This is a genomic window from Siccirubricoccus deserti, from assembly GCF_014283215.1.
GTDB classification, from domain to species: Bacteria; Pseudomonadota; Alphaproteobacteria; order Acetobacterales; family Acetobacteraceae; genus Siccirubricoccus; species Siccirubricoccus deserti.
The window spans coordinates 1-57,671 of record NZ_JACOMF010000025.1; the positions used below are offsets into that span (position 1 = coordinate 1).

At 68.7% G+C, this 57,671-nt stretch carries 50 protein-coding genes, 3 tRNA genes and 1 pseudogene (1 of these 54 running past the window's edge); 16 read left to right on the forward strand and 38 right to left on the reverse strand.

The features are described 5' to 3' along the window. The 10 genes from tuf (H7965_RS17915) to H7965_RS31050 form a co-directional block, all read right to left on the reverse strand. A partial coding sequence (tuf, locus tag H7965_RS17915) for an elongation factor Tu (protein ID WP_186771960.1) occupies window positions 1-1,187 on the reverse strand: 1,187 nt, incomplete at its 3' end. 25 nt (window positions 1,188-1,212) lie between these two features. After that, window positions 1,213-1,689, reverse strand: coding sequence for a 30S ribosomal protein S7 (rpsG, locus tag H7965_RS17920; protein ID WP_186771961.1), 477 nt, complete (start codon window positions 1,687-1,689; stop codon window positions 1,213-1,215). A 12-nt stretch (window positions 1,690-1,701) separates the two neighbouring features. Further along, entirely contained in the window at window positions 1,702-2,073 is a 372-nt protein-coding gene (rpsL, locus tag H7965_RS17925) for a 30S ribosomal protein S12 (RefSeq protein ID WP_149536160.1), read from the reverse strand. 343 nt (window positions 2,074-2,416) lie between these two features. After that, a complete protein-coding gene (gene rpoC / locus H7965_RS17930; RefSeq protein WP_186771962.1) occupies window positions 2,417-6,661 on the reverse strand; it encodes a DNA-directed RNA polymerase subunit beta' in 4,245 nt (1,414 codons plus the stop codon). Between the two features lie 73 nt (window positions 6,662-6,734). Then, entirely contained in the window at window positions 6,735-10,916 is a 4,182-nt protein-coding gene (gene rpoB / locus H7965_RS17935; RefSeq protein WP_186771963.1) for a DNA-directed RNA polymerase subunit beta, read from the reverse strand. Between the two features lie 207 nt (window positions 10,917-11,123). Then, complete coding sequence (gene rplL / locus H7965_RS17940; RefSeq protein ID WP_186771964.1) at window positions 11,124-11,507, reverse strand: 50S ribosomal protein L7/L12; 384 nt, start codon at window positions 11,505-11,507, stop codon at window positions 11,124-11,126. Window positions 11,508-11,613: 106 nt separating this feature from the next. Continuing rightward, window positions 11,614-12,138, reverse strand: coding sequence for a 50S ribosomal protein L10 (rplJ, locus tag H7965_RS17945; protein ID WP_186771965.1), 525 nt, complete (start codon window positions 12,136-12,138; stop codon window positions 11,614-11,616). Window positions 12,139-12,478: 340 nt separating this feature from the next. Next, window positions 12,479-13,177 (reverse strand): 50S ribosomal protein L1, encoded by a 699-nt coding sequence (rplA, locus tag H7965_RS17950; protein WP_186771966.1) that lies wholly within the window; start codon window positions 13,175-13,177, stop codon window positions 12,479-12,481. 3 nt (window positions 13,178-13,180) lie between these two features. Beyond that, window positions 13,181-13,615: a 50S ribosomal protein L11 gene (gene rplK, locus H7965_RS17955; RefSeq protein ID WP_186771967.1), complete on the reverse strand. Its 435-nt coding sequence runs from the start codon at window positions 13,613-13,615 to the stop codon at window positions 13,181-13,183. Window positions 13,616-13,877: 262 nt separating this feature from the next. Beyond that, a complete protein-coding gene (locus tag H7965_RS31050) occupies window positions 13,878-14,144 on the reverse strand; it encodes a GlsB/YeaQ/YmgE family stress response membrane protein (protein ID WP_186771968.1) in 267 nt (88 codons plus the stop codon). Window positions 14,145-14,262: 118 nt separating this feature from the next. On the opposite strand from H7965_RS31050, the gene H7965_RS17965 reads away from it, so the two are divergent. Beyond that, the gene (locus tag H7965_RS17965; protein WP_186771969.1) at window positions 14,263-14,838 is read left to right on the forward strand and encodes a YidB family protein; all 576 of its coding nucleotides are present in this window, start codon (window positions 14,263-14,265) and stop codon (window positions 14,836-14,838) included. Between the two features lie 339 nt (window positions 14,839-15,177). Here the strand turns inward: H7965_RS17965 and nusG are convergent, their stop codons facing one another. The 7 genes from nusG to H7965_RS18000 all read right to left on the reverse strand — a co-directional run bounded on the left by nusG (window position 15,178) and on the right by H7965_RS18000 (window position 18,175). Then, window positions 15,178-15,714 (reverse strand): transcription termination/antitermination protein NusG, encoded by a 537-nt coding sequence (gene nusG / locus H7965_RS17970; protein ID WP_186771970.1) that lies wholly within the window; start codon window positions 15,712-15,714, stop codon window positions 15,178-15,180. A gap of 14 nt (window positions 15,715-15,728) precedes the next feature. Beyond that, window positions 15,729-15,923 carry a preprotein translocase subunit SecE gene (gene secE / locus H7965_RS17975; RefSeq protein ID WP_186771971.1) on the reverse strand — a complete coding sequence of 65 codons (195 nt, stop codon included), beginning with the start codon at window positions 15,921-15,923 and terminating at the stop codon, window positions 15,729-15,731. 141 nt (window positions 15,924-16,064) lie between these two features. Continuing rightward, window positions 16,065-16,141 (reverse strand) — tRNA-Trp (locus tag H7965_RS17980). Between the two features lie 33 nt (window positions 16,142-16,174). Then, window positions 16,175-16,660, reverse strand: coding sequence for an RDD family protein (locus tag H7965_RS17985; protein WP_186771972.1), 486 nt, complete (start codon window positions 16,658-16,660; stop codon window positions 16,175-16,177). A 72-nt stretch (window positions 16,661-16,732) separates the two neighbouring features. After that, window positions 16,733-17,920 (reverse strand): elongation factor Tu, encoded by a 1,188-nt coding sequence (gene tuf, locus H7965_RS17990; RefSeq protein WP_186771960.1) that lies wholly within the window; start codon window positions 17,918-17,920, stop codon window positions 16,733-16,735. Window positions 17,921-17,986: 66 nt separating this feature from the next. After that, window positions 17,987-18,060: transfer RNA gene (locus H7965_RS17995), tRNA-Gly, on the reverse strand. A 32-nt stretch (window positions 18,061-18,092) separates the two neighbouring features. Continuing rightward, window positions 18,093-18,175, reverse strand: a tRNA-Tyr gene (locus tag H7965_RS18000). A 179-nt stretch (window positions 18,176-18,354) separates the two neighbouring features. Between H7965_RS18000 and H7965_RS18005 the strand changes: the two genes are divergently transcribed. Together H7965_RS18005 and H7965_RS18010 are read left to right on the forward strand one after the other, a co-directional pair. Then, window positions 18,355-19,161 (forward strand): TrmH family RNA methyltransferase, encoded by an 807-nt coding sequence (locus H7965_RS18005; RefSeq protein WP_186771973.1) that lies wholly within the window; start codon window positions 18,355-18,357, stop codon window positions 19,159-19,161. 85 nt (window positions 19,162-19,246) lie between these two features. Further along, on the forward strand, window positions 19,247-20,011 hold the full coding sequence (locus H7965_RS18010; protein ID WP_186771974.1) for a 2-keto-4-pentenoate hydratase: 765 nt from the start codon (window positions 19,247-19,249) through the stop codon (window positions 20,009-20,011). Window positions 20,012-20,032: 21 nt separating this feature from the next. On the opposite strand, the gene H7965_RS18015 is transcribed toward H7965_RS18010, so the two are convergent. Next, window positions 20,033-20,287 (reverse strand): hypothetical protein, encoded by a 255-nt coding sequence (locus tag H7965_RS18015; RefSeq protein WP_186771975.1) that lies wholly within the window; start codon window positions 20,285-20,287, stop codon window positions 20,033-20,035. A 258-nt stretch (window positions 20,288-20,545) separates the two neighbouring features. On the opposite strand from H7965_RS18015, the gene H7965_RS18020 reads away from it, so the two are divergent. Continuing rightward, a complete protein-coding gene (locus H7965_RS18020; RefSeq protein ID WP_186771976.1) occupies window positions 20,546-22,261 on the forward strand; it encodes an N-acyl-D-amino-acid deacylase family protein in 1,716 nt (571 codons plus the stop codon). Between the two features lie 64 nt (window positions 22,262-22,325). Here the strand turns inward: H7965_RS18020 and H7965_RS18025 are convergent, their stop codons facing one another. The 4 genes from H7965_RS18025 to H7965_RS18040 form a co-directional block, all read right to left on the reverse strand. Then, the gene (locus H7965_RS18025) at window positions 22,326-24,638 is read right to left on the reverse strand and encodes a xanthine dehydrogenase family protein molybdopterin-binding subunit (RefSeq protein WP_229682655.1); all 2,313 of its coding nucleotides are present in this window, start codon (window positions 24,636-24,638) and stop codon (window positions 22,326-22,328) included. Between the two features lie 136 nt (window positions 24,639-24,774). Continuing rightward, entirely contained in the window at window positions 24,775-25,587 is an 813-nt protein-coding gene (locus H7965_RS18030) for a hypothetical protein (protein WP_186771977.1), read from the reverse strand. Window positions 25,588-25,654: 67 nt separating this feature from the next. Continuing rightward, window positions 25,655-26,068, reverse strand: a complete 414-nt coding sequence (locus H7965_RS18035; protein WP_186771978.1) for a DUF350 domain-containing protein — start codon at window positions 26,066-26,068, stop codon at window positions 25,655-25,657. Between the two features lie 16 nt (window positions 26,069-26,084). Continuing rightward, entirely contained in the window at window positions 26,085-27,644 is a 1,560-nt protein-coding gene (locus H7965_RS18040) for a DUF2491 family protein (protein ID WP_186771979.1), read from the reverse strand. Window positions 27,645-27,994: 350 nt separating this feature from the next. On the opposite strand from H7965_RS18040, the gene H7965_RS18045 reads away from it, so the two are divergent. From H7965_RS18045 to H7965_RS18055, 3 genes are all read left to right on the forward strand, one after another. After that, window positions 27,995-28,270 carry a hypothetical protein gene (locus H7965_RS18045; RefSeq protein WP_186771980.1) on the forward strand — a complete coding sequence of 92 codons (276 nt, stop codon included), beginning with the start codon at window positions 27,995-27,997 and terminating at the stop codon, window positions 28,268-28,270. Window positions 28,271-28,355: 85 nt separating this feature from the next. Beyond that, window positions 28,356-29,402, forward strand: coding sequence for a radical SAM protein (locus tag H7965_RS18050; protein WP_186771981.1), 1,047 nt, complete (start codon window positions 28,356-28,358; stop codon window positions 29,400-29,402). Window positions 29,403-29,935: 533 nt separating this feature from the next. Continuing rightward, window positions 29,936-32,293, forward strand: a complete 2,358-nt coding sequence (locus H7965_RS18055) for a response regulator (protein ID WP_186771982.1) — start codon at window positions 29,936-29,938, stop codon at window positions 32,291-32,293. A gap of 36 nt (window positions 32,294-32,329) precedes the next feature. On the opposite strand, the gene H7965_RS18060 is transcribed toward H7965_RS18055, so the two are convergent. Next, entirely contained in the window at window positions 32,330-33,571 is a 1,242-nt protein-coding gene (locus H7965_RS18060; RefSeq protein ID WP_186771983.1) for an NAD(P)/FAD-dependent oxidoreductase, read from the reverse strand. A 158-nt stretch (window positions 33,572-33,729) separates the two neighbouring features. On the opposite strand from H7965_RS18060, the gene H7965_RS18065 reads away from it, so the two are divergent. Then, window positions 33,730-34,551, forward strand: coding sequence for an amidohydrolase family protein (locus H7965_RS18065; RefSeq protein WP_186771984.1), 822 nt, complete (start codon window positions 33,730-33,732; stop codon window positions 34,549-34,551). Window positions 34,552-34,719: 168 nt separating this feature from the next. On the opposite strand, the gene H7965_RS31055 is transcribed toward H7965_RS18065, so the two are convergent. Beyond that, complete coding sequence (locus H7965_RS31055) at window positions 34,720-34,875, reverse strand: hypothetical protein (protein WP_229682654.1); 156 nt, start codon at window positions 34,873-34,875, stop codon at window positions 34,720-34,722. Here H7965_RS31055 and H7965_RS18075 point away from each other — a divergent pair. Next, window positions 34,837-35,491, forward strand: a pseudogene (locus H7965_RS18075) (tripartite tricarboxylate transporter substrate binding protein). The gene H7965_RS31055 and the pseudogene H7965_RS18075 overlap by 39 nt on opposite strands. On the opposite strand, the gene H7965_RS18080 reads toward H7965_RS18075, so the two are convergent. From H7965_RS18080 to H7965_RS18105, 6 genes are all read right to left on the reverse strand, one after another. After that, the gene (locus H7965_RS18080) at window positions 35,434-36,324 is read right to left on the reverse strand and encodes a sigma-70 family RNA polymerase sigma factor (protein ID WP_229682653.1); all 891 of its coding nucleotides are present in this window, start codon (window positions 36,322-36,324) and stop codon (window positions 35,434-35,436) included. The pseudogene H7965_RS18075 and the gene H7965_RS18080 sit on opposite strands and share 58 nt — an antisense overlap. 5 nt (window positions 36,325-36,329) lie before the next feature. Continuing rightward, on the reverse strand, window positions 36,330-36,791 hold the full coding sequence (locus H7965_RS18085) for a carboxymuconolactone decarboxylase family protein (protein ID WP_186771986.1): 462 nt from the start codon (window positions 36,789-36,791) through the stop codon (window positions 36,330-36,332). 173 nt (window positions 36,792-36,964) lie between these two features. Further along, window positions 36,965-37,966: a Bug family tripartite tricarboxylate transporter substrate binding protein gene (locus tag H7965_RS18090; RefSeq protein ID WP_186771987.1), complete on the reverse strand. Its 1,002-nt coding sequence runs from the start codon at window positions 37,964-37,966 to the stop codon at window positions 36,965-36,967. Between the two features lie 150 nt (window positions 37,967-38,116). Next, window positions 38,117-39,085, reverse strand: a complete 969-nt coding sequence (locus H7965_RS18095; protein ID WP_186771988.1) for a Bug family tripartite tricarboxylate transporter substrate binding protein — start codon at window positions 39,083-39,085, stop codon at window positions 38,117-38,119. A 95-nt stretch (window positions 39,086-39,180) separates the two neighbouring features. Continuing rightward, window positions 39,181-40,167: a Bug family tripartite tricarboxylate transporter substrate binding protein gene (locus H7965_RS18100; RefSeq protein ID WP_186771989.1), complete on the reverse strand. Its 987-nt coding sequence runs from the start codon at window positions 40,165-40,167 to the stop codon at window positions 39,181-39,183. A gap of 122 nt (window positions 40,168-40,289) precedes the next feature. After that, complete coding sequence (locus tag H7965_RS18105; protein ID WP_186771990.1) at window positions 40,290-41,816, reverse strand: 4-hydroxyphenylacetate 3-hydroxylase N-terminal domain-containing protein; 1,527 nt, start codon at window positions 41,814-41,816, stop codon at window positions 40,290-40,292. A 439-nt stretch (window positions 41,817-42,255) separates the two neighbouring features. On the opposite strand from H7965_RS18105, the gene H7965_RS18110 reads away from it, so the two are divergent. From H7965_RS18110 to H7965_RS18120, 3 genes are all read left to right on the forward strand, one after another. After that, window positions 42,256-43,227 carry a TIGR03557 family F420-dependent LLM class oxidoreductase gene (locus tag H7965_RS18110; RefSeq protein ID WP_222440683.1) on the forward strand — a complete coding sequence of 324 codons (972 nt, stop codon included), beginning with the start codon at window positions 42,256-42,258 and terminating at the stop codon, window positions 43,225-43,227. A gap of 381 nt (window positions 43,228-43,608) precedes the next feature. Beyond that, on the forward strand, window positions 43,609-44,361 hold the full coding sequence (locus H7965_RS18115) for a hypothetical protein (RefSeq protein WP_186771991.1): 753 nt from the start codon (window positions 43,609-43,611) through the stop codon (window positions 44,359-44,361). Between the two features lie 217 nt (window positions 44,362-44,578). Then, complete coding sequence (locus H7965_RS18120; RefSeq protein WP_222440684.1) at window positions 44,579-45,481, forward strand: glycosyltransferase family 9 protein; 903 nt, start codon at window positions 44,579-44,581, stop codon at window positions 45,479-45,481. Window positions 45,482-45,500: 19 nt separating this feature from the next. Here the strand turns inward: H7965_RS18120 and H7965_RS18125 are convergent, their stop codons facing one another. The 8 genes from H7965_RS18125 to H7965_RS18160 are packed head-to-tail and all read right to left on the reverse strand — an operon-like array spanning window position 45,501 to window position 54,505. After that, a complete protein-coding gene (locus H7965_RS18125; protein WP_186771993.1) occupies window positions 45,501-46,613 on the reverse strand; it encodes a UDP-glucuronic acid decarboxylase family protein in 1,113 nt (370 codons plus the stop codon). Continuing rightward, window positions 46,610-47,719: a CgeB family protein gene (locus tag H7965_RS18130; RefSeq protein ID WP_229682652.1), complete on the reverse strand. Its 1,110-nt coding sequence runs from the start codon at window positions 47,717-47,719 to the stop codon at window positions 46,610-46,612. Before H7965_RS18130 ends, H7965_RS18125 begins: the two co-directional genes overlap by 4 nt. Next, on the reverse strand, window positions 47,716-48,813 hold the full coding sequence (locus H7965_RS18135; protein WP_186771994.1) for a CgeB family protein: 1,098 nt from the start codon (window positions 48,811-48,813) through the stop codon (window positions 47,716-47,718). Before H7965_RS18135 ends, H7965_RS18130 begins: the two co-directional genes overlap by 4 nt. After that, window positions 48,810-49,925, reverse strand: coding sequence for a CgeB family protein (locus tag H7965_RS18140; protein ID WP_186771995.1), 1,116 nt, complete (start codon window positions 49,923-49,925; stop codon window positions 48,810-48,812). The genes H7965_RS18135 and H7965_RS18140 overlap by 4 nt, the downstream gene beginning before the upstream one ends. Beyond that, window positions 49,922-51,049 (reverse strand): glycosyltransferase family 4 protein, encoded by a 1,128-nt coding sequence (locus tag H7965_RS18145; protein ID WP_229682651.1) that lies wholly within the window; start codon window positions 51,047-51,049, stop codon window positions 49,922-49,924. Before H7965_RS18145 ends, H7965_RS18140 begins: the two co-directional genes overlap by 4 nt. Beyond that, the gene (locus H7965_RS18150) at window positions 51,037-52,326 is read right to left on the reverse strand and encodes a TIGR04295 family B12-binding domain-containing radical SAM protein (RefSeq protein WP_186771996.1); all 1,290 of its coding nucleotides are present in this window, start codon (window positions 52,324-52,326) and stop codon (window positions 51,037-51,039) included. Before H7965_RS18150 ends, H7965_RS18145 begins: the two co-directional genes overlap by 13 nt. Continuing rightward, window positions 52,323-53,393 (reverse strand): SDR family NAD(P)-dependent oxidoreductase, encoded by a 1,071-nt coding sequence (locus H7965_RS18155; RefSeq protein WP_186771997.1) that lies wholly within the window; start codon window positions 53,391-53,393, stop codon window positions 52,323-52,325. Before H7965_RS18155 ends, H7965_RS18150 begins: the two co-directional genes overlap by 4 nt. Next, on the reverse strand, window positions 53,390-54,505 hold the full coding sequence (locus H7965_RS18160) for an NAD-dependent epimerase/dehydratase family protein (protein WP_186771998.1): 1,116 nt from the start codon (window positions 54,503-54,505) through the stop codon (window positions 53,390-53,392). Before H7965_RS18160 ends, H7965_RS18155 begins: the two co-directional genes overlap by 4 nt. 163 nt (window positions 54,506-54,668) lie before the next feature. Here H7965_RS18160 and H7965_RS18165 point away from each other — a divergent pair, with 163 nt between their 5' ends. The 4 genes in view from H7965_RS18165 to H7965_RS18180 are tightly spaced (at most 26 nt apart) and all read left to right on the forward strand, a layout consistent with a single transcriptional unit that may run on beyond the window. Further along, on the forward strand, window positions 54,669-55,859 hold the full coding sequence (locus H7965_RS18165; RefSeq protein WP_315898700.1) for an inositol-3-phosphate synthase: 1,191 nt from the start codon (window positions 54,669-54,671) through the stop codon (window positions 55,857-55,859). Between the two features lie 10 nt (window positions 55,860-55,869). Further along, the gene (locus H7965_RS18170; RefSeq protein ID WP_186771999.1) at window positions 55,870-56,466 is read left to right on the forward strand and encodes a histidine phosphatase family protein; all 597 of its coding nucleotides are present in this window, start codon (window positions 55,870-55,872) and stop codon (window positions 56,464-56,466) included. 26 nt (window positions 56,467-56,492) lie between these two features. Next, window positions 56,493-57,245: a TIGR04290 family methyltransferase gene (locus tag H7965_RS18175; RefSeq protein ID WP_229682650.1), complete on the forward strand. Its 753-nt coding sequence runs from the start codon at window positions 56,493-56,495 to the stop codon at window positions 57,243-57,245. Beyond that, window positions 57,242-57,671: the 5' portion of a glycoside hydrolase 5 family protein gene (locus tag H7965_RS18180; RefSeq protein ID WP_186772000.1), read on the forward strand. 461 nt of this gene lie beyond the right edge of the window; 430 of the gene's 891 nt are visible here — the first part of the coding sequence; the start codon lies at window positions 57,242-57,244; its stop codon lies beyond the right edge, outside the window. The genes H7965_RS18175 and H7965_RS18180 overlap by 4 nt, the downstream gene beginning before the upstream one ends.

Here is a 57,671-nt window from a genome sequence, read left to right on the forward strand (position 1 = left end):
TACTTCACGATCTGCGCGACGACGCCGGCGCCGACGGTGCGGCCACCCTCACGGATGGCGAACCGCAGCCCCTCATCCATGGCGATGGGCGCGATCAGCTCGACGTCCATCGTCACGTTGTCGCCCGGCATCACCATCTCCACCCCGTCCGGCAGCTTCACTATCCCGGTCACGTCGGTGGTCCGGAAGTAGAACTGCGGCCGGTAGTTGGTGAAGAACGGCGTGTGCCGGCCGCCTTCCTCCTTGGTCAGGATGTAGGCCTCGGCCTTGAACCCGGTGTGCGGCGTGATGCTGCCCGGCGCCGCCAGCACCTGGCCGCGCTCGACATCCTCGCGCTTGGTGCCGCGCAGCAGCGCGCCGATGTTGTCGCCCGCCTGCCCGCTGTCCAGCAGCTTGCGGAACATCTCGACCCCGGTCACCACCGTCTTCACCGTCGGCTTCAGGCCGACGATCTCGACTTCCTCGCCCACCTTGATCACGCCACGCTCGACCCGCCCGGTCACCACCGTGCCGCGGCCGGAGATGCTGAACACATCCTCCACCGGCATCAGGAACGGACGGTCGGTCGCCCGAACCGGCTGCGGGATGTACTCATCCACCGCCGCCATCAGCTTCAGCACCGCCTGCTCGCCGATCTCCGGACGCTTGTCCTCCAGCGCCATCAGCGCCGAGCCGTGGATGATCGGGATGTCGTCCCCCGGGAACTGGTAGGAGGACAGCAGCTCGCGCACCTCCATCTCCACCAGCTCCAGCAGGTCCGGGTCCGCCATGTCCACCTTGTTCAGGAACACCACCAGCGCCGGCACGCCAACCTGCCGCGCCAGCAGGATGTGCTCCCGCGTCTGCGGCATCGGGCCGTCCGCCGCCGACACCACCAGGATCGCGCCGTCCATCTGCGCCGCGCCGGTGATCATGTTCTTCACGTAGTCGGCGTGGCCAGGGCAGTCCACATGCGCGTAGTGCCGGTTCACCGTCTCGTACTCGACATGCGCCGTCGAGATCGTGATCCCCCGCGCCTTCTCCTCCGGCGCCTTGTCAATCTGGTCGTACGCCGTGAACGTCGCACCACCGGTCTTCGCCAACACCTTGGTGATCGCCGCCGTCAGCGACGTCTTCCCATGGTCAACGTGCCCGATCGTGCCGATGTTGCAGTGCGGCTTGTTCCGCTCGAATTTCGCCTTCGCCATTGTCGTCGTCCCCGATCGGGTGTCGTTACCAGCGGTAGTGACTGAAAGCCTTGTTGGCTTCAGCCATCCGGTGCGTGTCTTCGCGTTTCTTCACAGCGGTGCCGCGATTGTTCGCTGCGTCCTGCAACTCGCCGGAGAGCCGCTCCTCCATGGTATTCTCGCCGCGCTTGCGCGCAGACTCGATCAACCACCGGATCGCCAGCGCCTGACGCCGCTCCGGCCGAACCTCGACCGGCACCTGGTAGGTAGCACCACCGACGCGGCGGCTACGCACCTCGACAGCGGGCTTCACGTTATCCATCGCCTCATGGAACATGCGCAGTGGATCCCCATTGGGACCGACGCGGCGCTTCAGCGCGTCCATGGCAGCGTAGACGATCCGCTCCGCGGTGCTTTTCTTGCCGTCGTACATCAACACGTTCATGAAACGGCTGAGCACGAGATCACCGAACTTCGGATCCGGCAGGACTTCGCGCTTGGCGGCGCTGTGGCGGCGAGACATCTGGGCCTCTCCCTACTTCGGCCGCTTCGCGCCGTACAGCGAACGACGCTGGCGACGCTTGGCAATGCCCTGAGTGTCGAGCACACCGCGAAGGATGTGATAGCGCACGCCCGGAAGGTCCTTCACGCGGCCACCACGGATGAGCACCACGGAGTGCTCCTGTAGATTGTGCCCCTCACCCGGGATGTAGCTGACGACCTCATAGCCGTTCGTCAGCCGCACCTTCGCCACCTTACGGAGCGCGGAGTTCGGCTTCTTCGGCGTCGTCGTATAGACGCGCGTGCACACCCCGCGCTTCTGCGGGCAGCCCTGCAACGCAGGAACCTTGTTCCGCTTCGCGTTCGGCTCGCGCCCTTGGGCGATGAGCTGGTTGATCGTCGGCATGACGCCCCTTCGCAATTTCGCCGGCCACGGGACGCGAAAAGCCGCAATGCCCGCAAGGCGAGCTACTCGCTCCCCTGCAGGCGCCCCGACCCGCCCCCGGCCTCAGCGAACCCCCGTAGATGGGGCCGCGGCGCCGGTTGCGCAGCGTTGTGGACCTAACTCCTGACGACGCCCGCGCACCAGCGCCCGGCATCGCCAAGGGCGGGCTTACTACGCGCCACCCCGGGGGGAGTCAAGCAGGTGAACGAATACTGGTGTAGTTTCCGCCAATCTTCCGCACGCCCGAAACAAACAGGGCCGGGTCCCTTGCGGAACCCGGCCCCTGTTCCTCGGCGCAGGCGCCCTATTCGGCGGCCTGTCGCCCTTCCGGCTCCGGCAGTGCCGGCTGCGCCGCTGGCAGCCGTGTGCGGTCGCGCTGCGCCGCCAGCGCCCGCAGGCGGTTCATCACCGAGCCCGTACCTGCCGGGATCAGCCGCCCGACGATGACGTTCTCCTTCAGACCGGCAAGGGTATCGACCTTCCCTGCCGTCGCTGCCTCGGTCAGCACCCGCGTCGTCTCCTGGAAGGAGGCGGCGGAGATGAAGGAGGTGGTCTGCAGCGACGCCTTGGTGATGCCCTGCAGCACCGGTTCGGCCCGCGCCGGGCGTTCCTTCACAGCAAGCCGCTTCTCGTTCTCGATGTCGAACTCGATGCGGTCCACCTGCTCACCGATCAGGTAGGTCGTGTCGCCCGGATCGAGGATCTCGACCTTCTGTAGCATCTGCCGGACGATGACTTCGATATGCTTGTCGTTGATCTTCACGCCCTGCAGCCGATAGACATCCTGGATCTCATTGACCAGGTAGTTGGCCAGCGCCTCCACGCCAAGGACCCGCAGGATGTCGTGCGGCACGCGCGGGCCGTCGACCAGCGGGTCGCCGGCCTTCACGTAGTCGCCTTCCTGCACCGAGACGTGCTTGCCCTTCGGCACCAGATACTCGCGCGGCGTGGGCGGATCGTCACCGATCTGCTCCGGCACCACGACGATGCGGCGCTTCGCCTTGTAGTCCTTGCCGAACTCCACGCGCCCATCGACTTCCGAGATGATCGCATGATCCTTCGGCCGGCGTGCCTCGAACAACTCGGCCACACGCGGCAGGCCGCCGGTGATGTCGCGGGTCTTCGAGCTTTCGCGTGGCAGCCGCGCCAGCACGTCACCCGCCTTCACCGTCCCGCCATTCTCGATGTTGAGCACCGAGGCCGGCTGCAGGAAGTACTGCTGTACCTGCCCGTCCTCGGACCGCAGCAGCAGCCGCGGCCGCAGGTTGGCGTTGCGTGCCTTGTCGATCGGCTCGCGCACCACCTTCGAGGTGAGGCCGGTCACCGGATCGGTTTCCTCATAGAGGGTCACCGCCTCGATCAGATCGGCGAACTCCACCACGCCGGAACGCTCGGTGATGATCGGAAGGGTGAAGGGATCCCACTCTGCCAGCTTCTGACCGCGGACGACCGCCGCGCCCTCGTCGACCAGCAGCCGGGCGCCGTAGGGTACCCGGTAGCGCGCCCGCTCCCGGCCTTGCGCGTCACTCAGCACGATCTCGCAGTTACGGCTCATGACTACCGGCGCGCCGGCGCTGTTCGCCACCACGTTGCGGTTGGCGACCTTCACCGTGCCATCCGAGGTTGCTTCCACCGCCGATTGCTCAGCGCCACGCTGCGCCGCGCCACCGATGTGAAAGGTGCGCATCGTCAGCTGGGTGCCGGGCTCGCCGATCGACTGGGCGGCGATGACGCCAACTGCCTCGCCGGCGTTCACCGGCGTGCCACGCGCGAGGTCGCGGCCGTAGCAGAAGCCGCAAACCCCGGAGCGGCTGTCGCAGGTCAGCACCGAGCGGATGTACATCTCCTCGACGCCGGCCTTCTCCACGCGCTCAGCATCCGCCTCCTCGATGAGGTGGTTGCGCGGGATCAGGACCTCGCCATTCGCTGGGTCCAGCACCTCGCGCTGCGCGGTGCGTCCAAGGATGCGCTCGGACAGCGAGGAGATCACCTCGCCGCCGTCCATCACCGCACGCACGGTGATGCCGCGCTCGGTACCGCAGTCGCTCTCGACGATGATGCAATCCTGCGCCACGTCGACCAGACGCCGCGTCAGATAGCCCGAGTTCGCCGTCTTCAACGCCGTGTCGGCCAGGCCCTTGCGGGCGCCGTGGGTGGAGTTGAAGTACTCCAGCACGGTCAGGCCTTCCTTGAAGCAGTTGATGATCGGCTGCTCGATGATTTCGCCGCTCGGCTTCGCCATCAGGCCGCGCATGCCGGCCAGCTGGCGCATCTGGGCGGGCGAGCCGCGGGCACCGGAATGGGACATCATCCACACCGAGTTGGTGGGCTTGCCCGCTTCCTGCTTCGAGATCTCCTTCATCATCGCCTGCGCCACCTCCTCGGTGCAACGCGACCAGGCGTCGACCACCTTGTTGTAGCGCTCACCGGCGGTGATCAGGCCATCGAGGTACTGCTGCTCGAACTCCTTCACCTCGGCCTTGGTCTTGGCGATCATCTCCGGCTTGCTGTCCGGGATGACCATGTCGTCCTTGCCGAAGGAGATGCCGGCCTTCGCCGCCTGACGGAAGCCGAGACCCATCAGCCGGTCGGCGAAGATCACGCTCTCCTTCTGGCCGCAATGCCGGTAGACGGCATCGATGACGTCGGAGATCGACTTCTTCGTAAGCTGGCGGTTGACCAGGCTGTAGGGCGTGCGCGGATCGACCGGCAGCAGGGAACCCATCATCAGGCGCCCGGCCGTGGTCAGCACCGTCTGCATCGTCTTGTCGCCCGGCGCCGATGGGGCTGGCACCCGGGCATGGATCGCGGTGTGGAGGTTGATGGCGCCAGCGGCCAGCGCCTGCTCCACCTCGCCTAGACCGCGATAGATCTGCGGGCGGAAGTTCAGCGCGTCGAGCTCATCGGCCGTGAGATCCTTGCCTCCCTTGGCGTCGACGCTGGAGATCAGCGTCCTCACCTCCGCCACCCGCTTCGAGGCCGCGACGAATTCCGGCGTCTCCAGCGAGAGGTAGTAGAGGCCGAGGACGATGTCCTGGCTCGGCACGATGATCGGCTTGCCATTCGCCGGGCTGAGGATGTTGTTGGTCGACATCATCAGCACGCGGGCTTCGAGCTGTGCTTCCAGCGAAAGCGGCACGTGCACCGCCATCTGATCGCCGTCGAAGTCGGCGTTGAAGGCGGTGCAGACCAGCGGGTGCAGCTGGATTGCCTTGCCCTCGACCAGCACCGGCTCAAAGGCCTGGATGCCGAGGCGGTGCAGGGTCGGCGCCCGGTTCAGCATGACCGGGTGCTCGCGGATCACCTCCTCGAGGATGTCCCACACCTCGGGGCGCTCCTTCTCCACCATCCGCTTCGCGGCCTTGATGGTGGTGGCGTGGCCGTACTTCTCGAGCTTGCTGTAGATGAACGGCTTGAACAGCTCGAGCGCCATCTTCTTCGGCAACCCGCACTGATGCAGCTTCATCTCCGGCCCGACCACGATGACCGAACGGCCGGAATAGTCGACGCGCTTGCCGAGCAGGTTCTGCCGGAACCGGCCCTGTTTGCCCTTCAGCATGTCGGACAGCGACTTCAGCGGGCGCTTGTTTGCACCCGTGATGGCGCGGCCACGGCGGCCATTGTCGAACAGCGCGTCCACCGCCTCCTGCAGCATGCGCTTCTCGTTGCGGACGATGATGTCCGGCGCCCGCAGTTCGATCAGCCGCTTCAGGCGGTTGTTGCGGTTGATGACGCGGCGGTAGAGGTCGTTCAGGTCGGAGGTCGCGAAGCGCCCACCGTCCAGCGGCACCAGCGGCCGCAGCTCCGGCGGGATGACCGGGATGACGCCGAGGATCATCCAATCCGGCCGCGCGCCGCTTTCGGCGAAGGCCTCGATCAGCTTCAGCCGCTTGACCAGCTTCTTGCGCTTCGCCTCGGAGGTGGTCTCCTTCAGCTCGGCGCGCAGCCGCACGGCTTCCTTGCCGCTGTCGATGCCGGTGAGCATCTGCTTCACGGCCTCGGCGCCGATGCCGACGGTGAAGGCGTCCTCACCGAACTCGTCCATCTTGGCCTGGTACTGGTCCTCGGTCAGCAGCTGGTGCAGCTTGAGGTCGGTCAGTCCCGGCTCCAGCACCACATAGCTTTCGAAGTAGAGAACCTTCTCCAGCTCCTTCAGCGACATGTCAACCATCAGGCCGACGCGGCTGGGCAGCGACTTCATGAACCAGATGTGCGCAACCGGCGAGGCGAGCTCAATATGGCCCATGCGCTCGCGGCGCACCTTCGCCAAGGTCACCTCGACGCCGCACTTCTCGCAGATGATGCCGCGGAACTTCATCCGCTTGTACTTGCCGCAGAGGCACTCGTAGTCCTTGATCGGGCCGAAGATGCGGGCGCAGAACAGCCCATCCCGCTCCGGCTTGAAGGTGCGGTAGTTGATCGTCTCCGGCTTCTTGATCTCGCCATAGGACCAGGAGCGGATCTGCTCCGGCGAAGCGATCGAGATCTTGATCTGGTCGAAGGTCATCGCCTGGCCGGTCTGGCCCAGGATCTTCATCAGCTCGTTCATGCGGCCTTCCTGCGGGTCGGGCCGCCGCGCCCCGGCAGGGGCGCGGCTGCGCATTGCAATAGGGGCGGCAGCCTCAGCTGCCGCGATTCTCCAGGTCAACGTTGAGGCCGAGCGACTTCAGCTCCTTCACCAGCACGTTGAAGGATTCCGGAATGCCCGCCTCGAAATTGTCCTGGTCCCGGACGATCGCCTCATAGACCTTGGTGCGGCCGGAGACGTCGTCGGACTTCACCGTCAGCATCTCCTGCAGGGTGTAGGCGGCGCCGTAGGCTTCCAGCGCCCACACCTCCATTTCGCCGAAGCGCTGGCCGCCGAACTGCGCCTTGCCACCCAGCGGCTGCTGGGTGACCAGCGAGTAGGGACCGATCGAGCGGGCGTGGATCTTGTCGTCGACCAGGTGATGCAGCTTCAGCATGTAGATGTAGCCGACGGTCACCTTGCGCTCGAAGATCTCGCCGGTGCGGCCATCGGTCAGCCAGACCTGGCCGGAGCTATCGAGCCCAGCGCGTTCCAGCATGCCTTCGATGTCCGACATCCGTGCGCCGTCGAACACCGGGGTGGCGATCGGCACGCCTTTCCTGAGGTTCTCCGACAGCTCGATCAGCTGATCCTCGTTCATCGGCGCGATGTCGCGGTCGAAGATCTCCTCGCCATAGATCTCGCGCAGCCGGCCCAGCAGCTCCTCCCGCATCGCCCCGGACCGGCGGTACTCCTCCACCAGCTCGCCGATCTCGCGGCCGAGGTTGGCGCAGGCCCAGCCGAGGTGAGTCTCCAGGATTTGCCCGACGTTCATCCGCGACGGCACGCCGAGCGGGTTCAGCACCAGATCGACCGAGGTGCCGTCCTCCAGGAACGGCATGTCCTCAACCGGTACGACGCGGCTGACCACGCCCTTGTTGCCGTGCCGGCCGGCCATCTTGTCGCCCGGCTGCAGCTTCCGCTTCACCGCAACGAAGACCTTGACCATCTTCATCACGCCGGGCGGCAGTTCGTCGCCGCGCTGCAGCTTCTCGACCTTCGACTCGAAGCGCTTCTGCAGCCGCTCCACCGCCGCGTCGAACTCGCGCTTCAGCGCCTCGATCTCGGCCATGGTCGCGTCATCCTGCACGCCAATCTGGCGCCAGGTGACCTTGGCGAACTGGTCCAGCACCTCATCGGTGATGACGGTGCCGGCCTTGACGCCTTTGAAGCCGCCACTGGCCTTGCGGTTCAGCAGCCGCTCCCGCATCCGGGAGTGGAAGCTGCGCTCCTGAATCGCCTTCTCGTCGTCGCGGTCCTTGGCCAGCCGCTCGATCTCGGCGCGCTCGATCGCCATCGCGCGCTCATCCTTGTCGACGCCACGGCGGGCGAAGACGCGGACGTCGACGATGGTGCCGGTCACTCCCGGCGGCAGCCGCAACGAAGTGTCGCGCACATCCGACGCCTTCTCGCCGAAGATGGCGCGGAGCAGCTTCTCCTCAGGCGTCATCGGGCTTTCGCCCTTCGGTGTCACCTTGCCGACCAGGATGTCGCCCGGCTGCACCTCGGCACCGATGTAGACGATGCCCGCCTCGTCAAGGTTGCGAAGCGCTTCCTCGCCGACGTTCGGGATGTCGCGGGTGATCTCCTCCTGGCCCAGCTTGGTATCGCGGGCCATGACCTCGAATTCCTCGATGTGGATCGAGGTAAAGACGTCGTCCTTGGCGATCCGCTCGCTGATCAGGATGCTGTCTTCGAAGTTGTATCCGTTCCACGGCATGAACGCGACCAGCACGTTCCGCCCCAGCGCCAGCTCGCCCAGCTCGGTGCTCGGGCCGTCGGCGATGATGTCGCCGGCCTGGACGTCGTCACCCACCCTCACCAGCGGCCGCTGGTTGATGCAGGTGCTCTGGTTGGAGCGCTGGAACTTGCGCAGCCGGTAGATATCGACACCGCGGGTGGTGCCGTCATCGCCGGTTGCCCGCACCACGATGCGGGCGCCGTCGATGCTATCCACCACGCCGTCGCGCCGCGCCACGATGGTCGCGCCGCTGTCGCGCGCCACCGCCGCTTCCATGCCGGTGCCCACCAGCGGCGCATCGGCGCGCACCAGCGGCACCGCCTGGCGCTGCATGTTGGAGCCCATGAGCGCCCGGTTGGCGTCGTCGTTCTCAAGGAACGGGATCAGCGCCGCGGCAACCGAGACCAGCTGCTTCGGCGAGACGTCGATCGCCGTGACCTCCTCCGGCTTCACCAGCCGGAAGTCACCGCCCTGGCGGACGGAGACCAGCTCGCTCTTGAACTCGCCCGTGTCGGCGTCGACCTCGGCATCGGCCTGGGCCACCACCAGACGCTCCTCCTCCATGGCGGAGAGGTAGCGCGGCTCGCCGACGATCTTGCCGTCGCGCACCAGCCGATAGGGCGTCTCGATGAAGCCGTACTTGTTCACCTTGGCAAAGGTCGCCAGGGAGTTGATCAGGCCGATATTCGGGCCTTCCGGCGTCTCGATCGGGCAGATGCGGCCGTAGTGCGTCGGGTGCACGTCGCGCACCTCGAAGCCGGCGCGCTCGCGCGTCAGGCCGCCCGGACCCAGCGCCGAGAGGCGGCGCTTATGCGTCACTTCCGACAGCGGGTTGGTCTGGTCCATGAACTGGCTGAGCTGGCTGGAGCCAAAGAACTCCCGCACCGCCGCCGCCGCCGGTTTCGCATTGATCAGGTCATGCGGCATGACGGTGTCGATATCGACCGACCCCATGCGCTCCTTGATCGCGCGCTCCATGCGCAGCAGGCCGACGCGGTACTGGTTCTCCATCAGCTCGCCGACCGAGCGCACCCGGCGGTTGCCAAGGTTGTCGATGTCGTCGATCTGGCCGCGGCCGTCCTTCAGCTCCAGCAGCACGCGCATCGTGGCGATGATGTCCTGCTTGCGCAGGGTGCGGACGGTGTCGGCCACTTCCTCGGCGGAGAAGCCGAGGCGCATGTTCATCTTCACCCGGCCGACCGAGGAAAGGTCGTAGCGCTCGCTATCGAAGAACAGGCCCTTGAACAGCGTCTCCGCGGTCTCCGGCGTCGGCGGCTCGCCCGGGCGCATGACCCGGTAGATGTCCATCAGCGCCTCGTCGCGCGAGGTGTTCTTGTCCACCGCCAAAGTGTTGCGGATCCAGGGGCCAACGGTCTGGTCGATGGCAAGGGTCGGCAGCCGGTCCAGCCCGGCCTCCTCGATGATGCCGAGCTTCGCCTCGGTCAGCTCCTCGCCGGCCTCGGCCCAGATCTCGCCGGTGTTCAGGTCGACGAGATCCTCGGCTACATAGCGGCCGAGCAGGTCGGCGCGGCCGACCAGCACCTCCGTGGTGCCGCCCTCGGCGATCTTGCGGGCGGCGCGCGGAGTCAGCTTGGCATCCTTCTCGGCGACCACCGCGCCGGTCTTCGCATCGATCAGCGCCTCGGAGAGCTTCACGCCGCGGAACGCCTCGGGGTCGAAGGGGCGCGACCAGCCGTTGGCGCTGCGGGTGAAGGCAACCTGGCCGTAGAAGCAGTTCAGGATCTCCTCGGCATCCATGCCGCGGATCTCGTTCGGCTCCAGGGCGGTCGCGCCCTTCTCGATGCGCAGCGCCTCGGTGCGGGCGCTGTCGAGCGCCAGCAGCAAGGTGCTCGCTGGCAGCTTGCGCTTGCGGTCGATGCGGACGTAGCAGATATCCTTGGCGTCGAATTCGAAATCGAGCCAGGAGCCGCGATAGGGGATGACGCGGGCGGCGAAGAGATACTTGCCGCTGCTGTGGGTCTTGCCCTTGTCGTGGTCGAAGAAGACGCCCGGGCTGCGGTGCATCTGGGAGACGATGACGCGCTCGGTGCCGTTGATGATGAAGGTGCCGTTGTCGGTCATGAGCGGCATGTCGCCCATGTAGACATCCTGCTCCTTTATATCGCGCACGGAACGAGAACCTGTGTCCTCATCAACGTCCCAGACGATCAGGCGCAGCCGCACCTTCAGCGGGGCGGCGAAGGTCAGGCCGCGCTGGATGCATTCCTCAACGTCATACTTCGGTTCCTCGAGCTCGTACTGGACGAACTCCAGGCGCCCACGGCCGGCGAAATCGTCGATCGGGAAGACGGATTTGAAGACTTCCTGCAGCCCGGTGTGGGTGCGCGCGTCCGGCCCTGTCTCCATCTGCAGGAAGGCCTCGTAGGAGGCGCGCTGCACATCGATGAGGTTCGGCATCGGCGCCACTTCGGGCAGCCGCCCGAAGCTCTTGCGGATCCGCTTGCGCCCGGTGAACGACTTCGTGATAGCGTTCATGCCTGTCCCGTGTCCCTCTCGCCTGGCCCAACCGGCCCGGCGTCATCCCGTTTGGTGTCCGCCGACCGCCCCCTCCCCCCGGCCGGACCAGCCCGATCGGGGAGAAGAAACGGCGGCGCGGGCGGCAACCCGAGTGGTTCCCGCCCGCACCTGACCTGAAGCGATATCCCGACCCCGGCGACGGACGCCCGGGGCCGGTGGAGCGGCCTACTTGACTTCGACGGTCGCCCCGTTCTCCTCGAGCACCTTCTTGATCTTGGCGGCCTCGTCCTTCGACGCGCCTTCCTTGACCGTCTTCGGCGCACCCTCGACCAGATCCTTGGCTTCCTTCAGGCCAAGGCCGGTGATGGTGCGGATCTCCTTGATGATGTTGATCTTCTTGTCGCCGGCCTTGGCCAGGACGACGGTGAACTCCGTCTGCTCCTCGGCCGGGGCGGCGGCCGCGCCGGCGCCAGCAGCAGGAGCCGCTGCCACCGCAACCGGAGCCGCGGCGGAAACGCCCCACTTGTCTTCCAGCAGCTTGGAGAGCTCAGCGGCCTCCAGAACGGTCAGGCTGGAGAGCTCCTCGACCAGCTTTGCGAGATCGGCCATGTCTGTGTACCCTTTGATCTAATGGCTTGGCTTGCCGTTTGCAATACCCGGGCCAGTTGGCGGCTTCTTTCCGCAACCAGCCCGGTTCCATACTCGGTCCGGTCAGCTACGCCGCCTCGGCCTCGTCCTTCTTGGCGAAGGCACTGAACACCCGTGCCAGCTGCGAGCCAGGGGCCTGCAGCACGCCGGCGATGCGCGTTGCCGGGGTCTGGATCAGACCCAGCAGCTGCGCCCGCAGCGTTTCGAGCGAGGGCAGTTCGGCCAGGGCCTTGATCCCGTCGAGGTTCAAGGTCTGGACGCCGAGCGCCCCGCCCAGGATCACGAACTTGTCGTTACCCCTGGCGAACTCCACGGCGGTCTTCGCCACGGCCACCGGATCCGTCGACCACGCGAGCGCGGTCGGACCCTTCAGCAGCGGCTTGACGCCCTGGAAGCGGGTGCCGTCGAGGGCGAGCGTGGCCAGCCGGTTCTTCGCGACCTTGTACGTCGCCCCTGCGCCCCGCATGCGGCGCCGCAGATCGCTCACATCCGCGACCGTCAGACCCTTGTTCTGGGCGACGAGCACGAAGGAGGTATCTGCGAACACTGCCGCGAGGTGGGCGATGAACTCGCGCTTTTCCGTGCGGTCCAAATCCCGTCTCCGTCGGTAGCCGGCGCCTGGTGGAGGGGCGACGGCCGGTTCACTCGGGGGCCCGCGGCATCATGCCGCGAACCCCGGTTCGCCTGTCTGAGCCGGACCACCAAGCCATGCACACCGCCGGGAGGGCTCTCCCGAGCGGTGAGGATCTCTCGGCATCCCGTCTATCGCTGGCGGGGGCAGACCCCCTTCAAACCCCTGGGCCGGAACCCTGGAGTACCTGCGGTCTCGGACAGGTTTCGGGGAGGGCATCGCCCTCCCCTGCCCGCCCACCTGTTCGGGTGGGCGTATCTCGTTTCGGCAGGCCCGATGCGGACCCGCAGGTTGCCTGGCCTTAGGCCGCGGTCAGCGAGCCCAGATCGACCTTCACCCCAGGCCCCATGGAAGAGCTGACGGCCACCTTCTTCACGTAGGTGCCCTTCGCGCCGGTCGGCTTGGCCTTCTGGATGGCATCGACGAAGGCCCGCGCATTCTCCAGCAGTTTCTCCTCCTCGAAGGAGGCCTTGCCGATGCCAGCATGGACGATGCCGGCCTTCTCGGCGCGGAACTCGACTTGGCCGGCCTTGGCGGCGGTGACCGCACCTTTCACGTCCATGGTGACGGTGCCGAGCCGCGGGTTCGGCATCAGCCCGCGCGGGCCAAGGATCTTACCCAGCCGGCCGACCAGGCCCATCATGTCCGGAGTGGCGATGCACCGGTCGAACTCGATCTTGCCTTCCTGCACCGCGGCGGCGAGGTCATCCGCGCCGACCACGTCGGCGCCGGCGGCCAGCGCCTCCTCGGCCTTGGGGCCGCGGGCAAAGACGCCGATCCGCACCGTCTTGCCGGTGCCGTTCGGCAGGCCGACCACGCCGCGAACCATCTGGTCGGCATGGCGTGGGTCGATGCCAAGGTTCATCGAGATCTCGATGGTTTCGTCGAATTTGGCCTTGGCATTCGCCTTCACCAGGCCGATCGCCTGCTGCAGCGGCACCACCGCGTCGCGGTCGAGCGTGGCGTAGATGGCCTTCAGCCGCTTGCCCTGCTTCGCCATGGCTCAGCCCTCCACCACGGTAAGGCCCATGGCCCGGGCAGAGCCCGCCAGCATGCGCACGGCCGCGTCCTCGTCGTTGGCGTTCATGTCCTTCATCTTGACCGCCGCAATCTCGCGCAGCTGGGTCTTGGTCACCCGGCCGATGGAGCCGCCCTTGCCCGGGGTCTGGCTGCCCTTGTCGAGCTTGGCCGCCTTCAGCAGGAAGTAGGTGTTGGGCGGGGTCTTGGTGATGAAGGAGAAGGTGCGGTCCGAATAGGCGGTGATAACCACCGGAGTCGGCGTGCCCGGCTCCATCTGCTGGGTGGCCGCGTTGAATTCCTTGACGAACTGCATGATGTTCAGGCCGCGCTGGCCCAGCGCCGGGCCAACCGGCGGCGATGGGTTGGCCTTGCCGGCGGGAATCTGCAGCTTGATGTAACCGGTGATCTTCTTCGCCATATCGGCTCCTGGTCCCTGCTGTCAGGGAGGCGCGGTGCCTACGGCGCGAACCCAAGAGACGGGGTTCGACGCCTCCCGCGTCCCGGATGAAGTGAGCCGGGGCATATCGGCGGGCGCGCCATGCCTGTCAAGCGCTAAATTGCCCCAGCGCCCCGCCCGGCGCGCCCTCACAGCCGGGCGGCCACAGGATGGAGCAGTCCGATATCCTGGAGATCAGCGCGGTATGGCGCCCCACCGCCGGGCCGCTGTCCGGTGGGGCGCCTCAGCGCGCCACATCGCCGCCGGAGCGCCGGGTCACAAGGTTGTAGATCACCAGGACGATCACCGCGCCGACCACCGCGCCGATGAACCCCGCCCCTTCCCCCGCCCGGTACCAGCCGACCGCTTGGCCGAGGTAGGTCGCCACCAAGGCGCCGACGATGCCAAGCAGGGTGGTGATGATGAAGCCCGCCGGGTCGCGCCCGGGATGCAGGAATTTGGCGACCAGCCCCGCCAGGAAGCCGATCACGATCGTACCGATGATGCCCACGCCCAACCTCCTCGTCACTGCGGGCGAGACGCGCCGTGCACCGCTCCGGTTCCGGCCGGGCGGCACGATTGCGCCGCCGCGGCGTTGCACCTGTTGAAATGGGTGGGGAGACAGGCAGATGGGTGAGCATTTCTCCGGCCGCTCCGGCGGTCTGGCGGGCGGGCTTCCGAGCGGCATGAAGATGGCCGCCGTGGCACTGCTGGTGCATCAGCTGATGAAGCACGCCCGGGCCGGCCAGGAACAGGAAGCGCCGCCGCAACAAGGCGGGGCGGCCAGCGGCAGTACCGGCGGCTTCGGTGATCTGCTCGGCGGGCTGCTGGGCGGCGGTGGTGGGGCGGGCGGTGGCCTGCTGGGCGGCATGCTCGGCGGGCTCGGCGGCCTGCTGGGCAGCTTGCGCGGCCAGGGCTTGGCGCAGCAGGTCGATTCCTGGGTCGCCCCCGGGCCGAACCAGCCGATCTCGCCAGCCGAGCTGGAGCGGGCCATTGACCCGGCCGCGATCGACGACGCCGCCCGCCAGGCCGGGACCGATCGCAGCACGCTGCTGCAGGAAACCAGCCGGATGCTGCCCGATCTGGTGGACAAGATGACCCCGGGCGGCCGGGTGCCGGAACGGGAGGAAGACCTCGGCACCGGCGGGATCGGCGATGTGCTGCGGCGCCTGGCCGGCGGCGAGGGGCCAGAGCCGCGGCGCTGAGGGATACGAGGCCGCTATGGGGCCCTGACGGCCCCTGGCGGCCGACAGGATGCCGGTCAGGTGACGGCGCCGCACCAAGCCCACGCTGAGCAGCGCCATCAAGGCCGGCTTCGGCACTGGGACACTCTGGTTGTGGGCGGCGTTGTCGAACTCGAACGCGTATTTGGAGCTGGCGGCGACCACACGGTCGAGAGCGTCGAGCCCGGTGCAGCTGGTGTTCACATCGGCCGCGCCTAGTTTGCCGTTCGGCAGAGTGCGGACCGCGACAGGAACGGAGCGCAGCGGGGGCTCACCGTCCCGATGCGCAACGCCGTTCGAGACAAAAGAGGTCGCCGGGTATCAGACCTTCTCGACCTGGCTGTATTCCAGCTCCACCGGGGTGGAGCGGCCGAAGATGGAGACGCTGACCTTGACCCGGCCGCGCTCCTCGTCGACCTCCTCGACCGTGCCCATGAAGCTGGTGAAGGGGCCATCGGCCACCCGCACCTGCTCGCCGACCTCGAACACCACGGCGGGCTTGCGCGGCTTGTCCACGCCTTCCCGTACTTGGTTGACGATGCGGATGGCCTCGGCCTCGGTGATCGGGCTCGGCTTGTTGCGGGCGCCGAGGAAGCCGGTGACCTTCGGTGTGTCCTTCACCAGATGCCAGGCGTCGTCCGACATCTCCATCTTCACCAGCACGTAGCCGGGGAAGAATTTGCGTTCAGAATTGACCTTCTGGCCACGACGGACCTCGGTCACCTCCTCGGAAGGCACCAGGATCTCGTCGAAGGCGTCGGCCAGACCCTTCTGCGCAGCCTGTTCCTTGATCTGCTGCGCAATCTTCTTCTCGAAGCCCGAGTAGACGTGCACCACGTACCAGCGCTTTTCGGCCATCACTGCGATACCCTCTACCCGAGCCCGAAGACGCCGCGCATGCCGAGCGCGATCAGCTGGTCGACGACCAGGAAGAAGACTGCCGCCAGCGCCGACATGGCGAGCACCAGCCCGGTCGTGATGAGCGTCTCCTTGCGGGTCGGCCAGGTGACCTTCGCCACCTCCGTCCGCACGTCCCGGACATACTGCGCGGGATCCAGCTTGGCCAACTCGGTCGATCCTCGGGCTGCGGTGAAATGCTGCGCGGGCGGCAGGCCGGACTGGCCGCCACCCACATGGCCACTACACGCCCCGGGCCACCCATGGAAGCCCACCACGGAAGATGATCCGGGGAGATGGCACGGTGCAGGTGGCAGGGGCGGAGGGTCTCGAACCCCCAACCTCCGGTTTTGGAGACCGGCGCTCTAGCCAATTGAGCTACGCCCCTGCACGCGCTCACGTGCGAGGCGAGGCGTATAGGTCAGCCGAAGGGCGGTGTCGAGGGCGGGGGTGGCATTCCCGGTGGCAGGTCCCGCACCACCAGGGTCCGGGCCAGCTTGTCATGCCAAGTCTGTCGCCGGGTATCCCACAGCGCCCAAAGGAAGCCGAGGCCGAAGGGGATGGAGGAGAGGATATAGCCCAGGTAGCGCGCCACCAGCCGGCCGATCGGCACCTGGCCGCCATCCTCCGCCGCGACGATGCGCAGGCCGAGCACCCATTTGCCCGGAGTCGCCTGCCGCTCGACCCAGAAGATCAGCACCACCAGGGCGACGATCAGGCTCTGCAGCAACTCCGACAGCGCCGAGCCGTCGGGATCGCCGCCGCGCAGCAACAGGCCAAGGAAGCCCAGCGCCAGGGACAGCGGCAGCATCCAGACGATGTCGATGACCTGCGCCAGCACGCGCCGCCAGAATCCCGCCAGCACCATACCCGGCGAATCCGCCGGGCGCCCTCCGAAGCCCTGCATTCCTGTCCCCGAACGAGAAAGGGCGGGCCACCGCCCGGTGGCCCGCCCTTGAACCCAGCCCTATGGCCGACTCTACTTCACGATCTGCGCGACGACGCCGGCGCCGACGGTGCGGCCACCCTCACGGATGGCGAACCGCAGCCCCTCATCCATGGCGATGGGCGCGATCAGCTCGACGTCCATCGTCACGTTGTCGCCCGGCATCACCATCTCCACCCCGTCCGGCAGCTTCACTATCCCGGTCACGTCGGTGGTCCGGAAGTAGAACTGCGGCCGGTAGTTGGTGAAGAACGGCGTGTGCCGGCCGCCTTCCTCCTTGGTCAGGATGTAGGCCTCGGCCTTGAACCCGGTGTGCGGCGTGATGCTGCCCGGCGCCGCCAGCACCTGGCCGCGCTCGACATCCTCGCGCTTGGTGCCGCGCAGCAGCGCGCCGATGTTGTCGCCCGCCTGCCCGCTGTCCAGCAGCTTGCGGAACATCTCGACCCCGGTCACCACCGTCTTCACCGTCGGCTTCAGGCCGACGATCTCGACTTCCTCGCCCACCTTGATCACGCCACGCTCGACCCGCCCGGTCACCACCGTGCCGCGGCCGGAGATGCTGAACACATCCTCCACCGGCATCAGGAACGGACGGTCGGTCGCCCGAACCGGCTGCGGGATGTACTCATCCACCGCCGCCATCAGCTTCAGCACCGCCTGCTCGCCGATCTCCGGACGCTTGTCCTCCAGCGCCATCAGCGCCGAGCCGTGGATGATCGGGATGTCGTCCCCCGGGAACTGGTAGGAGGACAGCAGCTCGCGCACCTCCATCTCCACCAGCTCCAGCAGGTCCGGGTCCGCCATGTCCACCTTGTTCAGGAACACCACCAGCGCCGGCACGCCAACCTGCCGCGCCAGCAGGATGTGCTCCCGCGTCTGCGGCATCGGGCCGTCCGCCGCCGACACCACCAGGATCGCGCCGTCCATCTGCGCCGCGCCGGTGATCATGTTCTTCACGTAGTCGGCGTGGCCAGGGCAGTCCACATGCGCGTAGTGCCGGTTCACCGTCTCGTACTCGACATGCGCCGTCGAGATCGTGATCCCCCGCGCCTTCTCCTCCGGCGCCTTGTCAATCTGGTCGTACGCCGTGAACGTCGCACCACCGGTCTTCGCCAACACCTTGGTGATCGCCGCCGTCAGCGACGTCTTCCCATGGTCAACGTGCCCGATCGTGCCGATGTTGCAGTGCGGCTTGTTCCGCTCGAATTTCGCCTTCGCCATTGTCTGCTATCCCGTTCCACCGAGCCCGTGAATGCCCCTGCCGTGCGCGCGTGGCCCGCGCCCGCGTGGAGCGGGTGACGGGAATCGAACCCGCATAACCAGCTTGGAAGGCTGGGGCTCTACCATTGAGCTACACCCGCCAGTGCATCGTCTTGCCCGCCGGCCGGAGAAATGGAGGGGGTTGGATTCGAACCAACGTAGGCGCAAGCCAACGGATTTACAGTCCGTCCCCTTTAGCCACTCGGGCACCCCTCCACAGGCCGAAGCCGGGCCGGCGAGAGGCCGCGCACTATCCGGTTTCCCGTCCCTCGTCAACGCACCGGCGCCACTTCGGGACGCATCCGCGCCAATTCCTGCCCATCCGGGCCGGCGGCGGGGTCCCCGGCACCACTGCCCCCTGGCGCGTCCCTGCCCCGGGCGGCATCCTGCGGCGCATGCGCCACCCCCCGCCGCGCCGCGCCGCGCGCCCCAACCCACGTCATTCCGCCGCCCCGTCGGACGGCGGCCGCCCCGAGCCCGCGCCGCGCGACGGCGCCCTGTGGCTGCATGGCCTTCACCCCGTCGCCGCGGCGCTGGCCAACCCGGCCCGCCGGCTGAAGCGCCTGCTGGTGACCGAGGAGGCCGGGGCGGCGCTCGCCGCCCGCCTGCCGCAGCCCTGGCGCATTGCCCCGGAACGGGTCGAGCGCGCCCGCTTCGCCAGCTTCCTGCCCGAGGATTCGGTCCACCAGGGCGCCGCCCTGCTGGCCGAGCCCTTGCCCAACCTGCCGCTCGACCGCGCCCTGGCGCATGGCGCGGGGCCGGTGCTGGTGCTCGACCAGGTGACCGATCCGCGCAACGTCGGCGCCATCCTGCGCTCCGCCGCCGCCTTCGGCGCCGCCGCGCTGGTCATGCAGGACCGCCATGCGCCGCCGGAAACCGGCGCGCTGGCCCGCGCCGCCTCCGGCGCGCTGGAGATCGTGCCGGTGGTGCGGGAGGTGAACCTGTCCCGCGCGCTGGACGCGCTGAAGAAGGCCGGGCTCTGGGTGGTGGGCCTTGATGGCGCGGCGCCGACCACCCTGGCCCAGGCCGGCCTTGCCGGGCGGCGGGTGGCGCTGGTGCTGGGCGCCGAGGGCGAGGGCATGCGCCGGCTGACCCGGGAGAATTGCGACGAGCTCGCCCGGCTGCCGATCTCGCCCGAAATGGAAAGCCTGAACGTCTCGGCCGCCGCCGCCGTCGCGCTGTACGAGCTGGGCCGCCGGTAGAGCGCGAATCGCACGACCGACCAACGCGGCTGGAGCCAGATTGCTTCAGCCCTCGGCAAATCAGGCCCCAGCCGGAGGAAACGCCATGTCCGCAGCCGCCGATGCCATCCTCGCCGCCTGGCGGGAAAAGCGCGACCTCGCCCCGCTCTGCGATGCCGCGCCGCGGACGCCAGAGGAAGGCTACGCCGTGCAGCACGAGGTCGCCGCCGCCCGGGGCGCCATCCCGCCCGCCGGCTTCAAGATCGGCGCGACGACGCAGCAGATGCAGCGTATCCTGGGACTTTCGGGCCCGGCCGCCGGCTTCGTGCCGCAGGCCAGCATCAACCCCAGCGGCACCGAATTCCGCTTCGCCGAGTTCCGCAACCCCGGCGTTGAATGCGAGATCGGCCTCCGCCTCGGTTGCGACCTGCCGGCCGGTCCGACGACGCGGGAGCAGGCGGCGGCCGCGGTTGCCGAGGTCTTTCCCGCCATCGAGATCGTCGAGCGCCGCTACGGCGACATGAGCCGGCTGCACACGCCGACCCTGATCGCCGATCAGGTGTTCCACGCTTCCGGCGTCATCGGCGCGCCGGTGGCGGATTGGCGCGCGCTCGACCTCGGCGCGGCGCGGGGCGAGTTCCACATTGGCGGCAAGCTGGTGGCCTCGGGCCATGGCCGCGACCTGCTCGGCCATCCGATGGAGGCGCTGGCCTGGCTGGCGGGGTCCGGCGCGGCGGCGGTGTTCGGCGGGCTGCGGGCCGGACAGGTGGTCTGGCTCGGCTCGGTCACCCCGCCGATCTGGCTGGAGGGGCCAGGGCTGGTGGAGGCGGTGTTCGACAGGCTCGGCACGGCCCGCCTACGCTTCGTCTGACGGCACCGAACCGGCCTTGGCTCAGCGACCCGGCCGCCGCTGCGGCGGGTCGGCCGGCGCGGCATCCAGCGGCTCGGAGATGATGCGATGGCTGAAGCATTGCAGCGCGAGCAGCGCCACCTCCACCTCGGCCTCATCGGGGTCGAGCCAGCGGGCGCGGTAGCGGTCCCTGGTCCAGCGCGGAGGGGACCGTAGCGGGTCGTTCCGGTAGCCGAGAAAAAAGAAGCTCTCGCGCCTGGCATCCGGGTGTCTCGCCGCGATCACGCGCTTGCCCACGCCGCAACCCTCCTGACGCCCGGCGCGGCCGAATTGCCGCATGCCACCGGAGCCGGCCTCTCGCAGCCGCCGGCAACGTCATTGTTGCGAGAGCATGGTGGATAAAACCTCACCGTGCAGTGCACAACACTGCGACATTGCACAAGGATTGATCGGTCGCTTGACCAGCCGGGCGGCGGGGCTTTCAATCGACGCCTGGCGCGATGCTGCTTCCCCGATGAACGGCCCTTGAAGCAAGCAACAGGAGGAAATTTCCCGATGCATACGACGGTGATCCGAGGCGGCACGATCGTTGACGGAACAGGCAAACCGAGCTTCACCGGCGATGTGGCGCTGGATGGCGACCGCATCGCCCAGGTCGGCGGCAAGGCCGGACCGGGCAAGCGCGAGATCGACGCCGCCGGGCTGCTGGTCACCCCGGGCTGGGTCGATGCCCACACCCATTACGATGGGCAGGCCACCTGGGACCCGATGCTCGCGCCCTCCTCCTGGCATGGCGTCACCACCATCCTGTTCGGCAATTGCGGCGTCGGCTTCGCCCCGGTGCGGCGGAAGGACCATAGCCAGCTTATCGGCCTGATGGAGTCGATCGAGGAGATCCCGGGCATCGCCCTGGCCGAGGGCCTCAAGTGGAATTGGGAGAGCTTCCCCGATTATCTTGACGCGCTCGACGGCATGCAGCGCACCATCGACATCGGCGCGCAGATCCCGCACCACCCGCTGCGGGTCTATGTGATGGGCGAGCGCGCCCTGAACCTCGAGGCCGCGACCGCCGACGACATCGCCGAGATGCACCGCCTGACGCTGGAGGGCATGAAGGCCGGCGCTTTCGGCTTCACCACCAGCCGCACCAACAGCCACAAGACCCCGACCGGCGGCATGGTGCCCAGCCGCTATTCCGAGATCGAGGAGCTGATGGGCATCGGCCGGGCGCTGGGCAAGGTCGGCTACGGCGCCTTTGGCATGAACAGCGACTTCGACATCGAGGAGAGCGAGCTCGCCTGGATGACGCAGCTCGGCAAGGAGACGGGCCGTCCCGTCTGGTTCCTGCTGACCGACCGGCCGACCGATGACCAGCGCTGGAAGCGGCTGATGGATGGCGTGCGCGCCGCCCGTGCCGCCGGCGCCATGGTGACGGCCCAGGTCCCGGGCCGGCCGGTGGGCGTGATGCTGGGCGCCGATACCGCGCTGAATCCCTTCAGCATCCGGCCCAGCTACCAGCGGCTGCTGGCCCTGCCGATCGCCGAACGGATGCAGCGGCTGCGCGACCCGGCGGTGCGGGCGGAAGTGCTGGCGGATACGCCCTCCGAGGAGTTGCTGAACCGCCTCAGCCAGTTCCGCCAGCACATCGTCCGCCGCTGGCACCGCATGTTCAAGCTGGGCAACCCGCCGAATTACGAGCCGGCGGAAAGCGAGAGCATCGCGGCGGTCGCGCAGCGGGAAGGCCGGACGCCGGATGAGGTGGCCTATGACTACATCGCCGAGGATCCGGCCAACCTGATCTTCTTCCCCGTCACCGGCTACAACGTCGCCGACCTTGAGGTGACGCGCAGCATGCTGACGGATGACGCGACGGTGCTGGGCCTCTCCGATGGCGGGGCGCATTGCTCCTCCATCCTCGATGCCGGCATGCCGACCTGGATGCTGATCCACTGGGTGCGAGACCGCAGCCGCGGCCCGCGCCTGCCGCTGGAATTCGTGGTGAAGCGGCAGACCAGCGAGACGGCACGCTTCTTCGGCCTGAACGACCGCGGCGTGCTGGAGGTCGGCAAAAAGGCCGATGTGAACGTCCTCGACTTCAACCATCTGCGGGTGCAGAAGCCCGAGGTGGTGTACGATCTGCCGGCCGGCGGCCGCCGCCTCGTGCAGCAGGCGGAGGGCTACAAGGCGACCTTCGTCTCCGGCGTGCCCGTCTTCGAGAATGGCGAGCACACGGGAGCCTTGCCGGGCAGGCTCGTCCGCGCCGGCAAATAAGCTACCGGGTTCCAAGGGCCCTGTGGGGCCCTTGGTGAGGGCGAGAGGGGCGGAGCCCCTCTCGCTATTGCAGCGCCGCCCAGACCCGCGGCGGCGTCAGCGGCATCTGCAGCCGGTCGGCCGCCGCGGTCTTGCCGCCACGCGCCAGCGCATCCGCCACCGCATTCACCAGTGCGGGCGTCGCGCCGATGGTGCCCAGCTCGCCCACCCCCTTCACCCCCAGCGGGTTGGTCTGGCAGGGGATGCTCTGGTCCAGCGCCGTGGTGTAGGCGGCCACCATGTCGGCGCGCGGCATGGCATAGTCCATGAAGCTGGCGCTCAGCGGCTGGCCGCTCTCCAGGTCGTAGACCACCGCCTCGAACAGCGCCTGGCCCAGCCCTTGGGCCGCGCCGCCGGCGATCTGGCCCTCGACGATCAGCGGATTCACCACCCGCCCTGCGTCGTTGACCGAGACGTAGGAAGCGATCCCGATCTCCCCGGTGTCGGGGTCGATCTCCACCTCGCAGATATGGCAGCCATTCGGCCAGGTAGGGCCGGAGACGCTGCTGGTGCTGTCGATGAAGATGCGCCCCTCGGGCTGCCGCGCCGCCAGCTCGAACAAGCCGACCGCCCGGTCGGTGCCGGCGATGCGGAAGGCGCCCTCGGTATATTCCAGGTCCACGGCTGCTGCCTCCAGCGCCTCGGCCGCCAGCTCCTTGGCGGTGGCAACCGTCTTGTCCGATGCCACCTTCACCGCCGAGCCGGCGGTGAACAGCGACCGGGAGCCGGCGCTGCCGAAGCCGCTGCCGCGGTCGCTGTCGCCGAGCACGATGCGGATGCGCTCCAGCGGCACGCCGAAGACATCGACCGCGAGCTGGGCGTAGGAGGTGGCGATCCCCTGCCCCATCGCCTGGGTGGTGGCGTAGATCTCGATCTCGCCATCGCCCTTCACCGCAACGGTGACCCGCTCCTCGAAGACATTGCCGCCGGTCCATTCGAGGAAGGTGGCGATCCCCCGCCCGCGCAGCTTCCCGGACTTCGCGGTCTCGGCGGCACGCGCGGCGAAGCCGTCCCAATCCGCCAGCTTCAGCCCCTGGTCCATCACCTGCTCGAACCGGCCGCTGTCGTAGGTCTGGCCCATGGCATTGGTGTAGGGCATGCGCGCCGGGTCGATCAGGTTGCGCCGCCGCAGCTCGGCCGGATCAAGGCCGAGCTTGCGTGCGGCGGCATCCATCAGCCGCTCGATGATGTAGATCGCCTCCGGCCGGCCGGCGCCCCGATAGGGGCCGGTCGGCGCGGTGTTGGTCAGCAGGGCGGTGAACTGGAAGTCGATGCAGCCGATGTCGTAGACACTGGTCGAGACCCAGGGGCCGATCAGCAGCTGGATGGCGACGCCGGCGGCGCGGGTATAGGCGCCCATATTGGCCAGCGTCCGTACCCGCAGCGCCAGCACCCGGCCATCGGCATCGAGCGCCATCTCGACCTTGCTTTCGGTGTCGCGGCCATGCAGCGCGGAGAGGAAATCCTCCACCCGTGTCGCCGCCCATTTCACCGGCCGGCCAAGCTTCCGCGCGGCGAAGGCCACCACCGCATCCTCCGGGTAGAGCCCGGTCTTCATCCCGAAGCCGCCGCCGACATCGCCGACCAGCACCCGCACCTTCTCTGTCGGGAGTCCCAGCACCTCGTTGCAGAGCTGGTCGCGCGCGCCGGAGGGCATCTGCGTGCTCATCCGCAGGGTGATGCGGTCGCTGGCGGCATCGTAAGCGGCGAGCACCACGCGCGGCTCCATCGAGACCGGCGCCAGCCGCTGGTTGGTGAGGTCGAGGCCGACGACATGCGCCGCCTCGGCGAAAGCGGCCTCGGCCGCGGCGCGGTCGCCATAGCGGGTCTCGGCCACCACATTGCCCTGCGGCCAGACCTGCGGCGCGTCCGGCGCGGCGGCCGCAGCCAGGCCGATCACCGCCGGCAGCTCCTCGTACTCCACCTCGACCAGATCGGCGGCGTCGCGGGCGATGCCGACGCTTTCGGCGATGATCGCCGCGACCGCCTCGCCGGCGAAGCCGACCGTGCCGACCGCCAGCACCGGCCGCGCCGGCGCCGCAAGCGGCGAGCCGTCCGGCTTTTTGAAGGGCAGCGCGACCCCAAGCCGCCGCAACCCGGCGGCTTCGAGATCCTCGCCGGTCAGCACCGCGACCACGCCGGGCAGCGCCAGCGCCGCCGCGGTGTCGATGGAGACGATCCGGGCATGCGCATGCGGCGAGCGCAGGAATACGAGATGGATCTCGCCGTGGAGGGATTCATCGTCGGTGAACCGGCCGGCGCCGCTGACCAGCGGCCGGTCCTCGATCCGCCGCACCGCCTGACCGCTGCCGAACCGGCCGAAATTGGTGCCTGTCACGATATGCCCTGCTCCTCAAACGCCTGCCGACCGGGACAGCCGAGACGGCGCCGGTCCGGTGGGGATCTGAACCGCCGGCGGAGCTGGTGGCAAGGGCACGGGTGTGCCGCCGGTGGCACACCCGCCGTGGCAAGCGTCAGCGCGGCCCCGGCGCCCCCAGTTGGCGCGGCGGGCCGGCGAGCTGGTTCTGCCGCAGGGCAGCCAGCCGATCGGCCAGGCTGGTCGGCGCCGGACGCGCGCCGGAGGCAGCCGCCATCGCCGCCGCGATATTGGGATCATCCTGTTCTGGCTTCGTCTGGTGCAGCAGCCGCGCCTTGGCATTGGCGGCCTCCGCCGCGGCCAGGTTACGCGCGGCATTGTCCTGCATGGCCTTCAGGGCAACCGACAGTCCGCTGGTGGCGCCGGAGAGGCCAGCCGCCTGGCGCGCCGCCTCGGCCCGGCGCTCCGCCATGTCCCGCTGCTGCTCGGCCCTGCCCATGTCCCGCTGCGCCCGGTTCAGCGCGTCGCGGGCCGATTTCAGCTTCTGGCCGGCCTGGGCATAGGTGTCCTCCAGCATCTGCAGGAAGCTGCCGGCATCCTCGGCATCCTGCTTCTCCCGCTCCACCTCCGGCGCCATCTGCTCCAGCATGCCGACCAAGGTCGTGAGGCTGCGCTCGAGCCCGGCCTTGGTCGCCGCATCGGCCTCCGCCTGGATGCGGGCGTGCAATTGCTCCGCCGCCGCCATGCGCTGCTGCGACAGCTGGACGATGGCGTCGGCCTCCCTGCGCTCCCGGTCGAAGGCCTGGCGGGCCTCGGCGACCCGGCGGCCGAGCTGGTCCAGATGCTGCTCCATGGTGCGCAGCTCGGCCTCGGTCGCCGCCTTGGGGTCCCAGCGGACCAGCGCCTCCACCGCGCCCTGGACCGCCTGGTCCGTCTTCACGCCGACGAGGTTGCGGATGAACGAAATCATGATCGCGTCTCCCTGTTTCTGATCCGGCCTCGCCGGCCGGAGCGATGTCCTCGATGCCGGTGCACGCTCAGCCCGCCATGGCGCCGGCATTGATCAGCGCCACGGCGATCTGAATGCCGGCGACCACGCTGGCGGCGGCGGCATTGCCCTCCTCGATCATCCGTCGCAGTGGCCGGAACAGCGCCGCGGTGACGCCGAAGGCCAGCAGTTGCAGCACCACCGCCACCACGCCCCAGAGCAGGATGTCGAGCGTCAGCAAGCTGGTCGCCAGGGTTGCGGCCAGCGGAATGGCGAGCGCCACGATCGAGCCGGTCAGCACGATGCCGCCGGCGACATTGCCCTGCCGCACCAGCCGCATCTCGTGGAAGGGCGTCAGCGCCATGTAGCAGCCGACCCCGATCGCCAGCAGCGCCAGGGTGACGCCGGCTTGCAGCACCAGGACGGGAAGGCCGATCGAGAGGGTTTCTAGGATGCTGTCCAAGGCAAATCCTTCCGGGTCAGGCCAGGGAGAGCGAGGCCGGGTTGATGTCGATGCCGGCGCGGATCTCGACCCAGGCGCGGGCGCCGGCCTCCAGCGCGGAGGCCAGGATGTATTCGGTCTCCGGCGCTGGCGCGGCGGCACCGGTTGGAGCGGCGTAGAGCATCGCCTGGATTCGCACCTCCTGGGTGCCGGCCAGGCCCTCGATGGTCTCGACCATGCTGCGCGGCGGCACCGGGTTGGGTCCAGGCGCCCAGAGCCGGGTGTAGAGCTTGCCATCCTTGGTCTGGAATTCCGGCCAGCCGATCATCCCCTGCTGCGGATCCAGCCAGGCGCCCCATTCCGCCGTATCGGCCGGCGTCACTTCATCGATGGTGGCGAAGTAGCGGCATTCGCCGAACTGGCCCTCCGCATCCAGATGAATCTGGAACAGGCCGCGCCCATCCGGCAGGTAGAGCCGGGTCAGCTCGTCGGCGCCCTCGCGGATCCGGCCGACGGCCTGCACGCTGACCCGCGGGTCGGCCTCGGCGAAGGCTGGCGGCGGCACCTTCAGCGCATTGCCGGCGAGCAGGAAGGGCGTGGGGTCGCAGGTCAGGGTCATGCCCACCCGGAAGCGGGGTGCCGCGCTGAAGTCGGATCGCGCGCCGATATCCGGCATGCGGCGGCCCGGCGCCGCGGGTTGCGCCGATGATGCAGCCCGACGGCGGCGCAGGGCCAGGAGGACGAAGGCGCCACCGCCGCCGAGGATCAGCAGCCAGAGCAGCGGCGATGGGCCGCTGTCCTCCAGGGACGGGGTGCGGGCATCGGCGCGCGGCGCCAGCGCGACCTCGGCCGGCACGCCAGGCGGCAGGTAGTTCGGGTCGCGCGGCTGGTCCTGCCGCTCGGCGAGGCGTCGGTCGAGCTCATCCAGGCGCTGGCGAAGCTCGGCATTCTCCTGCGCCTGCCGCTCCGCCTCGGCCCGCCATTGGCGGTAGCCCGGATCGTCCTGGTGATTGTGGAAGAAATCCACCGCGCCGGCACGGCCGAGGTTGCTCAGCAGGTAACCGAGAAAGACGCCGCTCCAGAGACCGAAGCTGCGGTTGCCGAGCCCCGGCAGGCCGCCGGGTGACCAGCCCCGGTCGCCGTACCAGCCGCCGTTCCGGCCGACCGGCGCTGTGCCGCCGCGCCGCCACCAGCCGGGATCCGGGTTGGGCGACAGCGGCGGTTGGCGCGCCTGCTCCTGCTGTCGGCGCATCCGGTTCAGCGCCTCCGCCGAGCGTTCCTGCGAATAGCTCCGGTCCCAGGCCGATCCGCGCGGGACGGACGGGTTCACCGACGGGCGCCGCGAGTAGCTTGGCGCTGGTGAGCCAGGGCGGCCATAGCCGCCGCTCGTGGAGGGTGTCCGCGGCGCCACGCGCGGACCGCCGAAGGACGGCGTGCGGCCGTAGCCGGCGCGCGGGCGGGAATAGCCGCCACTCGAACGCGCCTGGGCCAGGGCCTCGGTCGCCGTGCCGGCGGCCAGCATCGCACCAAGCGGCCAGGCGGCACCGGCGTGCAGCAGCAGCAGGCTGAACAGGCAGGCGCGGAGACGCCTCGGCATGCGGGGTTCCATCCTAGGCATAAGCCGGCGCCCTGCGAGGCCGCGGCACAGTCGCCGTTCAACGGCGCGTCGCTGGCTCCGTTCCGTTGGCCGGGTGGTGCCGTCCGATGCGGGACTGCCCGGCCGGCGCGCATCAGCCGATCTAGCCGCAGCCGCGCTCCGTTGCGAGGACGGCATCGCTCACGAACTCGTGCGTCCGCCTTATGAACCCATGCGTCGGGTCAGCACGACAGGCAGCGCGCGATGTGCCGCAGGGCACATCACCACCGGCTTGGCAATACGAAGCTGACCATGCCCGCCGATCAACCCCCGCGGGCATTCCAGCAATCCCAACCTGGGAGACCGACCCAATGCCCACCTTCCGCTTCGCCGAAGCCGCACTGTCATCCGCCAGCCTCGTCAGCGCCACCGCCACCCAGGCGGAGGTCGCCGAGCTGTCCACCACAGGCATCTTCCTCGGCGACCCCATCGACAACGGCATGCCGTGGCCCGAGTTGGTGACCGGCCTCATCCCGAAACATGCCGCGGTGGTCGAGCTGATGAAGGTGGACATCTTCCACCCTGGCCCGATCATTGATGGGATTCCTGCCCCGGATCTCGCCCACGACATCAGCCTGTTCGGCTGAAGTTGCAGCCGCCCGGCGCGGGCCCTCCCACTTGGGCGGAGGGCCCCCGCCCCCGTGCCTGACTGGTGGTGGAAGGAAGATGATGATGAGCAAGCCGCCCCGCAGCATTGCCGCGCCACGCGTGCTGCAGATCCATGTCACCCGTCGCTGCAACCTCAGATGCCTGCACTGCTATTCATCGTCAGGCCCCGAATTCCGGGACGCGTTGCCGGAAGGGCTGGTCTGCGATGCGATCACCGATGCGGCGGCGCTCGGCTACGGCATGCTGGCGGTATCGGGGGGCGAGCCGATGCTGTACCGGCCGCTGGCGCAGATCCTCGGCCATGCCCGGCGGCAGGGCCTGGCGACGGCCATCACGACGAATGGCATGCTGCTGGACCACCGCCGCCTTGAGCCGCTGCGCGGAATCCTCTCCTTCATCGCGGTGAGCCTCGACGGCCCGCAGGAGGCTCATGACCGGATGCGTGCGCGCCCGGGCGCCTTCGCGGCCATGGCCGAACGGCTCGCCGCGCTACGTGACTCCGGCATTCCGTTCGGCTTCCTCTTCACCCTGACCCAGGCCAGCGCCCGGCATCTCGACTGGGTTGTCGACTTTGCCGCAGCCCAGGGGGCTGCGGCGCTGCAGATCCATCCGCTGAGCGAGGTGGGGCGCGCCGCCGGCCATGGCGACGCCGCGGCGCCGCCCGAGCTGGCCACGCCCGACATCGGCCTGGCGGTGCAGGCCGCGCGCTGCGCGGTTGCGGCGCGCGACCGCCACGCTGGACGGCTGCGCGTGATCGTCGATTACATGCCCTGGCTGCAGGTGCCGAGTGGCGCGGCTGCGGCGCCAGGCGCGTCACTCGCCGATCTGGTCTCGCCGCTGGTCATCGAAACGGATGGCACGGTGGTGCCGCTGGCGCATGGCTTCGCGCGCGGCCATGCCATCGGCACCCTCGGCAACATGGCGCTGTCGGCCATGGCCGATCACTGGATCAGCTCGGGTGGTGCCGGGCGGTTCCAGGCGCTGCTTCGTCGCGTGGCCGGGCAGGCCTTCGCACCCGGGGCGCCGCCGTTGCTGAGCTGGGCCGACGAGGTGCGGCGGACCGCGGCGGCGGTTCACAATGCCCCGAGCCTTGCCTGGAACGCCGCCTGACCCGCTATGGGGCGGTGTCACGGCTCGGCATCGTCAGCCAGAGGGAGCGATCAAACTTCCCCTGCGCCGGAGCTTGGCTTGGTTGTAATCAGCGCCAAGTTCAACAACTTGGTGCCACCTCGTGTCAATCCTATGCTGCGCTGAGGTCGTCATTAGGCTGCTGCCGGAACCTTGTACGGGAGACTGCTTGGCTGCCATTCACGATAATATTTAACAAATCGCAATAATCAGATTGCCAATCCACGCATCCTGAAGCTTCTCGCGAGAAAGTCAGAAAGCTCCGCTAGCATTCAACAGAGTGCTGCGGTCGCGCCCTGATGCGGTATAAGCATGCGCAACGAGCATTCGACCCTCCCGGCAGGGGATTGGCAGCACCCAGGGAAATCGAAACGCAGCCCAGGACGGGCTTACTCTACCGTAGAGATAGGGGCGCCGGCAGCATGTTTCAGGACAGAGTGGCCCCCGGGCTGGGCCATCGCCCACCGGACGGCCAGCGGGCGGAGACACGCCGCAGGCGCGGATCCGCGTCCAGCATGCGGGTCTCCACCCGGATTCTGCTGATCATCGCGACCTGCCTGCTGCCAATCATCGGACTCCAGGTCGCCGTCAGCTGGAGCCAGTGGGCGGAGCGCAAGGCGCAGCTCGATGAGCTTGCCATCCATCAGGCGCAGCTGCTCGCCGGCAATGTGGACGGCATCGCCCAGGCGGCCCGCATCCTGCTCGGCGCGGCGACCGAGTTCCGCCAGATCCGCACCTTCGGCAGCGATTGCGGGGCCCGCCTCGCCAGCCTTCAGCACCATGCCCCGGGCTTCGTCTTCGTCGCCGCGGTCGATGCCGCTGGCCGGATCCGCTGCGCCTCGGACGAGGCCCTGCTCGACGGCGCCGACCATTCGGCCTGGAGCGCCAGCGCCCGCGAGGCGCAGGGCTTCACCGCCGGCCGCTTCGCCCGCTCGGCGCGTTACCCGAATGGCTTCGTGCCCTTCTACATGCCGCTCGCGGCCGGCGAGGCGATGGAGCAGGGCACGCTGGTTGCCGCACTCGACCTCTCCTGGCTAGAGGGGCAGTTGCGGCGGCTGAAGCGACCCGGCTCGCCAATCCTCACCAATGGCGTGCTGACCGTGGCCGATGCCGGAGGCGTCATCCTGGGTCGCGACATCCGGCATGAGGAGTTCGTCGGCCGGCAGTTTCCGCCGGCGGCAATGTCCCTGGTGCAGGCCACCACGCCTGGCATCATCCGCATCCGCAGCATCGACGGGACCGACCGGCTGGTCGGCTATACCCCGCCAACCGCGGCGAACCACCACCTTGCCGCGGTGGTCGGCTTCCACGAGCCGGAGCTGATGGGCGACATGGAGCGGACCCTGTGGTGGAGCGCCCTGCTGCTTGCACTGGTCACCCTGGCGACTTGCGGCATCACCCTGCTCGTGGGACGTCGCTTCATCGCCCGGCCGACCGCGGCGCTGCTGGCCGTCGCCCGGCGGTGGCGCCAGGGCGATCTGGCAGCGCGGGCGCCTGAATCCGACCGGCGCTCGGAATTCGGCCTGCTCGCCGCCGCCTTCAACGAGATGGCCGAGGCGTTGCAGCGGCGCGACGACGAGATGCGGGGCTATGCCGAAACCCAGGAAGCCCGGGTGGCCGAGCGCACCCGGGAGCTGATGCTGGCCAATACCCGGCTGCAGGCGGAGATCTCCGAGCGCCGGAACACCGAGGCGGCGCTGCTGCAGGCGCAGAAGGTGCAGGCGGTGGGGCAGCTTGCCGGCGGCATAGCGCATGATTTCAACAACGTCCTCCAGGCCGTCCTTGGCGGAGCGGCGGTGATCCGTCGGCGCGCCGGGGATGCCATGGCGGTGCAGCGGCTTGCCGACATGGTCGAGGAGGCCGCCCGGCGCGGCGAGTCGGTCACCCGGCGGTTGCTTGCCTTCTCGCGGCGTGAGGAGCTGCGTGCCGACATCCTTGATGCCGGCACGCTGCTCGGCGGGCTGCACGAGGTCCTGGCCGCCACGCTCGGCGGCAGGATCAAGGTCGAGGTCGAGACCGCACCAGAGCTGCCCCCCGTCATCGCCGACCGCGGGCAGCTGGAGACCGTGCTGGTCAACCTCGCGACCAACGCCCGCGACGCCATGCCCCGCGGCGGCACGCTTACCCTCTCAGCCGGCGTCGAGCAGGTCGCCGAGGGCACCGATCCGGCTGGCCTGGCGCCCGGCACCTATGTGCACCTCGCCGTCGCCGACACCGGCGAGGGGATGAGCGAGGCGACACTGGCGCGGGCCACCGAGCCGTTCTTCACCACCAAGCCGCTCGGCCAGGGCACCGGCCTCGGCTTGGCCATGGCCCGTAGCTTCGCCCAGGGGTCCGGCGGCAAGCTGGCGATCGCCACCGAACTGGGCCGCGGCACCAAGGTGTCGTTGTGGCTGCCGGTGGCAGGCAGCAGGGCGGGCGACGGCGCGGTCCCGGCATCCGAAGAGCCGGTCGAGCGCCTCCCCTGCCGGAACCGGCGGCTCCGCGTGCTGCTGGCGGATGACGAGCGGATCGTGCGCGAGGTCCTGGCGGCGGATCTGCTGGACGAGGGGTATGAGGTGGCCGAGGCCGCGGACGGCTCGGCGGCGCTGGAGATGCTCGACCGCGCTGGCCCCTTCGACCTGCTGGTCACCGACCTGGCCATGCCAGGGCTCGATGGTGTCGGGCTGATCGCCGAGGCGCAGCGCCGCCAGCCCGGCCTGCCGGCGATCCTGGTGACCGGCTATGCCGGCGATGCGGCGACGCTGGCCATGGGCTCCGCCGTCGGCGGCAGCTTCACCCTGTTGCGGAAGCCGCTGACCAGCGCCAATCTGCTGGACCATGTCGCCGCGCTGATCGGTACCGCGCAGGACATGCAGGAGGCCGGCGGGTGAGGCGGTGGCTGCATTCGGGTCTGAATGCAGCCCGCCTCAGAAGCGCGCCGGCTGGTAGGGTTCCGGGCTGACGAAGGGGGTCTCGCCCGTCATCAACTCCGCCAGCAGGCGCCCGGTGGTGGGGCCGAGGGTCAGGCCCTGATGGGCGTGGCCGAAGGCGCACCAGGCGCCGTTCCGGCCCGGCATCCGGCCGATGATGGGCAGCATGTCCGGGGTGCAGGGCCGCACGCCCATCCAGGGGGCGTTGTCCAGCCGATCCATCAGGGGCAGCAGGCCGCGCGCCACCGGCTCCGCACGCTCCAGCTGGATCGGGCTTGGCGGCGCCTCGGCATGGGCGAATTCCGCGCCGGTGGTCAGGCGGACGCCGGCACGCATCGGTGCCAGCAGGAAGCCGCTGTCGGTATCGAGCACCGGACGGTGCAGCACCGCATTGCCGCGCAGCCCGTAATGCATGTGGTAACCGCGCTTGCCGAACAGCGGCGGCGCATAGCCGAGCGGCACGGTCACCCGGGCGGATGCGGCGCCGAGCGCGATGACCACCTCCGCCGCCCCGACCGGGCCGGCCGAGGTCTGCACGCGCCAGCCGGCACCGGCAGGCTGCAGGCTGGTGGCATCGCCGATGGCGAGGCTGCCGCCTGCCTCGGTGAACAGCCGCGCGTAGCTGAGGGTCAGCGCATGCGGATCGCTGACCGAAAGCGGATCGGTCCAGTGGATGGCGCCGGCCCGTGACACCAGCAGATGCGGCTCCGCCGCCGCCAGGCCCGCTCCGTCCAGCGCGGCGAAATTGACCCCATGTTCCCGGCGCGCCACTTCGGCCCGCGCCAGCGTCTCTTCCAGCATCCGCGGATCGCTGAACAGCCGCATCCAGCCGATCGGCCGCAGCAGATCCATCGCGTCCGTGCCGCGGGCGATCGCCAGGTGCTCATCGATGCAGGTGACGATGAGCCGCGCATAGGCCTCCGCGGTGCGGAGGTAGCGGGCCGGTTCCGAATGCCACCAGTAGCGCAGCAGCGGTGAGGCGAAACCCGGCAGGGCCAGCGGGTGGTAGTAGACGTCGATCGCCCGATTGCGCGCGATGCGCAGAAGCTCCGCGACCGCCCGGGGAAACGGGTGGGGGTGCACCGCCTCGCGCTGGATCAGCCCGCCGTTGCCGAAGGAGGCACCCTCCCCCGGCCCTTGGCGGTCCACCAGCACGACGTCATAGCCGCGCCGCCGCAGGTGCAGCGCCACCGAAACCCCCACCATCCCGGCGCCGAGCACGATCGCCGACCGCGGCATCCACGCATTCCCTTGCTGATCTGGCCGCCCATTCTGCGGCGCCGGCCCCCGATCAGCAATGCGCTGCCGCCATCGAATGGCCGGCAGCTTGTGGAGCGAATTCGGATGCGGGAGATTGACCCGGATCGCCGCCTGTGGCGGCAAAGGAGGAAGCCGGCGTGAAGATCGTCGATGCGCAGATCCATATCTGGTCCAGCGGCAAGCCCTCGGGCCTGCATCGCAAGGTTGCGTCCTTTACCGCGGAGGAGGCGTTGGCGGAGATGGATGTGGCCGGCGTCGATGCCGCCCTGATTCACCCGCCATCCAGCTGGGATCCCAATTCGAATGCCCTGGCGCTGGCGGCGGCGCAGACATACCCCGACCGCTTCGCGGTGATGGGGCAGTTCCCGGTCAACAGGCCGGAGAACCGCGGGCTGATCCACGGCTGGCGGAACCAGCCCGGCATGATGGGCCTGCGCTGGGCATTGCTCTCGCCCGAGGAGCAGGTCTGGCTGCGCGACGGCACGCTCGACTGGCTATGGCCGGCGGCGGAGCGCGAGGGGCTGGTCGTCTCCACCATGGGCGGGCTGTTCCTGCCGGAGTTCCGCCGGATCGCCGAGGCGCATCCCCGGCTTAAGCTCGTCCTCGACCATTGCGGACTGGTACGCACCGCGCAGGATGCCGGGGCCTTCGCCCATCTGGATGAATTGGTGGCGCTGGCGAAGTTGCCGAATGTCGCGGTGAAGGCAACCGGCGCGCCGCATTACTCGACGCAGCCCTACCCGTACCGGAACCTGCATGACGGGTTGCAGCGCATCTTCGACGCCTTCGGCCCGCACCGCATGTTCTGGGGCACCGACATCACCCGCATGCCGTGCAGCTACCGCCAGTGCGTCACATTCTTCACCGAGGAATTGCCCTGGCTGAAGGGTCGGGACCTGGAACTCGTCATGGGCCGCGCGCTTTGCGCGTGGATCGACTGGCCGCTCCGCTTCGACTGAAGCGCAGGGCGGTTGATCGTGATGATCAACCGCCCCGACCACCGGGCGGCTTGCTCCGCAAACCCTGGCTGCGCGTCACGCGGCAAGACGCCCCCTTCGGGCGTTCGGCATGAATGGAGGATTCATGCCGCTGTTATGACGCCCGCCGGGCGCCATGCGCGCCCGGTATCACTCCGCGCGGATGTCGTTGACCTCGATGACCGCCTTCCACTTGCAGGGGCTGCGGTGAACCAGGCGCTGATCCCGAACCTCGGCTATGGCACGCAGCTCGACTTCCAGCCGGTGATGCTGATCGGCACGGCGCCCATGCTCGTCAATGTGCACAGGTCGCGCTCCTGGCGCAGCCTGCCGGCGGTGATCGAATCAGCGCGGGCACGGCCGGATGCCATCACCTTCGGGACCACCGGCAGCGGCACCCTGGCGCATCTCGCCTTCTCCCTGGTGCAGCAGGTCGGTGGCTTCAGCCTGACCCATGTGCCGTATCGTGGCGGTGGCCGGGGAAATCGACCTTTCCGTCGCCATCCAGACCATCTTCAATGCGCATTATGCCAGCGGCACACTGATCCCGATCGTGCAGACCGGGCCCACGCGGTCGCCGCGCTGCACCGAGGTGCCGACCCTGGCGGAAAGCGGCATCCCTGGTGTCGACGCACGTGCCTTCGGGGGCCTGGTCGGCCCCGCCGGGCTCGCGCCAGCGGTGCTGGCGCGGATGGAAGCAGCGCTGCGGCAGACGCTGCAGATTCCCGTGGTGCGCGAACGGCTTACTTTCATCGGCGTGGATCTCGACCCGCTTGGGCCAGCGGAGTTCACGGCATTCCTCTCCCAGCAGATGGCGGTCTGGGGGCGGTGCGAGAGAAGGCGAACCGTCCGGATCAGCGCGCTTCAGCCGCGGAGCCCGGCCCGGACCGCCGTGAGCTTCTCCGGGTTGCGGACGATATAGATCGCCACCACGCGGCCATCCTGGATGTCCAGCGCGGTGGTCTGCGGCAGGCCATCCGGCTCCAGCGTGACATAGCCGGGCAGGCTGTTGATCCGGCCGAGGTGGAGCAGCGGGGCCGGCGGCGTCGTGCGCTTGCGGGCGAGGCCGGCGAAGAACCGTCCGACCTTCGCCGCGCCGCTGATCGGGTTGAGCGCGGCGGAGCGGATGCCGCCGCCGTCGGTGTGCAGCACGACATCCTGCGCCAGCAATGCGCGCAGCGCCGCCTCGTCGCCGTTGCGGGAGGCGGCCAGGAAGGCGCGGGCGATGCGGCGCGCCTCGCCATCCGGCACCGCCTGGCGCGGCGTGGCATCGCCCAGCCGGGCGCGGGCGCGGCTGGCGAGCTTGCGGCAGGCGACCTCGTTGCGGCCGAGCAGGCTGGCGATCTCGGCGAATGGCGTCTCGAACAGGTCATGCAGGATGAAGACGGCGCGCTCGACCGGCGACAGCCGCTGCAAGGTGAGCAGGAAGGCGACGGACAGGTCCTGCGCCTGTTCATGCCGCACCTGCTGCGGTGGCTCCGCCTCGTCCAGCACCGGCTCGGGCAGCCAGGGGCCGACATATTGCTCGCGGCGGTGCCGGGCGGATTTCAGATGATCCAGGCTGAGTCGGGCAGCGACCTTCAGCAGCCAGGCGCGCGGCACCTCGATGCGGCTGCGGTCGGTGGCGTTCCAGCGCAGGAAGGCGTCCTGGGCGATGTCCTCGGCGGTCGCGAAGGACCCCGTCATGCGGTAGGCGAGCCCGATCAGCTCGGCACGGAGCGGTATGAAGTCCGCCAGGGTATCGGGCTCGCCCACCCGGGTCAGGCCGCCGCCGGCGTCGCGGCCACGGCGGGCACTGCGCGGAAGCCGATGGCCAGCCGGTTCCAGGCGTTGATGGTGACGATCAGCATGGTGAGCTGCACGATTTCCGCCTCATCGAAATGCGGCTGCAAGGCAGCGTAGTCGGCGTCCGGCGCATGGGTGGCGGCGACAAGCGTGAGGGCCTCCGTCCAAGCCAGGGCGGCGCGCTCCCGCGGGGTGTAGTGCGGCGCCTCGCGCCAGGCGTTGAGCAGGTAGAGCCGGGCTTCGGTCTCGCCGGCCTTGCGGGCATCGCGGGTGTGCATGTCGATGCAGAAGGCGCAGCCGTTGATCTGGGAGGCGCGGGTCTTCACCAGCTCGATCAGGCTGTGCTCCAGGCCGCTGGAGACGACGGCCTTCTCCAACTGGACCATGGCCTGCAGGAGCTTGGGCGCGGCGGCGAAATAGTCGAGGCGGGGTGTCATGGCGACTGTCCTTCCACAGGGATGTCGGCCATAGGACGAGGCAGGGCCACCGGGTGTGACCGGGCGAACGAATTTTTTCCGAACACCCTGGCCTGCCATGGTGACCACGAGAATATGAGGCCGGAGCGGCACCAGCGCCACGCGCCAGTGCCGCGGCCCCAGCCCGCGCCAGCTCAGTCGCTGCGCAGCTTCATTTCGCGGATCACCCTGCCCCAGCCCTCGAAATCCGCCTCGAAGCGGCGCGCCAGCACCTCGGGCGGGCCGCCGGCGGGGGCGGTGCCCAGTTCGCGGATCCGCGCGATGACATCCGGCTGCCGCAGCGCCTCCTGACATGCGGCATTCAGCTGCCTGACGATCTCCACGGAGGTCCCTGCGGGGGCAAAGACACCGTTCCAGAACACCGCCTCGAACCCGGGCAGTCCGCTCTCGGCGATGGTCGGGACCTCCGGCATTGCCGAGGCACGGTGGGTGGTGGTGACCGCCATCGGCCGCAGCTTGCCTTCCCGCGTGAACACCCCGCCGGTGTTGATCGCGTCGAATGCCACCGCGGCTTCATTGCGCAGCAAGGCGGTCAGCGCACCGGCCGTGCCGGAATAGGGCACGAGCACGGCATCGATCCCTGCGGTGGCGATGAACTTCGCCGCCACCAGATGGCTGGTCGAACCATTGCCGGCATGCGCCACATTGATCTTGCCCGGCGCCGCTTTGGCGGCGGCGATCAGCTCGGCAATGGAGACCGAAGCAAGTTCGCGTGCCGCGACGACCAGTTGCGGCGCTTCGTAGATCAGGACAACAGGGACCAGATCCTTGCAGACATCGAAGCCAGGCGTCGGCGTCAGGTTCGGCAGGATGGCCAGTGAGCTGGTGGTGTACATGATGGTATGGCCATCGGGTTCGGCGCGGATCACCGCCGCAGCCGCGATCGCCCCGCCTCCGCCGGGGCGGTTGTCGACCACCACGTTCTGCCCGAGGCGTTCCGACAGCTTGGTCGCCAGGATGCGGGCGTAGATGTCGGTCGACCCGCCAGGCGGAAACGACACCACCAGGCGGATCGGCCGCGTGGGATAGCTCTGCGCGGCCCCGTAGCCCGGCCGGGCGAGGGCCGATGCGGCCATGCCGAGGCCGAGGGTCATGCTCCGCCGGCTCATCCCCTGTGAGCCATTCCATTCAGTCATCGGAGTTCCTTCCTGAGTTCTTATTTGCATCCGGGAGCGCGGGCCGTGGCTACGGGGTGGCGCCGGACAGCGCCCGGCAGACGGCGGGCACGCCAACGCCCAGGCCATGCAGCCGCGCCGACGACACCCGGCATGGCGCCGTCCGTCGCGCTATTTCATCTCGCTAGCGCGGAGCAGCACTTCCCAGCGCGCCACCTCGCCGGCCACATAGGCTTCGCTCTCGGCGACGCCGAGACCGAGCACCCGATCGGCGCCGAGTTCCGCGAAGCGGTTGCGCAACGCTGGCTCGGCAAGGACCTGCGCGATCGCCGCCTGCACCGCATCGCGCACCGGCCGCGGCGTCGCGGCGGGTGCCATCACCGCCTGCCATACCGTCATCTCCGCATCGATGCCGACTTCCTTCAGCGTCGGCACCTCCGGCGCCGCCGGGCTGCGTGCGCCGGAGGTGACGGCGAAGGCCCGCGCAAGCCCGCTGCGCGCGGTCTGGAAGGAGGTGACGCCGACGTCGAACAGCATCGCGATGCGCCCGGCGGCGAGGTCGAGCTGGGCTGGCCCACCGCCGCGATAAGGCACTTCGGTCATGTCCAGGCTTGTGGCACGCAGGAACAGCACCGCCCCCATGCGCAGGGTGCCGCCGCCGCCGGTGCTGCCATAGGCGAAGCGGCCCGGCGCGGCTCGCACGGCCTCGACGAAGCTGCGCACATCGGTGGCGGGAAAGCTGTTGGCGACGAGCATCACCATCGGCGATTCGGCAATCACCGATATGGCGGTGACGCCGGCATGCGGGTCGACGCTCGCATTGGGTACGAAGACCCGCAGCCCCGCATGCGCGGTGTTGACCAGCAGCAGCGTGTGGCCATCGGGTGCGGCACGGGCGACGGTCTCGACGCCAATCATGCCGGCGGCGCCGGAGCGGTTCTCGACCACCACCGGATGCGGCGGCCGCGCCGTCAGCGCTTCCGCCACCAGCCGTGCGACCAGATCGTTCGACCCGCCCGCCGCAGCGCCGACGATCATGCGGACCGGCCGTTCAGGATAGGCGAAGGCGCCGCCCGGCCATGCGGCCAGAGACAAGACCAGCGTCGCAAGCACGAATGTGCGACCGAAGCGCTTCTTCATTGTGATGGCGTCTCCTCTGCCGGCAGCGTCCTTGCGTGCGGCGCCCGCTGTCAACCCGGGCGCCCGGCTGCGCCAAGGCTGGAGAGGCGCCCGGGCTACTCCGCCTTCACGCCGGCAGCGTGCAGCACCGGCGTCCAGCGTTCCCTCTCGGTGATGAGGTGCCGGGCGAATTGCTCCGCGGTGCCGCCGAGGATCTTGGCGCCCTGCTGGCGCTGCAGCGCATCGCGCACCTCTGGCAGCGCCAATATGGCATTGCAGGCCGCGTTGGCCCGCGTGACCACCGGCGCCGGCATGCCCGCCGGCCCCACCAGCCCATACCACAGCGAGGCCACCACGCCCGGGAAGCTCGCCGCCATCGGCGGCACCTCGGGCATCGACGCCAGCGGTTGCGGCGTGCTGACGGCCATGGCGCGGATGCTGCCGGCCTGAAGGAACCCGGCGGCGGAGGAAAGCGAGGTGATGGTGAAGTCGATCTCGCCCCGGGCGACCGCCGCGACCATCTCGGCGCCGCTGCGGTAGATGACCGATAGCAGCCGCGTGCCCTCGCCGGCACGGCTCGCCAGCAGCTCCGCGGTAAGGTGGCTGATATGGCCTACGCCTACGGTGCTGTAGCTCAGCCTGCCGGGCGTCTCGCGGGCCTGGGCCAGCAGCTCGGCCAGGCTGCTCGCCGGCTGGTTGGCGCGCACGACCAGCACCATCGGCAGCTCGGCAAGGAAGATGATGGGCGTGAAGGCGGTGCGCGGGTCATACGCCAGGTTGCGGTAGAGCTCATGCGCCAGCACGGCGGAGGCCTGCTCGGCCATCAGCAGGGTATAGCCATCGGGCCGCGCCTGCGCCGCCAGCGCGGCGCCGATGGTGCCGCCGGCGCCGCCACGATTCTCCACCACCAGCGGCTGGCCATTGCCGCGGGCGGGGAAATGCGGCGCCATGATGCGGATCAGGATGTCGATTGCCCCGCCGGGGCCGAAGGGCACCACAACCCGGACCGGCCGGTCGGGCCAGGTCTCGGCCTGCGCGGCGACGCGGCGCGGCGTGGCCAGCACGGCGGGCGCAAGCAGCCCGAGGGCGCGGCGCGTGGGCATGGTGGTTTCCTCCCGGTTTATTGCGGCCGACGATAGCGGAAGTCCGGTGCATTGTGCCATCCGCCCCGTGCGCCACTTCCCGGCTGGGAGGCCTTGGGGCATGCCCCTGCTTGGCGCTGACCTCAGCCGCCGTCCTGCCAGCTCGGACCGGTCCAGCCGGACTCGTCGTAGTCGGAGAGGCATTGGTCCACCAGCGCCTCCATCGCCGCCAGATCGCCGCCGCGTTGCGCGCCGGTCAGCGCCTGCGCCCGGATATCCTCCCAGCCGCCGGAGTAGTTGCGCTCGTAAAGCTCGTGCCGGCCGGCGAATTCGGTCCCGACGGCATCCCACAACAGCTTCATGATCTTGATGCGCTCCTGATGGCCGATGCCGTGGGAGCCACGCACATACTGCCGCAGATACGGTTCGGTCTCAGGGCTTGCGAGATCCTTCACCGAGGACGGCAGGTAGATCAGCGCCGAGGTCACGGTGCGCTGTACGATGTCCTTGATGCGCGGGTAGCTGTCCGGCGCGAACACGCGGTAGGACACCGCCGCGCGGAGTTCCGGCAGCACAGCGTCACCCCGCCAGGGTGTCGGGTTGTTGGCCATGGCGTTCGAGAGTGACCAGAACAGGTGGCGCCAGGCGATCACCTCGCCCAGCAGCACCTGGTTGGAGCGCGCTTCGTCCCCGCCGGTGCAGCGCAGTGCCTTGGCCAGCAGCCCGGCAATGAAATCCAGCTTCACGGCATAGCGCGTGCAGCCCTGGAACATCGCGCCGTGCAGGAAGCCGGTGCCAGGGAAGAAGCTCATGATCCGTGCCGGATCGCGATAGATGAAGACGTCCTCCCAGGGGATGAAGACATTGTCCAGGACGAAGATCGCGTCATTCTCGTCGAAGCGCGAAGACAGCGGGTAATCGAACGGGGAGGCATGCCGCGCGGCGGCTTCGTAGGAGGTGCGGCAGATCAGCCGCAGCCCGGGCGCGTTCATCGGCACCATGAACATCAGCGACATGTCCAGGTCCTCGATCGCCGATTTGGACGACTGGCCCATGAAATTGTAATGCGTCATCGCGGCCGAGGTCGCCACCACCTTGGCGCCGGAGACGTAGATGCCGGCATCGGTCTCCCTGATTACCGAGACAAACACATCCTTCACGCTGTCGGGCGGCTTGTGGCGATCGACAGGCGGGTTGACGATCGCATGGTTCATGAACAGGGCCGCTTCCTGCGCCCGCCGGTACCAGCGCCGCGCGTTGTCAGCATAGGCACCATAGTATTCAGGGAAGCCACCCAGCGTGTTGCTGAACGCCGCCTTGTAATCCGGTGTGCGGCCCATCCAGCCATAGGAGAGGCGCGCCCAGCCGGCGATTGCCGCCTGCGCACCGCGCAGATCCTCCCGCGACCGGGACACCCGGAAATAGCGGTGCGTATAGCCACCCGAGCCGGTGTCCGTCGGGCAGGTCAGGATATCCTTGTGCCTGGGATCATGCAGCGCGTCATACAGCCGCGCGATTGATCGGATGGAGGTACGAAAGGCGGGATGGGTGGTGACATCGGCGACGCGCTCGCCATCGATAAAGACAGCCCGGCCGTCGCGCAGGCTCTGGATGTATTCGGCGCCGGTAAACGGACGCTGAGGGCTGGCGATCACGGCTTCCGGCAGCATCGCCCGTTCTCCCTCAGCGAATGGCATTCCTAGACTGGGGCCATACTGCTGCCCGCTTCAAGTCGGCATTCCTCGGTCGGCAGGCCCCGACCAAGCGGGCGCCGATCGGTGCCTCCGCGGGAGAGATGGCAGCGGCAACATCGCCTTGCGGCCAGCACTCCGTACCGTCGGTCCTGCCGAGCGCCGCGACGACCTCCACCGCCTCCGGCCGCTCCGGCGCAGCCGCTTGAGAAGCCGCCTGCCGGCCACGCCCGTGGCAGGACGGCAGGGAGCCTCGGGCAGGCAGCCCGGCCCGACGCGCATCATCGAACCCAGTGCGGAGCGCTTCGAACATCAGGGCGCCGGAGGCGTTAGCGAGCCGTGCTCGGACCTCCGTTCGGACTGGACCAGCCGGTCGAATGCGGCACGAGCCATGAGCACCTGAGGGAGCGAGGCAGCAATGATCAAGCTCGGCTACAAGTTGATGTCCGAGGAACACGGCCCGTCCGATCTGGTGCGCAATGCCAGAAAGGCGGAAGAGGCCGGCTTCGACCTGGTCGCCATTTCGGATCACGCCTCACCCTGGCTCGAGGAGCAAGGCCATGCGCCGCTTGCCTGGCCGGTTTTGGGCGCACTGGCCCATGCAACGCACCGCATCGGCCTGATGACGGCGGTGACCTGCCCGACCATGCGCTACCATCCGGCGATCATTGCTCAGGGTGCGGCAACGCTGGGCTTGCTCAGCGGCAACCGCTTCACGCTTGGTCTTGGGGCTGGAGAGCGGCTCAACGAACACATCGCCGGCGCGGGCTGGCCCGGTGTGCGGGAGCGCCATGAGCGGCTGTCGGAAGCGCTGGATATTATCGGAGGATTGCTGACAGGGACGCTGGCGAACTACCGCGGAGAGTATTTCCGGCTGGATCATGCGCGGCTGTTCGATCGCCCCAGCGAGAAACCGACCGTGGTGGTGGCCGCTGGCGGGCCGGAAGCGGCACGCCTGGCCGCCCGGAAGGGGGAGGGCCTGATCGCCACCGAATCGCGGCCCGATCTCATCGAGGCGTTCCGTTCCGCGGGAGGCTCCGGGCCGCGCTACGCCGAGGTAGCGCTGTGCTATGCGGCGACGGAGGAGGATGCCCGGAAGACGGCCCATCACTATTTCCGCTGGTCGGTCACCGGTTGGCCGGTCATGGCGGAACTGCCCAATACCGAGAGCTTCGCAGCCGCAACCCGGCATGTGCCGCCGGAGGCCGTCGCCGAACTCGTCAGTTGCGGTCCGTCGCCGGAGCGTCATCTGGCGGCAGTCGATCGCTACATCGAAGCCGGCTTTGATCATATCATCCTGACCCAGGTCGGGCCGGATCAGGACGGCTTCATCGAATTCTTCGAGCGCACCTTGGCGCCTGCTATTCCGGGACGGCAGGCAACCGGCTAGGCGCGGTGGGCTCATGCGTGCGACACCCAGGCTTTCCAGAAGGGAACCGACCGCCGGCACCGGTTCCGCGGGGCATGAGGCGTCGCCGATCCCGGCATCCAGCCCGCCCTGGCAATCGCGCTCGTGCGATGCGCCAGGGTGCCTGTGACGAGACCTGACAGCTAAATTGGCGGTGAGTTCGGCACCTCAACGGTCTCCTGCTTGCGGCGGCCTGATATCCGAATAGCCAAGTGTCATGCAGCCCAACCGAATCGGTGGCGGCAACCAATGTGCAGGGTGCCTCCTCTCCCATCGGCGAAGATCATGGCCGGTGCAGCCGATGCGCCTCGACATGCGTTTCCTGCTCATCCTGGGGGGTGTCAGGCATCGAGAGGGCATTCCATGGAACCGGCTCTGGATGTGCGATTGCAGCGAGTCTTTGACCGCGTCAAACTGGTGAGTGGCATCGGCGACCCGGATGCGGGCACGATGTGCGTGATGTCCCTCGTGGCCTGCCTGGCGGGCGAAGGATACACTGACCGGCCGACCTGCGCCTCGCCGCTGATCCGGATCTTCGCGATCAAGATCAACGACCACATGCCGGCTGAAGCACGCCAGCGCCTTAAGCCCTTCGCGCCGCGCATCCTCGGCACGAACGACGGACGGGATGGCGAGCGCGCCGAGGTCCTGCGCCGTGCCCTGGCCGAGGAGCTCCTTGCGGAGCTCTCTGGCCAGCGAAGGGCACCGGCCGGAACGTCCAATGGGAGCCTGGCCAGGCACTTCTGGACCCGGCTTCGCAAGTACCAATTGCAACGGCGCATTAAGGCGCTTCTCGGCCGAGCCAGGATGAATGACGGCCCCGGCGCGGGAATCGCGCTGGCGTCCGGGGCGGCACAACTGCTGGTCGTCTGTGCGCGCGACACCCGGGATGCCGGCGAGGCGGAGCAGTATTGGAACTCGGCGATCGGGCTCCTGGACCGGCTGTGCGACGTCGGCGCATCGGAGCGGCGCGCGCCCGGGCTGGCGCCAGACCGTCTGGGCCGGCTTAACGCACACGGCACGTCAGCCGGCCGGCGCAGCGTCGTCCCCGATGAGCTCCATCCATTCTGGACCGCCGGGCTCCCCGGCGGAACTGGCGCACCGCATCGGCGCTGAACGGAACGTTCAGCTCAGCCTGCCAGGGGGTGCGGAGATGAGAGCGATGATCCGGATGCTGCACCGCATCAGCACCCGGTCTGGCCGAATCCTGCCGTGATGAGGGCCGAACGAGCTCAGCCTGGTGGGCCAATGGCCGCAGACGGCCAAGCACGGCGGCGACGCAAGGCGCTGCATCCGAACCATGGGTGATCTGGGTGCGCTGTGGGATCGTCACATGCGCAGCGGCGATTGGGATGCAGCCTGGGCCATCAGCGACACGGTGCTGCAGGCACGTGCCGGCACGACCGACTGGCACCGGCCGCGCCATCTGCAAGCAGTATGGGACGGCACGGCGCCAGCGGGACGACGCGTACTGGTCCGCTGCTACCATGGGCTGGGCGATACCATCCAGTTCATCCGCTTCGTACCACAGCTGCAGGCCATCGCCGCCGAGGTAACGGTATGGGCGCAGCCTGCGCTGCTGCCATTGATCGGCACTCTACCTGGCATCGGGCGCCTGCTGCCGCTGCATGACGGAACACCGGAAGCCGCCTTCGACGTGGATATCGAGGTGATGGAATTGGCGCACCTCTTTCGCCCGACGCCATCGACGCTGCCGGCGCAGGTGCCCTACCTGCATCCCGGCCGCGCGGCACGCAGGAGCCGGGATTGCCTTGCGGTCGGGCTGGTCTGGCAGGCGGGCGCCTGGGACGACAGCCGCTCCGTCCCGATTGCGCTGCTGCGTCCGCTGTCGGAGATCCCCGGCGTGACGCTGCACATCCTGCAGCGCGGTGCAGCGGCGCCCGGCTTTGGCCTGGCCTCCGGCGCGGACGACATCCTGCAGGCGGCGCGGATGATGACGACGCTTGATCTGATCGTTTCGGTCGACTCGATGCCGGCGCATCTCGCCGGCGCACTCGGCCTGCCGGTCTGGACGCTGCTGACGCACCGCGCCGACTGGCGCTGGATGGAGGGGCGCGAGGACAGTCCTTGGTATCCGACCATGCGGCTGCTGCGGCAGCCAGGCCCGGGCGACTGGGGCGCGGTGGTGGCGCGCCTGTGCCGGGATCTCCGCGCCCTTGCCGCAGCGCACAGCCTCCACAGCGCGCCTGACAATCAGGATCACGCCGGCAGCTGAACCCCAGCGCGTCCAGGCGTCATGCTTCACGCAGGGTCGCCGCGCGTCCCGGGTCGCGGTCCCGCATGCCCGGCCGCTTCCGTATGGAGTCCTGCCCTGTCCGGCACAACCCATCCACCGGCTGCTCATCGTCATGTGGCCGCACGCGGATGGCCGTGGAGCGGCGCAGATCCTCCTCGAACCAGGCGACCGTGCTTCGCAGCCCGGCCTCCAGCGGCACGCGCGGCGACCAGCCCAGCAGCCGCCGGGCAAGCGCGATGTCCGGCCGGCGTCGGCGCGGGTCATCCACCGGCAAGGGCCGCCGCACCACGGCGGAGCGCGAGCCGGTGATCATCCGCACCCGCTCCACCAGCTCCGCCACCTGAAGCTCGGCGGGGTTGCCGAGGTTGATGGCACCCGGTACCGGCGTGTCGAGCGCGGCCAGCCGCGCCAGCCCATCGACCAGGTCATCCACGTAGCAGAAGGACCGGGTCTGGCCGCCATCGCCATAGACCGTGATGTCCTTCCCCGCCAACGCCTGGGTGATGACATTCGAGACCACGCGACCATCATCGGCGCGCATGCGCGGGCCATAGGTATTGAAGATGCGCGCGACGCGCACGTCGACCCGACCGGCACGCAGGTAGTCGAAGCTCAGCGTCTCCGCCGCACGCTTGCCTTCGTCGTAGCATGCCCGCGGGCCGGTCGGATTGACATTGCCCCAATAGCTCTCGGTCTGCGGGTGCACCTCCGGATCGCCGTAGATCTCGCTGGTCGAGGCCAGCAGGAAGCGGGCCCCCGAAGCCTCGGCCAGCCGCAGCAGGTTGCGGGTGCCGAGCACGCAGGTGAGCAGCGTGTGCTCCGGGTCCGCCTGGTAATGCGGCGGCGAGGCGGCGCAGGCGAGGTTGATGACCGCATCGGGGCGCAGCGAGCCACCGGCCAGGCCTGCCGGCAAAGGCTCGGTGACGTCTGCCTCGATGAGCGCGAACCGGGGATCGCGTTCAAGGTGCCGCAGATTTTCCCGTCGGCCCGTGAGGAAGCTGTCGAGGCAGACGACCTGGCTGCCGTCACTCATGAGGACGTCGCACAAATGCGAGCCAAGGAATCCGGCCCCGCCGGCGACGACGATGGTCCTGCGCTTGCCGTTCCTCACGAGGATACCCTCTCCCTGGTAGGCACCGCGGCACGCCGCCGTGTCATGGCCTCGCGCAGATACGCTTCCAATTCGGCGGCCCGGTGCCCGGCGGTGTGCTCCGCCAGCACTCGATGCCGCGCCGCCGCCGCCAAGCGCCGCCACACCTCTTCCGGCATTCCACGCAGCGCGCCGAGCACCGCCTCCGGTCCATCCGCCAGCAGGATCTCCTCGCCGGGGACAAGCAGCGTCTCCAGCCCCTCCCAGGTATCGGAGATCACCGGCGTGCCACAGGCCGCGGCCTCGAACAGCCTCACACTCGGGCTCCAGCCGGTGCGGATCATATCGGCGCGGGTGACGTTCAGGGTAAAACGGCTGCTGGCATAGAAAGCGGCATGGTCGCCGGGTGGCACATGCTCCAGCCGATCCACATTGGACGGCCATGCGATGGCATCCGGGTATTGCGGGCCGGCCACCACGAAACGCAGATCGGGCGCTCGCCGCGCAGGTTCCAGCAGCAGGCGTTCCAACGTCGGCTGGCGGTCCGAGCTGTAAGTGCCGAGGTAACTGAGATCCCAACGATGCGGCAGGTCGAGCGGCCGGTACGCGGCCTCGTCCACAGAGCAGTACAGCACGCGCGCGTCGGGCGACCCGTAATGCCGCATCAGCTGGTCGAGCGCCGGCCCGCCAGCGAAGGACAGGTAGAGGTCGAAACCGCGAATCAACTCGGGCGAGAGGTATTCATGGTCGCCGCGTGCCAGCTTCGCCAGGGTTACCGGGGTATCGATGTCATAGAAGGCGGTCGTGCCCTGCGCGGTCTGCTGCAGCAGGCGGCCGACGGCCACACCCTCCGGCACGAAGGAGCCTAGGATCACCGCATCGGCACAGGCGATCTCCTCCCGCCAAAGCTGCAGCCCGTCCAGGTCACGGTAGAGTTCCAGCTGGCAGAAGCTGGGCTCCGGCAGGTCGCGATTCGCGGCATACCAGGGCATGTCGCGTTCCAGGAACAGCACGTCGTGTCCGCGCGCCGCGAAGGCCCGGAGCAACGCACGCCAGGTTGTCGCATGGCCGTTGCCCCAGGACGAGCTCAGGCTGAGACCCAGGACGGCAAGGCGGATCGGGGTCACGCGGCATTCCTCTCGCGTTTCCGGGTGGCTTCGGTGCGCAGCAACGCATCGACCTCGGCACCACGGCGGGAATAGGTGTGTTCCGACAGGATGCGCTGCCGCGCTGCCTCGCCGATTGCGCGCGCACGTTCCGGCGTCAGCGCGGCGACATGCGCCGCCACATCGGCGCCATCCCGCGCCACCAGCACCTCCCTGTCCTCCGTCAGGAAGAGTTCCAGGCCGACCCAGGCATCGGTGATCAGGCAAGCTCCGGCGCCCGCCGCCTCGAAGACCCGGGTGGCCGGGGAGTAGCCAACCGTCGCCATGCTGTCGCGCGCGACATTCAGCACCGCGAGCGGGGAGGCGTTGAAGGCGTTGTGCTCACGCGTGTAGACATGGCCGATGTGCTGGAGATTCGCCGGCATGGCCTTGGTCTCCCAACCGTTCCCGCCGATCAGGAAGCGTCGGTCCGACAACTGCGCAGCGGGGCGCAGGAAGAATTCCTCCACCCGGGCCTCGCGGTCCGGCAGCCGGTTTCCGAGGAAGGAGAGATCCGCCTCGAAGCGTGGATCCGGCGGCACCGGATGGTGCGTCCGGGGATCGAGCGCGTTGTAGATCGGCACGCAGCGCCGTGCGCCAAATCCCTCATAGGCCTCGACGACCGGCGGTCCGCCGCCATAGGTCAGCACCAGGTCGAGCCGCGGCAGGCAGCGCCGCAAGGGGTGGTCCGGGCCTGCCGCACGCATCTCCGCCAAGGTGGCCGGCGCGTCCACGTCCCAGAAAATCCGGATCGCGCCGGGCCGCGCCGCCGCCATCACCCCCTCCAGCAGCACGTCGTCGTAGACGCCGACGCCACTCGCCTTCACCACCACATCGGCCGCCGAAGCTTCACTGATCACCTGGCGCAGCGAGTCTGCGTCCGCCGGCCAGACGCGCACCTCGGCCCAATCCGGCGGCTCCATGTCGCGATGCTGCTGCCGGTCGAAGGCGTCCGGCTCGTAGAAGGTGATCTGATGGCCGCGCTGGGCAAGATCCGCAAGCAGGCCGCGGTAATAGGTCGCCGCCCCATTCCAGTAGGAGGAGAGTAGGCTCGAGCCATAGAAGGCAATCCTCATGCGGCGGTCTCCGATGCGAAGTGAATACCGCCGGGCGCGCCGATGATGCCAAGCAACGCTTCGGCGCGATGGGCGCAGCTATGGCGCGCGGCGATGGTGGCAAGGCCCTGCGCGGCGAGGCTCGCACGAAGCGCGGGATCATGACGCAGTGCCCGCAGATGGCGCGTCATCGCGGCTTCATCCGCCGCCACCAGATAGTCCTTCCCGGGTTGGAACAGTCCCTCCGCGTCGTTCCAGGGCGCGGAGACGAGAGGGATGCCGCAGGCCAGCGCCTCGAAGACCCGGATGGTCGGAATGCCGGGCAGCTGCTCCACGTAGAACCGGCGTGGCACATGCACCGTGGCGACATGACGCGCGAAGACCTCCGGTGCACACGCATTCGCCAGCCAGCCGTGATACCGCGCTCCATGCGCGGCGAGGCTGTGCAGCGCATCCTCCGGGTAGCGCACGCCATGGATATCGAGCGGCAGGCCGGCGGCCCGGGCAGGCCGCAGCAGGAAGCTCTCCAGTTCGGCGCTGCGTTCGCCGTCGCCCCAATTGCCGATCCAGACCAGCCCATCGCGCGGGACTGCATGTCGCGGCGGGTGGAACAGGCGGGTATCGGCCGCCTCATGCCAGACATGGACACGCCGGCCCCACCCCCAGCGCCGGTAGACCGCGGCCAGCGCCTCGCCGAAGGCGAGCACGCCGTCATAGCCATCAAGGTCGAAGGTCCGGATCGCGTCGGGATCGCTGACCGCGCGGTGATGCGTGTCGTGGAACAGCAGCGTGAAACGCGCGCCCTGACGCCGGGCCCGGCCCAGCGCCGCGACCAGCCAAGGTTCGTTCCACTCATGCACGACCACCGCCTCGGCGCCATCGAGGGCCGGGGCGATGTCCTCCTCCGTCGCATAGCGGGCGACACGCAGATCCGGGTAGGCGGCGCGATAGGCTTCCAGCCCGGCCTGTCCATGGTCTCGCAGCAAGTTCTCGAGGCTCCAGGACGATGCCGGCTCCAACGCCAGCACGTCATGGCCACGCAGCGACAATTCGCGCAGCACGCCGCGCAGGAAATGCGCATTGCCGTGGTTCCAGCAGGAGAGCAGCGAATGGGTGAAATAGATCAACCTCACGCCGCTTCCCCTCGCCGCATCGCTCCGTTCCGCCGCAGGAGCTCGCGGTGAATGTCCAGCATGCCCCTTGTCATGCTCTCCACCGCGTAGCGGCACGCCCGTTCCCTGGCAGCAGCGCAGAATTCGGCCCGACGTTCCCGGTCCTCCAGCAAGCCGCGAATTGCCTGGGTGAGAGCCGCCGTATCGTCGGGCGGGAAGAACAGCGCCGCGCCGCCCCAGAGCTCGCGGAAGCTGGGTATGTCGCTCAGCACCAGGGCGCAGCCGGCCTGTGCCGCTTCCAGCACCGCAAGGCCGAAGGGCTCGTAGTACGCAGCCGAGGCGAAGATCGGTCCGCGCGCGAGCACGCCTGCCATACCCTTTGCATCCAGCCGGCCGGCCAGCCGCAGGTGGCGGGCGTGCAGCCGCGCCCCGTTCGGTCCTTCAATCGGTCCCGCCGCCACCACGGGCACCGGCAGCCGAGCCGCCGCCTCGTCGAGCGCGGCCAGATTCTTGCCCTCGTCCCACAACCGTCCGGCTGTGAAGACGAAGCCTCCCAGCCACCCGGCGGGTGTGGCCGGCCGCTGCCGGCCGTTGTGGACGACGCGCGGCGGCACGGTCAGGCCATAGGCCTCTGCCGTCGCCGCGGCGAAGGCAGCGGTCGGCGCGACCAGCGCATCGCAGGCGGCGTAGCCATCCGCCACCAATGCGCTACGCCAGGCGAAATCCTGTGGCATGGGCGTACCGCGCAGGTGGCGCCACCAGGTGGCGACGCAGGAATGGCAGGCGCCGACGACCGGCACCGGAAAGCGGACACCGGCCGCCAGAGCCGGGCTGTTCAGCTGCACGAGCTCCACCGCCTCGCGCGCAGCGATCGCGGCGATCGCCCGACCGGCTGCGACAACCTCGCCAGGCCGCTCCGCCAGCCAGTCAAGCGGCAGGCCGAGAGACCGCAGCACCAGGCTGGGCACGGCAGATGCCTCGGCCAACTGCGCCGCATCGGGCGACGGGCCAAGTACAACAAGCAAGGTCTCCACGCCCTCGGCACCAAGCCCGCGGGCGAGGTCCAGCGCATGGGTCCAGACGCCACCGACGGCATCCGCCGTCATCAGGATCCGTCGCGGCCCGAGGTTGCTCACCGGCAGCACGCCGCTTCCAGCGCTGCGAGAGGCTGCGGGCGCTCCTCCTGAATGTCGCTGAAGGCGGTGAACTGCGCCAGGTAATGCGCATGCGCGCGTTCCCAGGCCTGGTCGTCCGGCGGACCGAACAGCCGCAGGTAGTCTGGCGAACTGGGATAGGGGTAGAGCGGCACCGGGTCGTTCGCCCAGACGCCGCCGCGCTGCAGCCTCTCGCGCCAGGCCGCGACCATCGCCGTGTCGTCACCCTCGGTCCGGATCAGATTGGCCTGCACAAAAGGCACGGACCGGCGGGCGTACAACAGGCGCTCTGCCAGATCGTCCGTCGACATGCGGCAGTTCTTGTCAAGGGCGGCGCGGCCTTCCTCCGTCAGGCTTTCGACACCGGCCTCGATCGAGACGCAACCGGCGGCGCCGAGCAGGTCCAGCATCTCCGGCTTCCACAGGTCGATGCGCGTCTGGACGCCGAATTGCAGGCCGCGCCCGACCAGCGCTTCCAGCAGCGGGCGCTGCGGCAGGAAGATCTCGTCGATGAAGTAGAGGTAGACGACGCCCTGGGCACGCAGCCCGTCGATCTCCTCAAGCAGAATGGCAAGGTCGCGGCGGCGGTACTTGTCGCGGAAGTCGAGCTTGGCGCAGAAGCTGCAAGTGTAGGGACAGCCACGCGAGGCCTCGACCTCGGCGCCCGGCACATCGGGCCGGGCCTCGAACCGGTGGTGATGGTGGCGATGGCGTGCTACCCAGGCTTCCGGCCAGTGCAATGCCGGCAGATGGGTAAAGGCGCTGGCATGCGGCGCACCGGTGACGCGCAGCGTCTCGCCGTCCCGATAGGCAATGGAGGGCACACGGGAAAGGTCCTCGCAATCCGCCAGAAGCGCGACGATCTCCTCGCATTCGCCACGCACCACGGCATCCGCACCCAGCTTTCGGAGCGCGGTCAGCGGTGTCGCGGAGCCATGCGGTCCGACAGCGACGGTGCGGCCACCGCGGCGGCCGAGCGCCGCTAGGAACTCCTGCGGCACCCGCAACTCCGGCTGGGCACAGCGCCAGAACAGATAGCTCGGCGCCGTGGCGACGACGGTCATTGCAGGCGCGAAATCCACAACCGCTGCGGCGACATCCGCCATGGGCTGGCCGCAGAGATGCCCATCGAGCATCAGCACGTCATGCCCCGCCGCTTCCAGCAGCGCGCGGCTGTAGCCGAGTTCCAGCGGCAGATGTGGCTCGCGGCAGCCGAAGTAGATGCTGCCGGTGAAGCTCCAAGGTGGGTTGACGAGCGCGACCCTCACCGCATCGCCTCCGCCGGCACGCCCGCCCCGTGCACCTCGCGCAGCCAGTCGGCCAGGACCGCGATCCCGCGACGCCATGGCAGCGCAGGCCGAAGGCCGAGCTCGCGTGCCGCGCGGCGCGTGTCAGAGACATACCAACGCTGGTCGCCGGCGCGCCAATCGGCATGGTCGCGATGGATCTGGCGGCCGGTGATCTCCTCGATGCAGCCGAGCACCTGGCGCAGGCTCACGGCGTTGGCCGGTCCGCCGCCGAGGTTGAATGCCTGGCCGGAAATGGCGCCGATCCGTTGCCAGGCCGCACAATAGGCCTCGACTGCGTCGTCCACGAACAGCACGTCCCGCACCTGCCTGCCGTCACCGTAGATGCTGATCGGCTCGCCACGCAGTGCGCGGATCAGGAAATGCGCGACCCAACCCTGGTCCTCCGTGCCCATCTGGCGTGGACCGTAGATGCAGGACATGCGGAAGACGGCGGTGGGCACCCCGTAGCTGCGTGCCCAGTCCAGCACATACTGGTCCGCCGCCCCCTTCGAACAGCCATAAGGCGTGTGGAAGTCGAGCGGCCGGTCCTCCGCGATCCCATGCGCGCGGATGGCAGGATCGCGTGGCGCATAGGCACCATCGCTCAGACCCAAGCCGATATCGCCGAGGTCGCCATACACCTTGTTGGTGCTGGCGAAGATCACCGGCATCCGCGTGTCGGCGCGCCGCACCGCATCCAGCACCAGAAAGGTGCCCAGCAGGTTGGTCTCGAAATCCTCGCGCGGGTCCGTCAGGCTGGTGGTGACGGCGACCTGCGCCGCGAGGTGGAAGACCGCCTGCGCCTCGCCCACCGCGGCGGCCAGCGCCGAACCGTCGCGGATATCCGCAACGGCGGCCGAGATGCGCCGCGGGTGACGCTGCCGGAGCCAGGCGAGGTTGCTCTCCACCCCCGGCCGCAGCAGCGCATCATAGACCAGCACGTCATGCCCTTCGCGGGCCAGCCGGTCGGCCAGGTTCGCACCGATGAAGCCGGCGCCACCGGTCACCAAAACCGGGCGCCGGCCGAGCACCGCAGGCGCGTTCATGCCACCAGCCCTCGCGCCTCGAGTTCGCGGCGGGCCTCCTGCACCCGATCCTCGGCCTGCTGCCGCGCCACCCATTCGGCAAGTTCGGCCAACCCTTCGGTGAAGTCGCGGCGCGCCGTATAACCAAGCACCTGCTGCGCCAGGCTGATGTCCGGGATGCAGTGGCGGATATCGCCGGCGCGGGCCTTGCCGGTGATCTCGGGCGCGATGCCCGGCCGGCCCATCGCCTGGGCCAGCATCGCGGCGACCGCCTGAACCGTCCGGTCTTCCCCGCTGGCAATGTTGAACACGCCGCCCGCCGCGCGCGGGTGGTCGAGCGCCAGCACGAAGGCTTGCGCGACATCCTCCACATGGACGAAGTCACGGCGCTGCAGCCCATCCTCGAAGATCATCGGGGCTTGGCCGTTGTGCAGGCGGGAGGCGAAGATCGCCAGCACGCCGGTATAGGGGTTGGACAGCGCCTGGCCCGGGCCATAGGCATTCCACAGACGCAACGCCACGCCTTCCATGCCATAGGCCGGGGCGAGGGTCAGCGTCAGCCGCTCCTGCGTGTATTTGGTGATGGCATAGACCGAAGCGAGTGCGGGCTGCTTCCATTCCGGGGTCGGCGCGGGCCGAAGCGGCCGACCCTGGCGGTCCACCGGATCCCAGCCGGTGGCGGCACCGATCCGTGGCAGCCGGACCGCATCCTGCACCAGCACGCCATCGGCGTCCCGGTAGAGGCCTTCGCCATAGATGCTCATCGAAGAGGCGATAACGACCCGCTGCACGGGCCGGTCGATCAGTTGTTGGAACAGCACCGCAGTGCCCAGGTCATTCACCGAGACGTAGCGGTCCACCGCATACATGCTCTGGCCAACGCCGACCTCAGCCGCCAGGTGCACCACCTTGTCGACGCCATCGAGCGCGCTGCGCACCACCGCTTCGTCGCGGACATCGCCGATGCACAGCTCGGCCTCGGCATCCAGACCGGCCGGCGGCCTGCCACCGGCGTGGACCTGTTCGATCAGACTGTCGAGGATGCGGACACTGTGCCCGCGCCGCAGCAGCGCATGGGCGAGATGGCGACCGATGAAGCCGGCACCGCCGGTGATAAGTATCCTTTCCCCCACTCTGCCAGCCTCCGATGCTGCACTACCCCAATGGGGCGAAAGACGGCGCCGCCTGCACCGGCGGACCCCTGACGGCGAGACCAGTGCAACGCGAGCGACCGTGGAACGCTGCGTAGCGGGTTGTGGACGACCTTCGGCCTCGTCACGTTCCGGTGTCCCGTCGATGAGCGTGCGCATCGAGCGGAACGCAGGCGGGGCCGGTGCGATTCTAGGAGGCACCGCCCGGCGCGAGACAATCCGCATGCGCCTGCGGCAGCCGGATGGAGGCATGCCCTTGAGTTCCAGATCGCTGCGCGTGGGATTGATCGGCATCGGTAATTGCGCGTCGTCCTTCGTGCAGGGCCTCACCTTCTACCGGGATGCCCATGCCGGCGAGCCGGTACCGGGATTGATGCATGCCGAGATCGGCGGCTACCACGTCGCCGACATCGAGGTCAGCGCAGCCTTCGACGTCGCCGCCACGAAGGTAGGCAGGGACGTTTCGGAGGCGATCCTGGCACCGCCGAACAACACGCAGCGCTTCGCCGCCGTGGCCCCTACCGGGGTTGTCGTCGAGCGCGGTGCGACACTCGACGGGATCGGTCAGTATCTGAGCGGCGAGATCGAGGAATCCGACCGGCCCTTGGCCGATGTCGCCGGAACGCTGCGCCGGAGCCGTACGGATGTGCTGGTGTCCTACCTCCCGGTCGGGTCCCAGCGTGCAACCGAATGGTACGCCGAGCAGGCGCTGGCGGCCGGTTGCGCCTTCGTCAATTGCATTCCGGTGTTCATCGCCTCCGACCCTGGCTGGCAGAGGCGCTTCACAGAGCGAGGCCTGCCGCTGGTCGGTGACGACATCAAAAGTCAGGTCGGCGCCACCATCGTGCACCGCATGCTGGCAAACCTGTTCCGCGAGCGTGGCGTGAGGCTCGACCGCACCTACCAGCTCAATTTCGGCGGCAACACGGATTTCCTCAATATGCTGGAGCGTGAACGGCTGGAGAGCAAGAAGCTGTCGAAGACGAGGGCCGTGACCAGCCAGCTTGATGTCGCGCCGACGGCGCGTGACGTGCATGTCGGGCCCAGCGACTTCGTGCCGTGGCTGGATGACCGGAAATTCGCCTACATCCGCCTGGAAGGCACCGCCTTCGGCGGCGTGCCACTGAATGTCGAGCTGAAGATGGAGGTCTGGGATTCGCCAAACTCGGCAGGAATCGTGATCGACGCCGTGCGATGTGCCAAGCTGGCATTGGATCGCCGGATCAGCGGCACGCTGGAGGGACCTTCCAGCTATTTCATGAAATCGCCGCCACGGCAGTTCACCGATGCCGAGGCGCGGGAGCGAACCCTTCGCTTCATTGCCGGCGAGGCATGAGGCGCGGCGCGTGGCGACGACGCTCTTCCTGGTACGGCATGCCGTGCACGGCCTGGTGGACCAGGTGCTGTGCGGCCGGACGGCCGGGGTGCATCTGGGTGAGGCGGGCCGGCACCAGGCGGCACAGCTCGCATGGCGGCTGGGGCAGGCCAGGCTTGCCGCGATCTACAGCAGCCCGCTGGAGCGTGCGCAGGAGACGGCGGCCATTGTGGCCGCCAACGCCAGGCTCGATCCGGTGATCGAGGATGCGCTGACCGAAATCGACTTCGGCGCCTGGAACGGCCGCCGCTTCGACTCGCTTCGGGATGACCCGGATTGGCGGCGCTGGAATACCGAGCGCGGCACGGCGCGACCGCCAGGCGGCGAATCAATGGGTGAAGTGCAGGCGCGCACCATGCGCTGGGCCGAGAGCGCAAGCGACCGCCACCCGGACGGCGCCATCGCCGCCGTGAGCCATGGCGATGTCATCAAGGCCATGGTCGCCGCGGTCCTCGGTCTTCCGCTCGACCATTACGGACGGTTCGAGATCGGCCCCGCTTCCCTGACCACCATCATGCTTTGGCGCGGCGGCGCCAGCCTGTTGCGGATGAACGAGGCCGTTGCATGACACTGTGTTCCGAATCAGCATCCCGGTTGTCATCGGAGGAGATCCGGCGCCGCGCAGCCGCACTCGGCCCCTGGTTCCACAACCTCGATCTGAACGGGGTCTGGACCGCGCCGGAGCATTTTCTCGGTGACTATCCGGCGGTCAAATGGCGTCGCTTCGCCCAGGCGATTCCGGCGGATCTGAGCGGGCGCAGCGTGCTCGACATCGGCTGCAATGGAGGCTTTTACTCGATCGAGATGAAGCGCCGCGGCGCCGCCCGGGTGCTCGGCATCGATTCCGACGAGGCCTACCTGGCGCAGGCGCGGTTCGCGGCGGATGTGACCGGCCAGGCAATCGAGTTTCGCCGCCTTTCCGTCTATGATATTGCCGCACTGGGAGAACGGTTCGATATCGTTCTGTTCATGGGGGTGCTCTATCATTTGCGGCACCCAATGCTGGCACTTGACCTCATCCACGAACATGCCGCGCGGGATCTGCTGATCTTCCAGTCCATGCAGCGCGGCGCCGCCGAACTCGAGCCGGTGCGAGAGGATTACGATTTCGAGGAAACCAAGCCCTTCGACCGTCCCGGCTGGCCCAAGCTGCATTTCATCGAACAACGCTATGCCCATGACCAGACCAACTGGTGGGTGCCGAACCGGGCCTGCGCTGAGGCCATGCTGCGTAGTGCCGGCTTCGAGATCAGCGCCCATCCTGAGGAGGAAGTGTATATCTGCCGGCGCGTCGCAGCCCCCGAAGGGGCCGGCGCCGTCTATCCGATGCGGGGGCCGAGCGCATGATCGAAGCGGTGATGCTCTGGAACGAACCGAACAACAAGTCGCACTGGGACCCTGAGCTCGATCCGGATTGGCAGCTGTTCGGAGACATGGCGATCTGCGCCGGCCAGGCGATCCGTGCGGTGCATCCTACGCTGCCGCGCGTGCTCGGCGGCATCTCCCCGATCGATCCGGCCTTCATCCGCAAGATGGGTGAGCGCGGCGTGCTGGACCATGTGGATGTCATCGCCGTCCATGGCTTTCCGCTCGATTGGAATCTTTGGCAGATTCATGAGTGGCCGGCCAAGATTGCGGAGATCCGGGCCGTGACCGGGCTGCCAGTCTGGGTCTCGGAGGTTGGCGTTTCCTCCTTCGGGGCAGAGGAAGTGCAGCATTGGGGACTGCAGCGCACCGCCGAGTTGCTGGTAGGCCAGGTGCCGCGCATCCAAT

Bases quoted from the DNA above. Each gene is read 5' to 3' on its own strand.
- H7965_RS18010 (WP_186771974.1), top strand. From the start codon at position 19,247: ATGTCCGCAGCCGCCGATGCCATCCTCGCCGCCTGGCGGGAAAAGCGC.
- H7965_RS18095 (WP_186771988.1), bottom strand. From the start codon at position 39,085: ATGAAGAAGCGCTTCGGTCGCACATTCGTGCTTGCGACGCTGGTCTTG.
- tuf (WP_186771960.1), bottom strand. From the start codon at position 17,920: ATGGCGAAGGCGAAATTCGAGCGGAACAAGCCGCACTGCAACATCGGC.
- rpsG (WP_186771961.1), bottom strand. From the start codon at position 1,689: ATGTCTCGCCGCCACAGCGCCGCCAAGCGCGAAGTCCTGCCGGATCCG.
- H7965_RS18120 (WP_222440684.1), top strand. From the start codon at position 44,579: ATGCGCAGCGGCGATTGGGATGCAGCCTGGGCCATCAGCGACACGGTG.
- H7965_RS18115 (WP_186771991.1), top strand. From the start codon at position 43,609: ATGGAACCGGCTCTGGATGTGCGATTGCAGCGAGTCTTTGACCGCGTC.
- H7965_RS18090 (WP_186771987.1), bottom strand. From the start codon at position 37,966: ATGACTGAATGGAATGGCTCACAGGGGATGAGCCGGCGGAGCATGACC.
- H7965_RS18085 (WP_186771986.1), bottom strand. From the start codon at position 36,791: ATGACACCCCGCCTCGACTATTTCGCCGCCGCGCCCAAGCTCCTGCAG.
- H7965_RS17985 (WP_186771972.1), bottom strand. From the start codon at position 16,660: ATGCAGGGCTTCGGAGGGCGCCCGGCGGATTCGCCGGGTATGGTGCTG.
- rpoC (WP_186771962.1), bottom strand. From the start codon at position 6,661: ATGAACGAGCTGATGAAGATCCTGGGCCAGACCGGCCAGGCGATGACC.
- rpsL (WP_149536160.1), bottom strand. From the start codon at position 2,073: ATGCCGACGATCAACCAGCTCATCGCCCAAGGGCGCGAGCCGAACGCG.
- H7965_RS18005 (WP_186771973.1), top strand. From the start codon at position 18,355: ATGCGCCACCCCCCGCCGCGCCGCGCCGCGCGCCCCAACCCACGTCAT.
- H7965_RS17965 (WP_186771969.1), top strand. From the start codon at position 14,263: ATGGGTGAGCATTTCTCCGGCCGCTCCGGCGGTCTGGCGGGCGGGCTT.
- H7965_RS18135 (WP_186771994.1), bottom strand. From the start codon at position 48,813: ATGAGGATTGCCTTCTATGGCTCGAGCCTACTCTCCTCCTACTGGAAT.
- rplA (WP_186771966.1), bottom strand. From the start codon at position 13,177: ATGGCGAAGCAGGGCAAGCGGCTGAAGGCCATCTACGCCACGCTCGAC.
- nusG (WP_186771970.1), bottom strand. From the start codon at position 15,714: ATGGCCGAAAAGCGCTGGTACGTGGTGCACGTCTACTCGGGCTTCGAG.
- rpoB (WP_186771963.1), bottom strand. From the start codon at position 10,916: ATGAACGCTATCACGAAGTCGTTCACCGGGCGCAAGCGGATCCGCAAG.
- H7965_RS18040 (WP_186771979.1), bottom strand. From the start codon at position 27,644: ATGCCGAGGCGTCTCCGCGCCTGCCTGTTCAGCCTGCTGCTGCTGCAC.
- rplL (WP_186771964.1), bottom strand. From the start codon at position 11,507: ATGGCCGATCTCGCAAAGCTGGTCGAGGAGCTCTCCAGCCTGACCGTT.
- H7965_RS18110 (WP_222440683.1), top strand. From the start codon at position 42,256: ATGATCAAGCTCGGCTACAAGTTGATGTCCGAGGAACACGGCCCGTCC.
- rplK (WP_186771967.1), bottom strand. From the start codon at position 13,615: ATGGCGAAGAAGATCACCGGTTACATCAAGCTGCAGATTCCCGCCGGC.
- H7965_RS18050 (WP_186771981.1), top strand. From the start codon at position 28,356: ATGAGCAAGCCGCCCCGCAGCATTGCCGCGCCACGCGTGCTGCAGATC.
- H7965_RS18045 (WP_186771980.1), top strand. From the start codon at position 27,995: ATGCCCACCTTCCGCTTCGCCGAAGCCGCACTGTCATCCGCCAGCCTC.
- H7965_RS18105 (WP_186771990.1), bottom strand. From the start codon at position 41,816: ATGCTGCCGGAAGCCGTGATCGCCAGCCCTCAGCGTCCGTTTACCGGC.
- H7965_RS18060 (WP_186771983.1), bottom strand. From the start codon at position 33,571: ATGCCGCGGTCGGCGATCGTGCTCGGCGCCGGGATGGTGGGGGTTTCG.
- H7965_RS18030 (WP_186771977.1), bottom strand. From the start codon at position 25,587: ATGATTTCGTTCATCCGCAACCTCGTCGGCGTGAAGACGGACCAGGCG.
- H7965_RS18100 (WP_186771989.1), bottom strand. From the start codon at position 40,167: ATGCCCACGCGCCGCGCCCTCGGGCTGCTTGCGCCCGCCGTGCTGGCC.
- H7965_RS18165 (WP_315898700.1), top strand. From the start codon at position 54,669: ATGAGCGTGCGCATCGAGCGGAACGCAGGCGGGGCCGGTGCGATTCTA.
- H7965_RS18055 (WP_186771982.1), top strand. From the start codon at position 29,936: ATGCGGGTCTCCACCCGGATTCTGCTGATCATCGCGACCTGCCTGCTG.
- H7965_RS18020 (WP_186771976.1), top strand. From the start codon at position 20,546: ATGCATACGACGGTGATCCGAGGCGGCACGATCGTTGACGGAACAGGC.
- H7965_RS18155 (WP_186771997.1), bottom strand. From the start codon at position 53,393: ATGAACGCGCCTGCGGTGCTCGGCCGGCGCCCGGTTTTGGTGACCGGT.